Genomic DNA, 57,671 nt, shown 5'->3' on the forward strand with positions numbered 1-57,671 from the left:
AAACCGAAGAAAAAACAATATCAGGCTTTTCTCTCCATATTACCTTAAACATCCTGAACATTTTCAGTACAGGACGGACTTTCCCGATATTGACCCGTTTAGTTTCCTTTGGAAGAAAATCCTCAATCGAATTAGCAACATCGCTATAGGGAACAACAACAAACTTGATATCGAATATATTTGAATCTAAAATTTTAGATATCAGAACTGCAATACGTTCCGCACCGCCAACGCTGTCTTGTACAAAAAAAAGGACTTTTTTCTTTTTCATTTTATACCGAAATTTTTATTAATCTGCCCCACTCAAGTTCCCAATTTTGGGGAACGGCATTCATATATCCCGCATAATCATAAAAAGTCATTTCGCCAAAATAAATTCGACCATTAACATCAAAGAAATCCACACGCACATGCGGGATACCATCCGCAAGAACCATAGACAATCTTTTCATTTCATCAAATTTAGATGGCAAAAGTGGTGGCGTTCCACTAGCATTCGGAATACCAACATCGCTTAGATCAATATGCATCCCTTCCATATCAAAATAATCAAAAGTTAGTCCCGTTTCTTTATGTCTATTTGCCGCTATGAGTAAAAAATGAGGCTTTCCACCGAAAGTATAGAATTTATAGTCTCTTAGCTCACCATTTCGTTGATCTTCCAAATATTCCTCCGCAATAACACGAGGAGGGACATTTTTATACGGCCATTCTCTATTTGCCCAATAATAATTTTTCCTCAAAGAATCAGATATTTTTCTACGAGCGGCATCCATATCTAATTGACTTTTATCTTTTACAACAATAACTCCTCCGCTATCATGAGTACACTTGAGGACAAATCGGTTTGGCAATTTGCTAAAATCGATATCATCAAATTTTTCCCAGACACCAAAAGTCGGAACAACATACTGCGGTCCAATTTTATTAGCGACCCACTTTTTTACAGCATACTTATCAACAAGTGTTGTATACAAAGGATTTCGATCATGGAGCTTAAGCCACTGTAATTTTTCATCAAAAGTTTGAGGATCCTTTAAATTCAAAGAATATCCCAACTTCTTCTTAAACTGCATTTTAAGATAAAGCACATCGGGTATGCATTTTTTTACTACATCTTTTAGAGCTTCTAGACATTTAAGCATTCAGCAACCTCAATCAAAAAATTACAATTTTGCTAGTTTTTTCAGGAAAAATACAGCTTCCATTTTAAACAATACAGCAATAATAAAATAAAATAGAACGCCAACAACCACACCGACTACCAATTGAGTTATAAAATTCACATTTAAAAATGTCACGCTATATACTAAAACAGCCATGACAACAGACAAAATCCACGACGGCATTATTAGTTTGACCTGTCCCCACATAGATAGATCAATAAAATTCTTTGTATAAACCATATTTAAAAATGTTGCAACGACACCATATGTAGCCCGGCCCAAGCATATTCCAACTAGACCGAAAGGAAGAGATACGACCAATATCAATACAGCAATAGTCTTTTTTATTATTTCCAATTTTAAAACTAAATCAGACCGACCTTTCACATAAAGTAAATTAAGATTGATGTTACATACAGGATCAAGCATCAGACCAAAGCATAAAATCTGCAACAACAACGATGACGGCAACCATTTATCGCCCAATAAAAGAACAATTACTGGTTTGGCAAGCGCAGCAAGCCCCATCATTAAGGGAAAGACAACAAAGCAAGACAGTTGTAAATACTTGACATATATAGTCTTCAATCTATCGTCATCCTGCAATTGCGATAAAATCGGATAGGTGACCCTAGAAAGAATTCCCGCTATATTCTGCGAAGGAAAATTTCCCAACTGATCAGCACGAGTGTAATACCCTAAATTGCTAGCCGAAAATTTTTTCCCAATCACAATATTATATAAGTTTGAATATATTGAAGAGATTATACTAGCAATCAACAACTTAGAACCAAACCCAAACAACGATCGAAAAGATTCTTTACTAAAGACTATACTTGGAAACCACTTCAGCAGTAATGTCATAAACAACAAGTTTAATACAGAATTGCAAATTGACTGATAAACCAGGCTCCATACTCCAAAACCGTTGTAAGCCAGCACAATACCAAATATTCCAGAAATAATTGCAGCAGACAAAGATGCCTTGGACTGAGTTTTAAAATCAATATTTTTAGTAAGCTTAACCTTATGGACTGCAAACAACGCACTGATAATCAAAGTTATAGATACCCAACGCATCACAGGCAGTAATTCAGGCATACTATAAAATTTGGCAACCACCGGTGCAATCGCAAATAAAACCAGATAGGCAAATACGCTAATAGAGAAATTAACAATAAATGCAGTACCATAATCTTTTGCAGAAGATTCTTTCTGGCGAATCAAAGCATTTGAAAAGCCACAATCCACAAACGTTTGCGACACACCTAAAAAAATAGACAACATTCCAATCATGCCAAAATCTGAGGGCGTTAACAATCGAGCTAGAATAACACCTATCAAAAATTGAGCACCCTGTAAAGAGAACTTTTCCACAGCGCTCCAAATAATCCCGTGAATTGATTTTGACGTTATTGAGGACATTGTGCCAATCTACACCTATTCATTCAACAATTTCTAAAAAATGATTTTATCCATTTTTTCAGAAAGCCTTTTCTATGGAACCAATAAAATTCTTTCAATAGCGGTTCCATCTTTTTCTTATTGCAAGGCAAGGTTGATTCATTCAAAATTTTTTCTTGCAATCTGCAATAGTTTAAACTTCTATAAGGGTCGTTTTTATTTGACGTACTCTGCGAATTTTCTATATACTCATACACAATTTGATCTATAACTCTTATTAATTCCGTTTTCTGGAACAATCGATAATTCATGATAAAATCTTCACCATGCGTTATAGAACGGGGAATATCAAAAATAAGGCTATCAAACAGCTCCCTTTTTATTAATTTTGCCACTGGTCCTGAATGAATGCGATCATGAAACATTGCTTCAATAGCATCGAACGAGCTTAAACAATCGTTAAACCTTGGGTAATTCCATTCATAAGTTCCATTGTAATGAATCTGTCCCACAACAATGTCAGCGCTTTCAGAATTCATATACAAACATCTTATAGAATCTACAGGTAGCACATCATCCGAATCTACAAAGCAAACCCATTTTCCAGTTGCATTTTCAACACCAACACTCCTAGCTTTTGTAACGCCCGAATTTTTTTGGCTAATCAAAACAATTCTTGAATCACATTCTTTTTTTGCTTCGCATTTTTTTAAAGATAAATCACTAGATCCATCATCAACCAATATCAGTTCCAGATTTTTATATGACTGATTGAGAATACTATCAACACATTTATCAATATACTTTTCCGCATTATATACAGGAACAACTACAGAAATTAGGTCGCCATTTTCGCTCATATCAATTTATCCCTAAAATTTCTGACGTATACGGGTAGGTTTCATTCCATCCCATATATATGTAATGATAATACCAAAAAAATACAAGATAACATGATAATCCAGCAAAAACAAGTTCCCGTCTATCGGTCAATCGTAAAACAATTGCATACATTGGAAGCACCATCCAATTAAACAAGACAATTAACCGTCCTATATAATCTCCACCAAACATCAAAATCTGTGATAATGGAATAGATGCGATTGTAGCAAATACAAAGAAATTAAGCGTCAACGACATTCCGCGGAACTTTTTATAATTCAACAAAATAAAAAATCCTTGGAACAACGCAAAAACCATTTCCGTATTTGAAAAACCTGTTACATCAGATGCCGCAAAATAGTAGTTATAGCGGGATGCCTCCATATTCAATATCGGGGCAAAAGTATCGATTAACGTACTTCCAAATGCAAAAATTCCCAATATTGCAAAAGACATGAAGACATACAATTTATTTGAATGTTTTTTCAAAAGGACCAATATAACAGCCAGAACCAACAAGACAATTATCGCTGAGTTGTGAAAAGACATGGCTAAAAGGAAAGAAACCACCGCAGGAATTTTTTTATTTTTTATTATAAAAGCAATGCAAAGAAGAGAGACAGAAACCGACAACGATTGTCGAAGAGCGTTCAGCGACGGTTGGAAGAACAAAAACAAATAAGCGGCATATGCAAAGCCCGCATACTTTCGGATATTCAGCACCTTAAATGCAGCAAGCACACATGAGCCCTGAATAAAGGACAAAACAAAATAAAAGAAATTTACACTAGGATAAATTTTTCCGACCAGAACGTTTAAATAAATGTAGCCGGGTTCAATCCATCCAGTCCATATTTCATCCAAATGGAAAAGATCCTGACTATTCAACACATCATAAAAAAGATCGTCGCCATAAACATGTCGATCCGTCCCAATTGTATCATCTCGAACGCCTGCTAAAAAAGCAGGCAAAAACAAAGCCGCAAAAATTAAAAAAAATGCGGCACGTTCATTTTTTTTAAAACCGAGCTCACACAATAGGGCAGCAATGACATAGGTTACAAAATAAATCATTGACTCACCTAGTCAATTTTCGCATCAGGAAATTGAAGCCCTTCACAATCCAATTCTGCTTTTCCATAAACATACAAGGAATTTCCTTATACTTCACAGAATTCTTTTCAAGCCAGATATCCAACAAGCGTTCACTGACAAAACCAAAGACGCGGGAATCGTTTTGGCTATACTGCGAAATGTCCAGCCTTTTCTCAAGTTCAAACAAGATGTCGAAAAGCCATTCGCAATAGCGGTTCAACACATCCCTTTTCATGATGAACATGTTAAAGCGGTGACCAATCGTCCGCTTCATGTAATCGTCGTATACAGGGATATACTCCGGATACTTTTCCGTAAGGATTTCCCTAGTCGTATCTAGGTCGATTGCATGGTGGGCGTGAGCGTATTGAGAATAGTTGGTCTCAATAAAATAATCACGAGGTTTCGGTAAAACGACATCGCAATCATTAAAAAGGGGCAACAGCTCGCTTTCGCACAGAATCGAGCTCCACTTGTCCTTTTTCGGATGGATTGAAAAATGCCTGCGATAATGGGCGATGCCAAGATAATCAGCATCCATATTTTTCCAGGCCCAGTACAGCCCAGACAATTCACAATAGTTCTTGTTTTTTAAACTGATGTTGTCGCCAGTATTGTCCCCGATATAGCCAAGAGACGGCTTTCCTTCTGCGCCAACATGAACAGGCACATACATAGGATCCGTCGGCATTCTATACGTTTTGTGAGTCGCGACAATAACTTTTACGTTCATACAAATTTCTCTATCAGGCTTTATTCCAAGCACTTCTGGTTGCAATCGTTCCACCAATCTGCAAAAGCCTCTTCCAAGGTAAATTTCAGCGGATAGTTCTGCGCAAGTTTCTTTGCATCAATGTTTGTAGAAACCATGAGTTTCTTTACGCGGGCAGGGCAAATGCCAAGCCCCAGACCACCAAGCATACCGCACACTGTAGCGGCCGCCATCATGGGCTTTTTCGGGATATAAGGAATAAACCGTTTCATTCCGACAGCCTTGAGCATCGTATTTGCAATTTGCTCAATCGTGAACGACGGATAATAGCAGCAGTTGTAAAGCTGGACTTTTTCAGTCTGCGGTTCATTCAAAGACTTTTCGGCCATTTCGAGCATGATACGCACAAGGTCTTTCACATAAATGCACGCCTTGATAGTATCCTTGCGGCCGGCGTATGCAAACTTATGACTTTTTAAACCTTTGTACAGGCGCGTCATATTTCCGTTTTCACCAGTACCGAACACGATTCCTGGACGCACTATGGAGAGCCTGCGGTTTACATTTTCCGCAGCCCATTCGCGATGGATTTTTTCGGCTACCAACTTAGAAATACCATAAGGGGTATTCGGCGTGGGTAACGTTTCTTCTGTTTTCAGTTCTTCTGCAGCGCCATACGGGGCAATGCTACTGGTAAACACGATATTTTCGATTCCATGCTTTCGAGCAAAGTTGCAGACGTTTTCTGCACCGCGAATATTTGTTTCAAAGTAAGCATGGTCCGGATGCCCCGGAGTGCGGTGAATTGCAGCAAAATTAAATACAAGCGTATTCTTACCGAATTCTCCCTGCATTTCAATCGGTTCACGAACATCGACCTTTTGAGAGAGTTCGGTGCCATCAGCAAGCAAGTCCGCAACATACACTTTCGCATTCGGATACTTTTCCCGAAGTAGCCGTTGCATATGAGACCCAATGAATCCACATCCGCCAAATATCACAAAGGATTCAAACATAATTTACCAAACTTCCTTTTTTGCACATGAAAGTGCTTCCATAATAACATGATGCATATCAAAATACTTGTACATTCCAAGGCGGCCACCAAAAATCACATTCGTTTCCGATTCAGCCAACGCCTTGTACCTTGCAAAAAGAGCATTATTCCGATCGTCATTCATAGGGTAATAGGGTTCGTCGCCATGTTTCCATGCAGCCGGATATTCCCTCGTCACCACAGTATGATTCGTCGCTACCCCGCCCTGGCATCCAAACTCGAAATGCTTATGTTCAATAATGCGGGTATACGGAATTTCAGCTTCCGTATAATTCACAACGGCATTTCCCTGATAGTTTTCCTGCGGCAAGTCTTCCGTTTCAAAACGCAACGTACGGTATTCCAGTTCACCATACCTATACCCGTAGAACTCGTCTATCATACCCGTGAAAACGATTTTCTTTGCAGAGGCAACAAGCGATTCACGGTCCTTAAAGAAATCAACGCCAAGGCGCACTTCTGCACCTTCAAGCATTTTCTCGACAATCTGCGTATAGCCGCCAACAGGGATTCCCTGATACTTGTCGTTAAAATAGTTGTTGTCGTAAACAAAACGGACCGGCAACCGCTTGATGATAAACGCCGGGAGTTCTTTACACTTACGGCCCCACTGCTTTTCGGTGTAGCCCTTGATGAGCTTTTCATAAATATCGCGACCGACAAGAGACAGCGCCTGTTCTTCCAGATTGGCAGGTTCACGGCCATTCAACGCAGCAAGAGCCTCAGCACGTTGCTCATCGATTTTAGCCTTCGCCTCGGCAGGAGTCTTGATGTTCCACATCCTGCTAAAAGTATTCATGTTAAAGGGCAAATTATACAGTTCATCCTTATAACATGCGATGGGGCTATTCGTATAGCGATTAAACTCAGCAAACTGCTGAACGTAATCCCAAACTTCCTTGTTGCTGGTATGGAAAATATGGGCGCCATACTTATGTACGTTGATGCCCTCTACATTTTCTGTATAGACATTGCCCGCGACATGGTTACGCTTGTCTATCACGAGGACTTTCTTTCCTCGCTTGATAGCTTCATGTGCAAAGACTGCTCCAAAAAGACCAGCCCCGACAACAAGGTAATCAAACATTCCTTACTCCGCTTTGCCCTTACCGATGCTAGTCACTTCAAAGCCGATCTTCCTGAGGGCGTCCGCATCCAAGATGTTGCGGCCATCAAATACAAAGGCTGGTTTCGCCATCGAACTGTAAATGCGTTTCCAGTCGAGCTCGGCAAAGCACTTCCATTCCGTGCAAACCACAACGGCGTGAGCGCCTTCGGCAGCCTTGTACGGGTCCTCTTCGAACGAGACCTGTTCAATCACGTCCTTGAGGTCGCGCTTAGCATCCGGGATAGCCTTCGGGTCGGTCACGACAGGCAGTGCATGTTCGGCAAGCAAGTCGCGCACCACAAGGTTCGCCGGGCTTTCACGGGTGTCACCGGTATTGGCCTTGAACGCAAAACCGAACACGGCAATCTTCTTGCCCGCAATCGTGTTGAACATGGTTTCGAGCATGCGGTCTACCACGCGGTGCGTCTGCCACTCGTTAATCTTCACGACGCTTTCCCAATAAGCGGCGACTTCCGGCAGTCCATAATAACCGCAAAGGTACACGAGATTCAGAATGTCCTTCTTGAAGCAGCTACCACCGAAGCCGATGGATGCCTTGAGGAACTTGGAACCAATGCGGCGGTCCTTGCCCATCACGTAAGCGACTTCGTCGACATCGGCGCCGGTACGTTCGCAGAGAGCGCTAATGGAGTTGATAGAACTAATGCGCTGTGCGAGGAAGGCGTTCGCCGTAAGCTTCGTGAGTTCGGAGCTCCAGAGGTTCGTCGTAAGGATGCGGTCACGCGGCACCCAGTGGGCATACACGTCCACAAGCTTCTGGCAGGCAGCAAGGCCCGATTCCGTCTGATGGGAGCCAATGAGCACACGGTCGGGCTCAAACAAGTCGTTGATGGCTGTACCTTCGGCGAGAAATTCCGGATTCGAGAGCACTTCAAAGTGGAGGCCCTTGTCGTTGCTGTTCAAAATACGTTCCATGGCCGCAGCAGTGCGGACCGGGAGCGTCGACTTTTCGACGATGATCTTGCCTTCGTCGGCAATTTCCAAAATGTTGCGGGCGGTCTTTTCCCAATACTGCAAGTCAGAAGCCTTGCCGGCGCCATGGCCAAACGTTTTTGTCGGGGTGTTCACCGAAACAAAGATGATATCCGCTTCCTTGATGGCTGCAGGAATATCCGTGCTAAAGAACAAGTTACGGCCACGGGCACGCTTTACAACATCATCCAGGCCGGGTTCAAAAATCGGGAGATTTTCGCTATTCCAGGCATCAATACGAGACTGGTTAATATCAACAACGGTGACCTTGACATCGGGGCACTTGTCGGCAATTACAGTCATGGTGGGGCCACCGACATAGCCAGCACCAATGCAAACAATTTTAGTTTCAAAACTCATGATACTACAAGATAGAAATTACAGCGCCACACGATGTTAAAGCCTTTCAAAAAGCAAGTCTTTTCCCAAGGCAATCCTTACCGCATTCCACGCTACCTAAATTGCGCCGTGACCGAGCTCACGGATTCCGGTTTTATGATACGCATCGGTTCCAATTCACCATCGCTCCAACCTACAAAAACACTTCCAGGAAGTGGCTCTGCATAGAGCATCACTGGGAACCCGGTAAAGAAATTCACTCCCGCTTTAGGCGTATCGACAGGCAAATCATGGACCCTGATTCGGCCCGGGCCTTCAGCAATTAGAGTCACTTGCGCTAAGCGGTCCATTTCAAAGAATTCCTGAAGTTCGCGAGTCAGCACCTGCGCACGGTTTTGAACAAACTCCTTTATCACATCCAGCTGGACACCCATTTTAAAATCATTCAGTTTCCAGCGTTTTTGATCCCGAGGAATTTCATGTTCAATTTCCACCATCATTTCGTCAATACGCGCAAGGACTCTTGATTTTTCGAAATTTGTCTGCAACAGCACCATCAAACGATTGATAAACGCCGCCTTGAATCCAGGATTTTCAAGCAAGCGACGCAAGAGCAGCGTATGTTCAGGGCCATTCGGCCAAGAATCGCCATCTTCTGCAGTCGCATATTCAAAAATGTTATTTGAATACATATTGCTGCCGTTATCAAATCCAAAATCCATATCATAAAGGAACCATTTCCATTTTGTCTGCGGATTTGTACCACGCCACTTTTTGAGATTGTTTGCCGGCCAGTCTCGATTATCAGCAAACATTTCCGTATGCACGTAGTTCATGTAATTATCCACATCGATTAGCGATGCGACATACGCAAAGTTTTCATCGCTGTCAAGGTGATTCAATTTTAGCCATTCCATGAGTGCGGTGTAGTCCACGGACGATCCGGCCGAAACTTCATTCCCCGCCTTCAGCAAATCGACTTCATCTGAACTTATTCCGTAATGCGTTTCGAAATAATACTCGTTGGAACGTTCGCGAATGTCATGGATTCCGTAATATTCTCCGTTATAATAGACAACCGCAAATCGACCACGCTGGTAATCTACACCAAGCCCTTCGCTAATGGAACTTGCAAGTCTATCGCGAATATAGTCCTTTCCAAAATTATTGCCGTTATTGCGAAGGACAAATCCCTTAAAGGACTTTAGCTCCGGGAATTCAGGAAATAACGCATACTTCAAGCGGTTATCGCCATACTTCTCGCGGAAGGTAATCGCAACCGATTTTTTCTTGTTTGAACGGCTGTAATTTCCAAATATTTCAAGACCAGCAGCTTCGGCAAATGCAGGCGATTGAGCCCCAGATTCCATCATTTCCACAAACACCGGAATTTCCTTATCCTGCCAATAATTCGCACCGTAATAAGGGACCTTGTTATTTGCGAAGTTGCCTTTCATATAAATTCCAGAATCCGGATCAAAAAGCGAATTCGGGTCTGCGGTCACAAAAACCGCAGGCACCGCCGGAACCGCATCAAAAACATAGGTACGTACAAGTTCTTCTCCTCTGAGTGCATTTGTTGAAAAAGAGGCGCAGCGAATCGTTTTCGTTGTATCAATGAGCAAAGATGTCGTCAGCGGGCCATCAGCACTAGGAGCAAGCCCGCCAACAGAGCAATGCACAGTCGCCTCGGGCGGGAACGACACTTTAAAGGCTTCCGCATAAAATCCTGACGGCGGAAGATCCACCAAAGAATCAATCGAGGGCGAACGCACAGGAACCACAGTTTCCGGAGAATAGCCAAACGGCGAAGGCGCCGCATAGCCAAAACCGACAGATTCGCCGTCAGCCATCACTCCAAGGGACCACGATTTTTCAGGAGGCAATTTTGGATAAGCGACAGAATCCAGAATTTCGCTTTCAGCATTGACGAGATAAAGGCTACCGCCCTTCTTATCCAGCTTAAAGCCTGCATGCGGTTCATGGCCACGGTTTCTCGCAATGTACGAAAACGCCTTCATCACGACTTCATTTTTTTCATGGTCTTCCGGGCTAAAGCGGGTACCGTAAATATGCACCAAATCCGGGAATGTTACTTTCTGCGGCAAAAGCAGACGATAAACCGTTGAGGAATCCCCCGTTCCAGTCAAGACAAATTCATAACCTTTCCAGTCATCTACATCCGGTTGCGCAAGGCGCATTGAAACTTTACGATCCTTCGTAATGTAGGCGTTCAGCAAAATTTCATTTGTACTAGAAATATCCATGTCGTCCGACTTGCCCGAAGATTTTGTCCCGACAAATGCAGAAATCGAAGACCAGCCAAGGTCCTCATTTTCCATTAGGCGCATTTTAGCACCGAACATGGACTTGCCATTTTCCTTAAAACAAAACTTTTTCTTTCCTTCAAGCGGGTCTGCGTAGCTTTCGCCCGGCACATCCTCATTTTGCGAATCTGTCCAAACCCAACAGCCAGGACCAATCATGTTCATCGTGTCACTTGGAGCAACAAGATCCGGCAAATTCTTTCCGGACATGAACACAAGCATAAAATCATTCGGTGCCAATTGAACATCCCCGAATTTCCACTTGCGCGGTTCATCGAGATTATCCGTCAAGTAGATTCCAGACAAGTTCTGCGGTTCCGAAGTCCGATTGAAAAATTCAATCCACCCCGCATCACCCCCTTCGTGGTCCTTATAAATCAAGTTGACCGTATTGACTTCGGAAAAAATCACAGAAGAGTTCCCGACATACGGAAGTTTTGGTTTCGGCGGAAGTTCTATGGGTACATTTTCCGGAGGAGCTGTAATGACATCAGAATCAGAACAGGACGCCACCAGAAGCGCCGTGAAAGCAACTACAAAACGAAATACCATCCACACCATAAGCGTGAATATATATTCTTTAAACATCAATGAACCCGCGCTATCGCTATAAAAGTTTTAAATAAGAACAGGCAATTTTTGACAGTTGAACTTTAGTCCATCGGGTTCTAACGAGCTTCCGATTCGGAATCTACTGGAACAGCCTTCTTTCTACGCGGTCTACGGACAATAAAAAGGCATGCGCCAATCAGCACGAGCGTGACAGAAATCACCTTGCCCATCGGGAACGCCTCGTAAAAAACGAGAGCCCCCGCAAGCGTCGGGACTGCAGCGCCGACTGCAGCGCTGAACGGAATAATGAACAGTGCGCGCCCACGCGAGAACGACACCTGCGAATACAGGAACGCAATGCTGTAAGTCGCCACATAGCCAAGCGTTCTAAAATCCATGAGCAAGTTTACCACCGACGAGAACTCGATATGGTCCAAGTCAAAATCCATCGCGAGACTCTTGTAGAATGCCGCCGAAAGCCCAAAGCCAACCCCCATAATGAGCGAGTCCACCATTTCGCGGTCTTTGACCCAGAGGTGCGCAATGAGCGTTGCAAAGCTAAGTCCGCCCGCATACAGCCAAAGCGTTCCAACGTTCTGCACCGCAGTCGATTCCCCAAGATTCTCGACGGAATACAAAAGTCCCGCCACGACAAAACAAATCGCAACAACAATGCGCTTGGTCAAGACTTCCTTGAGGATGCAGAACCCCATCAGCGCCGTCAGCACCGGATTCAAGACCATCATCGGCTGCACCTGGCTCAAATCGTACTGCGCCATGGCAATGTAATAGCCAAGCGTTGCAAGTCCTGAACACGCAATGCCAAGCCACCAAAACTTATTCGTGATAACGCCCTTGAAAAATTCCCAAGGCCTAGAAGTACCGCCCGTTCGTTTGCCAACAGTGGACACCCCGGACTTTTCCAGGATGTTTCCACAAGCAAACAAAAACGCAGGACCGATTGTCAAGAGCAGGAAAAGCATCCGCTAAATCCCGTCATAGATTTCTTTGTAGATCCAGTAATTTCCCATGACGCGCTTGACGTAATCGCGGGTTTCCCAGTAGCTGATTTCCTCGACGCGCAAATCCCACGGGAGGCCTTCGCTCTCGTTTTGCCAGCGTTTCGTCGGCTTCGGGCCCGCATTGTAATTGCAAAGCACGTACATGTAATCGTTCTTGTACTCGTCCTTAAGATCCACCAAATAGCGGATACCCAAGCGGATGTTCATGTAGGCGTTGTACAAGCGTTTCGGATTGAAGCCCGAAATTTCTTCCTTGTCCGCAAGCATCTTGCCCGTCGCAGGCATAATCTGCAAAAGGCCGCAGGCGCCCGCAGGCGATGTAATCTGGAAATCGAAAATGGATTCCTGGCGCATCACGCTATACACAAAGAACGGATCGATGCTCGTGCCCGAATAGTAAACCACAGGGTCTGCATACGGAACCGGGAAAAGATAATGCAAAACATCAATCGGCGGCGTCATGAACAAGCGCCTATCCATCTTCGCCTGGAACTGGCGAGCAAGCCTGTAACCGGCAGCCGTTTCGCCCATCTCGTAGAACAGTTTTCCGTATTCATACAAGAAATCCATGCGCTTGAAGTTTTTCTTCTTGACCTCGTCATAGAGCCTGAAAGCTTCTTCTTCAAAGCCAAACAAGAAAAGCTTCTTGATGCGTTCGTAACGTTCCTTACTGTACGAGGCATCAGGCTTCCCGAGCTTATTGACAGAGCGAATCCAATCCAACGTCGCCGCATGCGACATCGGCACGCCATGAGCATACGGGATTTTGCTTTCGGGTAACAGACGATTTTCCAAAAGCTTTGTGCGGCTGCGGTGCGCATAGTACGAGAGCGGGAAATCCTTGATGCAATCAAGATACGCTTCGCGCGCCAGGGAGTCTTCGCCCATCTTCATGTACGTATCGCCGAGGAACATTCTCGATGCACTGCCGCTCCAGAGGAAGGGATCCTTTGTCGCATCGCGGAAGTATGCCGCAGCCTCGACCCACATGCCACGCTTGAAGTAGCAATACCCAATGCGGAATCTCGCCCACTGACGTTTGAGATTGCTCTTGAATCGCTTGTGGATAAGTTTCTTGTAGCAGTCGATAGCCTTGTCATACATCAGCTTCTGTTCAAACTCAAAGCCGCGCAACCAAAGGTTATTGGCGTTTTCAGTGCTGAACTGGCTCACATCCTGCAAAAGCGAGTCGTAAGTGTGGATTTCTTCGTCAAAGAGCCCAGCCGCTTCCTTGCGGTACAACTTCAAAATTGCCTGAATCCAGGACGGACGCGCTTCCACATTTTCAATCAAGTTACGATACTGTTCAATCGCATCTTCGTTCCTGTTCAGCGAACGGAGCGCCGCCGCACGCTTTTCCCACAGCATAATGCGCGTATTCAAGTCAAGAGTGCTCTTTTTCAGGCGAGCATAAGCCGGATCGTCAAGCACCACCACCGATGCGGGATTTTTCTGCGCCTGTTGCGCATCCAGGATTTGGATAGAATCGAGCAATTCAAGGCAGCTCTTCATCTCGTCCTTCGTACATGCCATCTTTGCATAGGCGACTTTTTCGGCAAGCGATTCCGGCGCCCCAAGAACTTCCCTCAGGCGACGCACAGCCGCATAAGCAGAATCCTTATACGAAGTACGGCTCGTGAGGAGCTTCATGTACATGCGCTTTGCCTGCTTGAGCTGGTAGGAATCTTCCAAATAGCGGGCATAGCTGAACTTCAGCGGGTCCACGTCGTCGCCATCCGGATTTCCGTTGAGGTATGCCATCAGCGAATCCGCACGGGCAACATCATTCAGAGAAATATCAGCCATCGAGGCTTCAATCCGTAAGCGGTCAGCAGCCTCCCGCCAAGCCCTATCGTTTTCAAGGCTCTTTTCAAGGCGCAGCGTCTCGCGCATCTTGGCGTATCGTTCCTGCTTAAAGTTCGCCTTCGCCATGCGCAGTACAATGGGGCCAAGCAAATCCGGTTCACGTTTGCGCAAGGAATTGTAGGCCGCATAGGCGCTATCCCATTGGCCACTGTAATAGTAGTAGGCGGCCCGGGCATAATCGCGATGGTTCTGCGAAATCGAAATATCGTTCATTGTTTTTTTTGCGCGGGCAGCCCGGATAACGGCATCCTGGAACTGGTCCGGAGCAATCATTTCCTGTTCCGCAAAAGGCGACTTGTACGTTGAATATACGGAACCGTCCACCTGAGCATACAAGGCGGCCGTGCACGCAAACAATAACGAATAAAATAATTTCATCTACAAACCAGCAAATTTTATTTTTCGACTTGACCCACAAAACTAGATATACCAAGTTCCATGATCGTTTGAGCATACTTTTTATGCAAAAATTCGTTCACACTCTCGGCATCTTCCATCTGCAAGACCGCAAGCGCCGTTTCACGGACATCTTCAAAGTTGATGGACCGGATAATCTTCTTCGTGGTCATCACGCTCCACGGCGTCATTGAAAGTTCATCGACACCAAGTCCCACCAGCAAAAGAACGCTCAGCGGATCCGTGCACATTTCACCGCAAACCGCAACCGGGATTCCTTCACGATGAGCAGCAACCACAGTCTGGTAAATCATGCTGAGGACGGCCGGATGGTGAGGCTGGAACATATCGGTGATAAGTTCATTCGTACGGTCAACGGCAAGCGTAAACTGAATCAAGTCGTTTGTACCCAGACTAAAGAAATCCACTTCTTTAGCAAGTTTGTCCACAATCATCACTGCCGCAGGGACTTCGATCATCGAGCCCACCTTGACAACAGGAAGCTTATGGCCTTCATCTTCAAGCTGCTTGCGGGCTTTCGCAATGCACGCCTTTGCACGCCTGAGTTCGGTCATGCTAGAAATCATCGGCAACAGGATACGCAAGTTGCCCTTGGTATTTGCAAGCAACAGCGCACGCAACTGCGTAATGAAAATATCTTCACGATCAAGGCACACGCGGATAGAGCGCCAACCCATAAACGGGTTCGATTCGTTCACCGCAGAAACGCCCGAAACAAGCTTGTCACCGCCAGCATCCAGCGTACGAATCACGACCGGGTACGGGTTCATCTTTTCGAGAATGTGCCTATAGGCGCTTTCCTGTTCCTTTTCGGTCGGCGTGTCCTTCTTGAAGAACAAGAACTCTGAACGGTAAAGCCCAATACCCGTTGCGCCAAAGTCCGCTACTTTGTCCGCTTCTGTCGGAATTTCGATGTTCGCATGCAACACAATGTACTTGCCGTCGCGCGTCATCGGTTCGAGCTGGCGCATCGTGAAAAGTTCACGGCGCTGGCGTTCAAACGTCTCCTGGCGCTCATGGAACCTGCGAATATCCTCTTCATTCGGGTTGATGATAACCTTACCATCAGCACCGTCAACGATAATCGTATCGCCACTCTTCACGAGGGCAGCGACATTCCTAAGGCCCGACACCGCCGGAATCTGCAACGCTCTGGACAAAATAGCGACATGGCTTGTACGGCCACCCGTATCCATCACGATAGCGTTCACTTGTCCAGGCTTAAGCGTCATGAGGAAGCTTGGAACAAACTCATGGGCCACGAGAACAACGCCATCTTCGTGAGACACGTCCTCCAATACCGGTCCGGAGTCATCCATCGCAGACATCAGGCGGTTATACAAGTCCCTAAGGTCTGCCGCCTTGTCGCGCATGGCAGGAGAATCAATCTTTTCAAACTTGTCGATGTAGGCGCTAAATACAATATGTACCGCCCACTTCGCATTCTTGTGCTTTTTCTTAATCTTGTCGAGGACTCCATTCACGAGTCCCGGATCCTGCAAGATCATCAGGTGGGTTGCAAAAATCAGGCTGTCCTTGACGCCGGCCCTGGATTCCGAAATTTCCTTAATCTGGGCAATTTCCTTGGAGGTCTTGCTAATCGCCTTCAAGAACATTTGCTCTTCTGCGGCAAGACGACTTTCAGGCAGCGTCTCATCGACCACAGAAAACTCACGGTTTGCAACCGGGAAAACCGTCCCCATGGCAAAGCCCGGAGACGACGGCACGCCGACAAGCTCTATCCTCGATGCGTTCTGGGAAGCTTCATCGGCTGCTTTTGCTACAAAATCAGCAGGGTTCTTCGTTGAAGTGGTCATCAAAAAGCTTTTCCAACTGCTGAGCGACTTGTTCTTCATCCTCACCGTCGATTTCGAACTTGACTTCGGAACCCGCAGGGATTGCAAGCATCATCACGTTAAGGATGCTCTTCGCATTGGCCTTTGAACCATCGAACACGATGGACACATCACTCTTGGCCTGACCCGTGATATCAACAATCATTCCGGCCGGACGGGCGTGAATACCCAGTTTGTTGGAAACAGTAAGTAACTTTGTAATCATCAATTCCTCAGAAAAAATCCACATTAATGTCAAGACCATCCTGCAAGATAATCTTGAACAAGCTGTCCGCGGAGCGCACTGTCTTGACCAGGTCGTCATGGAGCTGTCTATCGTTCAACAAGATACCGACGGTATTGTCCTTCGAATCCATCTTGCCTTCAACCTTTGCAATCAGCCCATCCAAATGCTTTGTCACGCCTTCCAGTTCAGAAATCAGCTGGTTCGCGTTCCCCATAACCTTGTCCGTTCCTGCAAAGAGGCCGTTGATAGGCTCCTTTACACCATCGACGAGTTCGTTCACCTTGACCGTCACCTTGTTGAGGTTTGCAAGACTCTTCTTGAGCTGCGGATCGGTCGTCGTGACAAGCGACATCAGGCGATCTTCAAGATTTTCGGCCTTCACAAGGAGCGTCTTGAAACGGTCCTGGAATTCCGGGTTCGCAATCGTTCCATTCAAAGCCGTCTTTACCGCTTCCAAGAGCACCTTTGTAGAGTCGCAAACTTCACCCGCAAGGCCAAGCGCTTCTGCAATGCCCGCATCGAACTGGCCCGTAATGGTATCGCCCGGAACAAAGTACTCTTCGGAATCGCCAAGAATCATGCCAATCTGGCGTTCGCCCATGATGCCGATGTTCTGCACCCGGATTTCGGAATCCTTCGGGATTTTCACATTGGACTTGAGCCTAATCGTCACCACAACGCGGTGACCAGAAAGTTCGATAGACTCCACACGGCCAAGCTTCACGCCATTGATTTTGACCGGGTCATCCAAAACTAGCGTACTCACCTGCGTAAAGCGCAAGTGGTACACGTCAAAAGTTTCACGCAGATCCTTCTCGTTCAAAAAGAACATGCCAAATATCAAAATGAAAATGGCTAAAAGAACGACAAGTCCGACTGAGAAATATAAAGCGGTATTCTTTTTCATTCTAAAACTAATCTAGCATATTTTGCGATTGGCATTGGAGGCTTGTTCAAAAATAAGGGAAGAATCTAGTCGGCAGAACTTAGTCGGCAGAACTTAGAAATGCTTAAAGAGAAGAGAGATGTTCTAAGTTCTAAGTTCTAAGTTCTAAGTCCTAAGTCCTAATCACCCTTCCACCCTCACGATGGGGCTGTTCGTCTCGATGCCGTTCACATGGCGGTCCAGCCAGTCGAGCAAGAGGGCGTCGCGTTCCGCCTGCGGGAGCGCAAACTTTTCACGTCCCTCTTTCTGCATGAACACGTCAAGGTAGGTCATCAGCACGCCACCAGCTACAGAGACGTTCATGGATTCCGTGATGCCGTACTGCGGGAGCTTGAATTCATAGTCCGCATGGGCAAGCGTGTCCGGATGGTTGCCATGGAATTCGCTACCCAGGTAAAAAGCCATCGGCTGGCTCAAATCGAGGTCGAACACAGAATTCGTCGTGTTCGTGCTAGCCACAGCAATCTTGTAGCCCTTCTCGCGGAGTTTTTCCATGCAGAGCATACGCTTCTTGTACAGATAAATGCTCATCCACTTGTAAGAACCTTTCAAGATGGACTTGTTCACGCTGTAGGCGTTGTCTTCTTCGATAACGTGGACATCCTGGAGACCAAAAACTTCGGCAGTGCGGATAACGGCGGAAATGTTGTGCGGGTCGAACAAGTCCTCAAGCACCATGCAAAAATGGCGCGTACGGCGATTCACGACAGAGGTCAAAAGTTCGCGACGGCGTTCCGTGACACGAGCAAGCAAAGTTTCCAAATCCTTAGGTTCACTCATTTTTTATTCCTTCATTATAAAAGTATTTGCCTTAAAATCAGGCGATTCAATAGTCTCTTTTTTCTCTTTCGGTTCAGCCGGCTTCGCCACCGGCTTTGGCTTAGAAAGTTCCATCTGGGAACGTTCAAGACGTTCGGCATCACCAAGTTTCCAGGGGCTTCCGGCAACCACCTTGTCAAATTCAGCGACATGACGCTTATTTTCCGGAGTCCGGAGAATTTCTTTCGAAAGCGGCTTTCTGTTACCGCCATAGTACATCGAAGCGGCCTTCTTGATATCGTTCACGACATCGTCGATTTTAGAATTCACGACGCTTTTAAAGACGCGCAACTGCATAATGGAATTCAACACGGAATTCGCCGGGAACACCACCGCCGTAAGCTTGTACTTGAGCTTTCGCGGAGCGACCAGGTCCATATCCAAAAATGCAACCGCAGTCCCCTTCAAGGACCATTTCAAAATCTGCGCATAGCCATAACCAAAGAACATGTTCCTAAGCATAGTCTTTGTGCCTGCGCTATCTTGCAAGGCCCAGTAAAAATCGCCCGAAAGCCCATGACCGTTACCGCCCGAAAAGTAGCGGCGGTTCATGCTGTTATACTCCAACGTGTATTCCGATTCCAAATAAGCGTTTATCAGGTCCGCCGTAAAGGGCATGTTATCGAACAAAAATGAAATCTCGTTGACTTCAAGCGGGAGCGTCCCTTCGCTTTCGTAAATAGCCCTGTACTGGCGACCGAGGCGCAAAAAGACATCCGTCACCATCGGAGCCCTAATATCAAGCGGAAAACCGCGTTTGACAATTTCCTTATAAGGAGCGCAGAATTCCTCGTCATACGAGACCTTAGGCCAAGGCTTCAGATCCACTTCAGTGCAGGCCTCGTACTTGATGTCCAGGCACTTGTTCATGCCCGCACAGAACGAACGAATATCGTCGTCCTTGTTTTTCATCTTCATCAAAAGTTGCCGACGGGAAACCTCCGATGTCGGGACGGTTTTCGCAGCAAAGCACAGAGAAGAGCCCAGCGCAAGCCAGACGCTAACACACACCAGTAATGTAAAACGCAATTTTCTTCCCTGCATATAAACCTCGCTCCTTAAGGTTATCTGAACTCTAGACTATCCAGCGGAATCACCGTGAACGGCTTCAGAGAATCGAACATGGCGACAGGACCGACAATCGAAATAGTCATTTTCTCCTTATCAAAATACTTAGCTATCATCGCCTGGACCTGCTCTGCCGTCACCGCATTGATTTCTGTCACATAATCTATATAATGATTGTCCGATTTGCCAAGAAGTTCCCCCTTCGCAAAGATAGACGCCGTTGAAGAAGGCGAATCAAAGAGGCTCGGCAAGCTTTCTATCAGGGATTTTTTCGCCTGAGAGAGTTCTTCGGGAGTCGGACCGTCCTTCGCAAGTTTTTCCACTTCCTCAAAGATGAGCTTCAAGGCAAAATCCACCGTTTCGACTTTCGTCTGTAAAGCAATCGTCGTCATCGCCGTATCGCGGTAGTCGTTCCCGACCGTGCTATAGACACTATAGGCAAGCCCCTCGTCACTGCGGACGCGGTTCATGAGCCTAGAGCTGAAACTTCCGCCGCCAAGGATAAAGCTTGCCACTGCCGTCGGATAGTAATCCGGATGCGGGCGCTTTACAAACGGCTGGTTCATAGTGATATTGGCCTGTGTAATATCCTTGTCAACAACATACACACCAGGCTTACGGACAAAGGCGAGCGGAGCGGGCTTCGACTTTTCCGCCTTTGGCGCAGCGATATTCCAATCTGCAAAGAACTTCTTGAGCGCAACCACCATAGAATCCTTGTCGACATCGCCCGCAAGCGCAAAGACAATACGCTTGGACGAGAACACGCCCTTTGCAAGGCGCTTCACGTCAGCAGCAGTCACCGCCTTGTACTCGGCGGCGTTTGCATCCCAGAGTCTCGGGTTCGGGGCGTAGTTTACCTTGGACTTGAGGGCAGCAAGCACTTTGGCAGGAGTCTCGTAACGGCGTTCATAAGATGTCACATAATTCGCCTTCACGATTTCAAGCTGGTTCTTGTCAAAAGACGGGTCCATGAGCACCTTCTTCGATAGTTCAAGCATCGAGGGGAAATCCTTTGAGAGGCAGTTGATATCAAAAGCCGAAAGGAACGTCCCCACGCTCGTAGAAATCGAAGCGCTGACAAACTCCAGGGAATCCTCAAGCACATGCGGCGAAATTCCGCCACCAGAACCACGACGGATCATGGAACCGACCATTTCAAAAGCGGCTTCGTCTTTGAGGACCTGCGGCAAATTCGTTTCTTCAAAGTAGACGGTAAAATCCACCAGCGGAAGCGACGAATCGCTCACAATGTAGCCGGTAATGCCATCGGCAATTTCAACGCGATAATCCTTCGGGTAAGGCGCCACATACTTGTATTCAGGGAACACAATCTTGCTATAGTGCGAAGGCAAGCCATCCTGCACAGAGATAGAACTAGAACTTTCTCCTGCGGCAGCGTACATATCCGGCACATGCTTGACATGCGACGACTTTTTCGGCAACATGGAGCACGAAGTCAAGGCCACCAAGGCAACACAAAAAGAAACTGAAAAAAAGCAATTCGTTTTCATCAGTTAGAAAATAGTAAACTAAATCGGAACATTCCAAAATAGAGCAACCATTTTAAGGATTATTGCTCCCCATTCCACAAATAGACATATATTAATACTTGAGCCTTCCTAGTGGCCACAACACGCGAGAAAGCCTACCTCCGGCTTCCGCACAGTTCTCCAGTCGAGACACAAGCCCCACCAGGAAGGCTTCTTCAATCCCTCCTATGAAAAAGACCCGACGCGAGCGCGCCGGGCCTTTTTTTATTCCATGTCATTCCCGCCAACCTGTCCTCGCGCCTGTCCTCGCTTGACGGGGACGAGCGGGCGGACAGCACTTGGAACTTTGTTCCATAGTGCGCATGGCCACCTTTGTCATCCCGGACCCCGTTCCGGGAGGGAATTTCCTTCTTGTAATAAAAATGCCCGCATGAATGCGGGCAAGACATATCTAATAGCTAATGACCATTGACCAAAGACTAACTGAATCTTCCGTTGAGCTGCTTGCGGCGACGTCCGCGTTCCGAAATTACCGCCTCGATCAAGAAGAGGAGCGCGGCAAGCCCGAGGAAAATTTGGTAGCGGTCCTGGTAATTTTCCATACGGTCGCTGCTCTGGTCCTTCTTTTCGAGCGTTGCAATCTCGGTCAAGACCTTTTGCAGCTGGAACTCGCCTGGACTTGCATAAAAGTAAAGCGCACCTGTCACACTCGCAATTTCCTGAAGAGTCCCTTCTTCAAGTCGGGTCGTCACGATATTGCCTTGCATGTCCTTCTTGTAGACACTGCCGCCATTCTTGTCCTTGAGCGGTATAGGCACGCCTTCGCGGGAACCAATGCCGATTGTATAAATCTTGATGCCGAGTTCAGCAGCTTCTTTTGCCGCATTCACAGCAGCAGCCTCGAGCTCTTCGCCATCGCTCATGAGAATCATCACGGAATGCTGGTTTGCGCCACCGGAGTTTTTGAACAAAGTCATGCCCTTACGGATAGCGTTTTCCAAGTTCGTACCCGGCATGAGCCATCCCGGATTCAGTTCACGGAGCACCATCTGCACCGTACCGTAATCAAGCGTCAGGGGAACCATCACCTGAGCTTCACCACTGAACGCAACAAGGCCAACGCGGTCGCCGGTCAGCGATTCCAGAAACGCCGAAATTTCGTGACGGCTGCGGACCAATCGGTTCGGTTTCACATCTTCGGCAAGCATCGAAAGCGAGATATCCTGCAACAGCACAAGGTCCTGGCCACGACGTTCCACATGCTCCATCTTGCGGCCCCACTGCGGGCGGGCTAGCGCCACAAACAAGAATGCAATGGCAAGGAGCAACAGCAGGACCTTCGTCAGGCGCCTCCACGGAGAAACGCTCGTCGAAAGTTTCGAAAGCATGGGGAGCGAAACAAAACGGGCAGCAAGCTTTTTACGGCGATGGTACGCATATACAAACAGAAGTGCAAATAGGGGCAGAGTAAAAAGGCCCCACAAAAAATTCGGTTCTGCAAATCTCATTATCTACTCCGATAAAACATCTTGCATCAGCAAGCACCAAGAATATACAAAAGTGTAAAGGAAAAAGTTAAATATCGGTCATTAGTCATTAGTTATTAGTCTTTAATCAGATGCCTACGGTGCAATTCTAAAAACGATCGACCATTGACCAACAACCATTGACTAAGTTCAAATTTCTTTTCACAAAGTCTTCTTACCAAAAACGTACAAATAGTTATATTTCCTACTAAGGTTCAGGTTTCGAGAATGTCTTACATCGGTTTAATAGAGATTAACATCATTTGTATAGCAGTGCTTATCATTACACTGTTACAGTTCAAGGAAAGTATTCTCAGACACCTCGAAGAGCGCATTCTCGGATTCACCATCATCGACACCATCATCTACATCGTGCTAAGCACGGTAACCAAGATGCTTTACTCGGTGCACATGCAGAGCGACCTTTATTCCAGCAACCAAAAGGTCTGCGTCATTTACGCCGTCATGTATGCGCTAAGCCTGAGTTCGTCGTTGCTTCTTGCACAGCTTTGGTTTTCTTTCATTTTCTTACGAATCCGCAAGAGTGTCTATACTTACAAGCACCTGTTCCCGCTGTTCTCGACGCCGAGCATTATCGGCATTTTTATCTGCATCGGCATTAGCATCTACGGGTTCACAAACGACTGCCATACGACTTCGCTACAGTTCAGAAGGCTCATGCCATTCCTCATCGGGCTGAACTTCATCTACATCTTCGCGACCTTGTTTCTCGGCGTCCAACATGCGATTGCACAAAAGAATTCCACGAACCGCAAGGAAGCGTTTTACCTATCCTTTATCGCCCTCGTGCCAAGCGGAAGCTGCATCCTACAGTATTTCATCCCGGATGTTCCACTCACCGACCCAATTTTTGCACTAACCCTTTTGCACGTCTACGTCACACTCCTGAAGAACAGAATCACATCGGACCCGCTCACGGGCGTGAACAACAAAATTCGCTTGATTGACTACCTGCAATACATCACACAGCACCAGGATTCTAGCAAGCGCCTGTTCATCCTCGTGATGGAAGTAGATTTTTTCAAGGAGATTGTCCGCAACTTCGGCTACGAAATGTCTGACCGCGTCATAGCCGACCTAGCCTCATTCTTCAAGCGCCAGTGCAGAGGGCAGAACGCATTCCTCGCAAGGACCGGCGAAAGGCAGTTTGCCATCATCATGGAACGCGACGAAGTTTCTGAAATCGAAGCTTTCTGCCAAAAGCTAGTGCGCGAGTGCGACCGCGACAGAATGCAAGCCGACATGAACATGTGGAAGATTTCGTTCAGCCTGCATTACGCTGAAATTTCGAACATTTCGACAAGCAATATTTCGCAGATATTCGACGAAGCCAAGAAGAACTGCTACAAGCCTGAAACTCCGGCACCGAAGGATTAGTCGGCAGAACTTAGTTGGCAGAACTTAGAAATGCTTAAAGAGAAGAGAGATGTTCTAAGTTCTAAGTTCTAAGTTCTAAGTTCTAAGTTCTAAAATCACGGAATTCTCACAAATCTTGTGTTCGCAAGGATAAGTTCGAGCAGAATGAGGAGCGCGCCAACCAAGAGCCACGGGTAGAACTTTTCGGCATAGCGGGCGTAAGCGATGGTCTCGATTTCTGTCTTTTCGAGTTCATCGATTTCAGAGTAAATCTTTTCGAGTTCGGCCTTGTTTTCGGCACGGTAGAAACGTCCGCCGGTCTTTGAAGCAATCGCCTTCAGCACGCCCTCGTCAATGCCTTCTTCGGGCGTAATATCACGCTCACCCCAGGAGATTTCACCCGTCCACGGGTTCTGCTGGAACGCTAGAATCTTGCCGTCCTTCTTGCCAACGCCAACAGTGTAAACTTTCACGCCCAGAGACTTCGCCACTTCGGCAGCGCGCACCGGCGGGACGACACTCGCATTGTCGCGGCCATCGGTCAAGAGAATCACCACGCGGGACTTGGCATCGGACATCTTGAGCCTTGCAAGGGCATTCATAAGTCCATCACCAATAGCGGTCCTGTTATTCACAAGCGTATCGCGGGCAAGGTCGTCGCTTGCCTTCAAGATTTCGAGCAAGGAGCCGTAATCCATCGTAAGCGGGCACTGCGTAAACGAACGTGCACCAAAAGCAGAAAGCCCGATGCGGTCGCTGTGGCGCTTTTGAATGAATTCGGCAATCACGTCCTGAGCGTAACCGAGACGGCTGTATTTCCAGTATTCGCCACGCTTCAAGATGCGTTCGGCGTTCATCACACCAAGTTTAGCCTGTTCGGTACGGGTAAGCATGTCGAGCGTGCCCATCGAGCCCGAAACGTCGAGCGCAAGCATGATATCGACGCCATCGGTCGAAGTGTATTCGACTTCCATCGCATTCTGCGGACGTGCAAGCGCCACCACAAAACAGACAAGGGCAGCCAAACGGAGCGCCGGGACAATATGCCTAAACTTTACACGACGGCTCGGCACAGCCTTCTTTGCAATGGCAAGCGCCGGGAACTTGATTGTACTCTTGCGGCGCTGCTGGCGGTAAACATAAAGCGCAATCAACAGCGGAACAAACAACAACAGCCAAAAGGCTTCGGGATTTTGAAAATGAAGGGCTCCAATATCCATTTCAGCTCCAAAATAACGAAAAAAGGTAAATTACACGCAAGAATATACAATTTAGTGGCTGAAGAAACATGCTTTTCACATTCAGAAAAACGAAATTTTCCCAAAAGCCCTGTTTTTACGTGAATTTTTAATCAATTTCAATTTTTTTCACGTATTTTCACAATGTTGTATGTAACACATTCTCTATTACTCCAACGATTACGTTCTTTTAAAAATCTTTTTAGCCCCAAACAGGTATTTTGTACCCCCAAAAACAGGAAAAAAACTCCCGAACAGACTTTTTTTAAGCAAGGCCATTTACGTTGTCATTAATTTTACGTGAAAAAATCACAAGCAAGCATCATTTTCACGTAAAAAACGGCAAAATTTTAGAATTGGCCTTTCAAATCCAAATTCTACAAGAGCATGAGCCCATCGACACCAAGCACGGTAAGGCAAGAGACCGCAGCGACGGTCACAAGGCCTCCACCGAGGAGCGAAGCAACCACAGCGGCAAGGAGCGCGCAGGCGCCCGTGATTCGGCTATCCGTCGCAAAGAAAATCGCAGGCACAGTCATCGCACTGAGCACCGTGTACGGCACGTAAGCGAGGAACGAGCTCCAAAAAACGCTTTTGAGCTTCTTGCGCAGCAAAATGAACGGCACCGCACGCAAGAACAGCGTCACGCCTGCCATCACAAGCAAATAAACCAGGTAAGTCTGCATGTCGATATTCATTTGGCCACCTCGTCATCTTCATTGACATTTTCCATCGGGAAAAGCCACGCCGCAACAAAGGACGCCACAAGCGCGCAAATGATAATTGCAAAACCGACAGACACGCCGCTCAGCGGCGGGAAGAACTTGAACGCACAGCTAAGCGCCACAGCAATAACGACCGCAAAAACCGTCGGGCCATGCATCTTCATCTGCGGAACGACAATTGCCACAAACATGCCATAAAGCGCAACGCCAAGGGCGTTCGTCACCATCGCCGGGAGAATTTCACCGCAAATGGCACCGACCAGCGTTCCAAGCGACCAGCCAATGTAAGGGAGCGTCGAAAGCCCGAGGAAGTATATCGGTGTCACGCGCTTCTGCGACATGGCCACAGCAAAAATTTCGTCCGTGATACCCGTCGCGAGCAAAAGGCGCTTTACCGTACCAAAATCAGGAGATACCTTCTGCGACAGGGAAATCGCCATCAGCGAATAGCGGAGATTGATAAAGAACGTCGCAAGCGCCATCTCGATAAATGTGCCGGCGGCATCCGCCATGATCTGGAGACCCGCAAACTGGCCTGCCGAGGTCAAGTTCGTCATGGATATAAGCGTCACAAGCGGCCACGAAAATATCTTCGAACCAGCAATACCAAAAGAGAACGAAACGGCAAAATAGCCAAGCCCAATCGGGGAACCGTCTTTTAAGCCCTTCAAATAACTCATGGGTGCAAAGATAGCATTTTTAAGAGACTTTGGGGTGATTTATGCAAATATTTAAATACATGCAAATCTAGTAGGAAGTAGACAATAAGCGGTAGGATGTTAGAAATAGGAAGTAGGAAAAACTTAGAGTTTTTAAAGTTTGGGTAAAAAAAGCCCGCGGCGTTAACCACGGGTCAAACGTTCATGAATGTTTAGCAACCAGAACTAGGATTAGTTTTCGTTGTTGTGCATTTCAATCTGTTCACGGTCCATCGTGTGCTGCAAGTATTCCTTGAAGTCACGGTCGATGTTCACACCGTCGAAGTCGATATCGTCGTTTTCCAACACGAACACGGCGCTCGGGTTATCGAGCCAGCCCACAATGTCCACGTCTTCCAACTTCATGGACTTGTCGCCAGCCTTCTGGGCAACGTATTCAATCTTGGACTTCGGAACCCAGCCCTGACCGCAGGCGCCCTTCACGAGGACTTCGGTATCGCCTTCTTTCAAGACGGTCATTTCGTCGTTAAAGCTAGCCGTGCAGACTACGGAGCCACCATCTTTTTCTTTGGTGAGTTCCACGTCGCCAATCTTAGACTTGACCTTCTTGGCTGCAAAGGAAGAGGCAACCAACAAAGCGAAGGCGACAAACATAATTTTTTTCATCATTTTCATAGCGAATCCTCAAAACAAGGGAAATATTCAACAATGCTATACGAATATACTTTTTATTTTGCCAATCCGTTGCATTTTCTTTTAAATTTTTACGCAATGAAGAAGATTTTTTCAATTACCGCCATTATCCTCCTCTTAATCGCTGTTTTTGCGTTTTTCCACGTAAATCAACGATTGAGCGCCGTTTCACTCAACGAAAAAACTGTCATTTTGGAGATTCCGAAGGGCAGTTCCCCCACAAAAGTTTTACAAATTTTACACGAGAAAGGGGTCTGGACAGACGACCTGGCGTTCAATTTATGGTGCAAATTGAACAAACCAGCCCTCAAAGCCGGCTGGTACGAGGTTCCCGCCCACCAGACACTCGATGAGCTTGCCGAACTGTTCGAAAGCGGCAAAAATGCCGTCCGCAAGGTGACCATTCCTGAAGGTCGAGCCTCCTGGGAAATCCCCGCCTACCTCAAGAAAAGCTTCCCGGACCTCGACACGGCCCGTTGGAACAAACTAGTCCAGGACCCGAAGTTCGCCCACTCGCTCGGCATTGACGCGAATTCGCTTGAAGGCTATCTCTTGCCGGACACATACCCGTTCGCCATCAACTCCGACGAAGAATCCATACTGAAACAGATGGTCGCCGCCAACCTGAAAGTGCGCGACGAGATGAAACAGCGCAAAGGATCGATGTGGGAAACGCTTGGCAACTGGCACCGCGTGTTGACGCTTGCAAGCGTGGTCGAAGAAGAAACGGGTATTCCCGACGAGCGTCCGCTGATTGCAGGCGTGTTCCATAACAGACTCCGCATCGGCATGCCGCTCGGGGCAGACCCGACCGTGCGGTTCATCTTCAAGAACTTGACCGGACCGATCTACAAGAGCCAGCTGAACAGCAACAGTCCGTACAACACCCGCAAGTTCCCGGGACTTATGCCGGGACCAATTTCCAATCCAGGTCGCAAGGCTATCGAGGCAACGCTCTTCCCCGACAAGACCGAAGCGCTTTACTTTGTCGCCAAGGACGATGGATCGCATACGCATTTCTTTAGCACGAACCTCGCCGACCACAACAAGTACAAGGATATAGCCGCCAAGAACCGCGGCGAGAAAAAGTAGCGGCGGAGCCGCAGTGGTTGGTGGTTAGTGGTTAGTAGGCAGTAGGAAGTATTTAGTTTGGCGGTGAAGCCGCGAATAATTAAAACCAAACCCCTAATCCCTATTACCTAAACACCTCTCTAGTCCCTCGTCTATAGTCCGCTTTAGCGGACGTTCTTTCGTCTAAAAAAGATTGTAATCGCCGATACGGATAAAGTACCGGTAATTTTTAAATTCGTTCAGATCGCCAAAAGTTTCCGTATCGACAACGCGGTTTAGACCCGCGTAAACCGTAAACGAGCGGTACTTATAGCGGAGCGCCGGTTCAAACACAAACTTATTTGAATTCAGCCGTGCTGTAGACTTGTCCTCGAAATCATGGACGTACGCAAACGAGAGCCAGGCGCCAAAGCCATAGCGATGCACACCACCATTCATGCGTAACATAGCATAGCCATGCGTTGCAAGTTCCGGGTCAAGCCAGTCCCCAGACCATGGCGTTGCAGCGACATGCATACGGAAAACGTCTTCCATCGCAGCGTTGTCAAAATTTTTGGGGAATTTGAAATGGCCATCGCGGTAAGCATCAAAGCCCATTGCAGCACCAAACGAGAACGAAGTATTTTGCGTCGGAGAAAACGAGACACGGCCATCCAAAGCATAGATTCCGTGAATTGGGCCTCTCTGGTGATAACCGACACCAATCAAGTTCAAACCCAGAGTTGCATTTGCCGCAAAGCCCTTCGTCGCAAACCAGGAATCATCATCGCCATTCAACAGAGAATAGCGCACTGTCTGCGTTACAGGAGTCGTCTCATAATGGCTGCTCGTATTCACAATAAAATCATCAAAGAAGTCCACCTCGGGAATTGCGCTTGGAGCAAGTTCAAAATCGCGACTGCCAAACAGGAACTTGACCTCGACAGACTGCATGTCATCAATATTATACTTTGCGGACAAGAAAAGGTCACTCCGCTTTTCGTACTCTATGCGATTTTCTGGCGGGATGTTATCGTTCTCGAAGCCTTTCAAGAACCGAAGTTTCATCATATCATAACCAAAGCCAAATTTCCAGTGACGGCTAATCAAGTTTGAAAGTTCCAAACGCGGACGGAATCCGTAAGACGCCGTCCCGTAAAAACCGGCGAGCTTGAAAGTTATTTCCATCTGGTTCACATAATTGAACGCAACTTCACCATAAGCATTGGCACCATTCACATTAGAGCCAAAACCGCCAACAGCGACATCAACGGTCGGGTGCACCCCCACATCAATCAGGAGGCCACCATCGGATAGCATATTGAAGGAGACGGTATCGTAAGGTGCCTTGGCTGCTATGGCATAGGCAAACTTTTCTGGAGCGGCAAAACCCGTATCGCTTGGATTCCAGTAAGAAAGAACCGATGAATGATGCTCGGCAGAAAGGCTATCGAATACCGGGTGGAATTCAAACCACGGGTCGGACGCCTGTTTATCAGAGTATTCCCGGCGGCCATCCACTGTCGGAATAATTTCGCGCAAAGCATGTTCTACAGCCGAAAATCCGGCCTGAATCAAGGAATTGCGGGATGTATCTCGAATGGAATGAGCCCTTACTAAAATACCCTGATCTGCAATTTTAGAAAGTGCGTTTTTCTTGAGGGTCTTGACTTCCGGTTTACCAACAAGTTCATAACGGATAGGATCAGCTATAACAATTAACGACGCTTCTTGCGGATTTTTGGACTGCGGAAGGGCAAGATACGGACAAAGTTCTCCAGACTTTTCGTTTCCTGCAATCGGGAGCGATGCTACGATATCAGCATACGATGGATTTTCAATGACGCTATCGCAAGTTTGAAGTGCAAACGGAATGCGGAACGAGCCACGCTGGCGGTAAAGCGATTCCTCAAAGCGGAGCCGCGAAAGCGAGCGTTCAATAGAGGCTGTATCAGGGACAAGCGCATGCATACTGCGATAGACATTCCCTGCCGAATCCGCATAGAACGAGAACCTCTGGCGAAGCGACGGAAGCCCATCCACCGAAACAGGCAAACGGAAGGCATCGTGTTCCGTCTTTGCGTCAATTTCGTTGACTCCCAAATAGTCCGCGACGTGCGGATCCATCATCAAGCGCTGGATATCGTCAATCGAGACGCCGAGCGACCAAAGTGCACCCATCCAGGCACCCCACGAAGTCGCGACAATGGAATCCACGGGAATCTTGTATTCTTCCAAAGCGTACAAGGCGCCCAAATGGAACCACGGCGAACGCTCGCCACCACCGAGATAAAGCACAGACTTGGTCTTCTTGGCCTGTAGCGAATCAGGGACAAGCTGCATAGCGCTCAAAAGCGTTTCATCAGCGGAATGTGCCGCCTCTACAGGCGCCACGTAAACAGAGGCGATCGCCGCCGTCAAAAGGAGCTTTTTTTTAAGCCAGCCGAGCGGGGTTGGAAACATACCGACCTGCCTCTGCGGCTGTCACATAGTTAGAGCGAACCAGTTCCGCCAAGCAATCATCCATCAAAAGCATGCCTTCAGATGAAGAGGATGCCATCACGGACGTGAGCTTGAACTGTTCGCCGCTGCGAATGTGAGCAGCCACGTTTTGCGTGTTAAAAAGGATTTCCCAGGCAGAAACGGCGCCACCGCCTTCAGCTGCAGCGGGCAAGAGTCTCTGCACGACAACAGCCTTGAGAGATGCCGCAAGCATGGTACGGACAAGGTCACGGTTTTCAGGAGAAACACCAGAAAGGAGCGCATCGACAACGCCAACGGCGTTACCTGCCGTCACATTCATGACCACCAAGGCGCCCGATTCTGCGGCACGTAAAATGGAAATCAACGACGAGCCGTCAAAATCGCCAAGCCAAAAAAGATCTGTTCCGCTGCGAAGTCCCTGTTCCAGTTTTTCGGAGGTCGAGCCGACCGTATTCACAAGCTTTAGGCTTTCGCCGGTCTTCACGGGTACTTCATGGCCTTCATCCAAATCGCAGAACCGCAAAATGCCAGAACTGCACAAGGCTGAAACGTACGATGTTGCCGTTATCGTTTTTCCGGAGCAGGCAGGCCCTGCAAAAATCACGAGGCCAGAACTGAGACCGAGCAAGTTATCGAGTGCGGCTGGCGCGCCAAGAGCTGTAAATTCCGGGCATTCAGGCATGAGCGGGCGGAAAATTGCGGCATTGCCGTGCGCTTCGCGGAAGTACTTCACACGCCACCTGGAGTTCACCCAAGGGCCACCGACAAACGTTCCCGACTCGCCATCAAGCGCGCCCAAAAATTCAAGCAGAGAACCAAACGGGAGTGCAGAAGATTCAGGGACCGCACACACGCGGCCTGCAAAGCGGACTGCCGAAGGTGCGCCCTCGGTCACAATCAATTCGCTCGCCCCGATATTCAAGGCGTATTCCAAAAGAGATTCAATTTCTGATGCCATGACGAACCTCGCTAAACCTTGCGGTAAGACGCAAAACGGCGGCTGTCGTTTGCACGTTTCCAGGCTTCGCTGCCTTCGATGTAACCGGATTCTACGCACATCTGCAAAGAATCGTCAAGCGTTATGCCTTGGTCTTTTTGGTTGCTAATCGCAGAGAGGATCTGCGACACATCGCACTTGCGGATCATGCCCGCAATCGTCGATGTGACCTTCATCGCTTCAGTCGCCAGCACAAGACCCTGGTTTTGCACTGTAGGAATCAAGTGCTGCACGATGACGCCCTTGAGCTGATCGGCAAGCGAGCACGCAAAGGCGCTGCGGTTCTCGCTCGGCACGGACATGAGGAGGCGCGAAAGAAGCGCGTTGATGTTGTTACCGCTCGCGACTGCAAACACGAGAGCACCCGCGTTCGAAGCCTGCATGAGCAGGGAAAGTTCTTCCATCGTTTCGAGATGGTCAAAGAGAATCACGTCAGCGCCGGTGCGGATGGCGAGTTCGATGCCAGCGGCACCGGAGCGCACATGCAAGCCTACTTCGCGCTGGGCGATGGAGCCGTTCGGATTCTGGAGCAAGCGTTCAATCGGCTTTTCGACCGTCTGGATGAACACCTGGCGATTCGCGGCGATGCATTCGGCAAAGGCGGTCATCGTCGTGGAGCGGCCGCTCGACGACGGGCCCGCAATGAGCACAAGCCCGCTATTGAGCGTTGCAAACTGCATGCTGAATTCGGGCAAGTAAAGATTCTCGAGCGCCACCGATTCCATCGGAATGATGCGAATAGAAATGCTCGGCGTGACGTCGTTCCACGTCACAGAAATGCGTGCGCGGCCAACACCGGGGAGTGCAAAAGTCTTACTGAAATTGCGGCCGACCACAATCTTGTAGCCGTCAGCAAAACCTTCGGCCGCTTCGGTCAGGCGGTCCATCAAATGCGTTTTTTCGAGCACCTTTTCGGACGCGATAAAGAGCGTGCCGGACTGGCGCATAGTAATCTGGCGGTCGGCGTAGAGGTAAACGTCTGTGACGTTAAACTTGCGGGCGTAAGCGATGTTTTTTGCAAGCGGTGTAATCGGATGCAAGACATCAGGAGCTTCAACGGCTTCGCCTTCGCCGGTAGCAACGGCGAACTGCGACGGAAGTTCTTCGGTCGCAGTTTCTTCGGCGGGCGTTTCGTTTTCAACCGGAACTTGCACGCTCGCCATGCTCGTCGTTTCGAGGCCTTCGACCTTCTCGATGACGACCGTCGAAGAAGAGGCTTCACCGTAAAGGCTGCTGTTGCCTTCAATCTTTATAGTAGGTTCTTCCGCGAGCTTGGGAGCTGGCGCGGCAGAAACTGCTGGAGCGGGCTGCACAGGAGGCGCAGAATGCGTCGGAGACGAAGGTTGCGCTGGCGCAGATGCGGAATGCGCGGGAGCTGCGGGATGAGCCGAAGCCGAAGACGGCACCGGCGTTGATGCGGAATGCGCGGGAGCGGCAGCAGACGGAGACGCTGCGGGCTTTTCAGCGGGCTTTGCGTTTTTCGCTTCGAGGTTCTTCACAAACGCGAGAACCTTATCGTACATGGACTGTTTCAAGATTCCCGCACGAACAAGAACCTGACCGATATCCATCGAGTCGGAGATTTCGCCCCAGTGGGCCTTGACCTGATCCTCGGACACAACCTTGTTGTGCACAAGGACTTTTGCCATGTACTGATTTCTCATAGGAAATCCCTCCGGCTAAACCACCAACTTGCGATGGCCAAGAACACACCGATATAACCGAGTGCATACACACTGTTCCAGAACACGTACATGTCCGGGAGTGCAACACCATGCACCACATAATTCGTCACGTTAAAGCGATAAAGTCCAGGGAACACAGCGTGGATTACGACAGCCGCCTTTTCAAGAATTGCAGAAGAGGCGCCTTGCAGTTCGCCCATGCGGCTTGCAAACTTGACCTGTTCCAAGAGCTGGTCGCTCAAGTGGCCGGCAAAATAAACGCCAAGCGTAAAGAGCGCCGAGAGCACCGTGCTACTGAAGCTGCTGAACAGGAGCGCCACTGCAATGACAACCGCCATCTCGCAAAAGATGAGGTAAATAGCCGTCAGGAGGCTCACCGTCGGGCTGGAATTTGTAATCCACAGAATCGCATAGTAGATTCCCGTGAGGAGCACGAGATGCACCGCGACAACCGCCAAAAGTCCAAAGTACTTGCCCACGATAAACGCGGCACGGCTAATGGGCTTTGACAAAAGCGTGAGCACCGTACGGCGCTGGATTTCCTTTTGCACAAGGCTAATGCCCACGAAGATGGAAATCAAAAGGCCCGAAAGGCTCATCACCGAAAGTGTCGTGGACTTGATGACGTAAGCGCGGTCAAACACCGACCACTCGCCAAGCACAATGCTAAAAAGCGTAAGTGCAATCGCCAAAAAGCCAATGTTATAAAGAATCTTATCGCGAATGGATTCGCGGAACGTATTGAGGGCAATAATGCCGATATGCTTAAGCGTCTGCACGGGCAATTTCCTCCGTCAAAATATCTTCGAGACTCGGACGCTTGTGGTCCATCTTTTCTACGGCAATCCCGTTCGAGAGGCAGAAGCCGAGCAAACGGTCGCGGGCGACATCGTCGGCGCAGATGTATTCTTGCGGGTGACCCGTTGCAGAAACACCGCGAGGCAAGTCCGCTTCCAAAATAGCCTGGCGCGTCCGCACATGATATTCCACACCACAGGATTCCGTGATTTCATCGACAGTCCCTTCACGCACGATTTTGCCATCGACAATCATCGCCACGCGGTGGCTGATGCTTTCCACGTCACTCAGCAAATGGCTCGAATAGAAAATCGTCACGCCATCGCGATTGAGCTGCTGGATAGCCTCGCGCACGTCGCGGCGACCCATCGGGTCCAGGCCGCTCATCGGTTCGTCAAGGATCAAAAGCTTCGGCTTGCCAAGAATCGCCTGGGCAATCCCCACGCGCTGCATCATGCCCTTGGAATACGAACGCAAGCGGCGGTCGATCCAGTCCTTGTTTGCGTGCAAAAGTTCAAGCGCCCAGCCAATGCGGAATTCGAGTTCCGCGCCCTTGAGGCCCACGAGCTTTCCGTAAAAGCGCAAAAGTTCACGACCCGAGAGATAATCGTAAAAATACGGCTGTTCCGGAGAATAACCAATGTACTGGCGACTCTTCACATCGCGCGGGCTGATGCCATTTACAAGCACCTTGCCCGAATCAAAATTCAAAAGTCCCGTCAGAACCTTGATCGTGGTGGACTTGCCCGCCCCGTTAGGTCCAATAAATCCATACACCTTGCCTGCTTCGACATTGAAGCTCACATCCTTGAGCGCAAGCTTCGGCTTCATGGTAAAGCCACTGCGATACGTCTTGTGCAGGTGCTCAATTTCAATCATCAAATCACTCATACACGCAATCACTTGTTAGAATTTTCTTCGGTTGCAGCACTGTTTTCAGCACTGCTAGAATCATCGCCTTCGTCAGAATCGCCGAGGCCTGCCGTCTTGTAGGATTCCTCGATTTCACGACGGCGACGGTCCGCCTTTTCCTTTTTGTTGATGAAAAAGTAAATGACGGCACCGACCAAATACACGACAATGCCCGAATAGAAAATCGGGTTGATAGACTTGCCCTCGAGACCGGGGAAAACGTTCAAGATAATTTCGTGGCCAAAAAGCGAAAGCAGCACCAAGATAAAACCGAGCGCCCTCAGCACATGAGTGACAATCACAATTTTTTGCATCGTAAACCTCTAAACGAAGCCGTACGACCCGCACGGCATTCACATTTTGAATATATGTATTTATAGATAAAAAAGGCGAGCTAAATCACGAATATCGTGCGAATTTAAGCGAAATACACGCAAAAAAGGCCTTGCGGCGGGATGCCACAGGGCCTTCTTGTTATGATTCAGCTAAGAGGATTGATTAGGGAGGTGCCTGCTCGGGGGCAGGCATGACAAATTTTAGCGCTATTTTACTTTCACGCAGCGGACGGAGGCAGCGATGGTCTTGTTGTAATGTTCGTACGTTACTTTATCCTGTACGCGGACCATCACAGCGCGGGATTCGTCGAATGCATCAGCAGTCCAGAAGCTTGCACTCACGTTTTCGTCGGCAAACTTGCCATCGTAATAGCGGAAGCCATCCTTGCCGATGTTGAGCGCCTTGAGGTCAGCCTTTTCAAAGTCTGCCTGTTTCGGGAGTTCCCAGCCTGTGGGGCATGCGTCATTGGCGGATTTCCAATCGTAGAGGCGGCCATACTTTTTGCAGTTGTCGAGGTTATTGCCGTAGCAGTAACTGGAATCAAAATTCAGAAGGTTGGCGTTTTCAGCCATCCACACGCGGCCACCCGTTTCAACGGTGGAATAGGTCTGGCCTTGGCATTTGAGCGTCTTGGCGGATTCATCGTAATGGCAGTTTTCAACTTTTTCGCATGCAGTAAATGCAATGGCGGTGACAAAAAGAGCCAATACGGCAACGAACTTGAACTTCATATGTTCAATCTCCTTAAGATTGTTTTTTTTGAATTTTTCAAGAGCTCTTTTTTTCGGCTCCAAATTTAGATGGAATTAGCCCTCTTGACTAATACTTTCTTTCAATAAGATTCATAATTAAAAATTATGAATTAGTTTTTTTCTATAAGGAGATTCCCGCTCGGTGGCGGGAATGACAATGCTAGCCTTTCACGTGAATTGCAGAGGCGAATTCTTTCAAGAGTGCAGGGTCGTTGACCTTTTCCCAGAGGGTGCCTGTCACAATGATCTGGGCGCCGGCGGCAACGCGGACGGCTGCAGTCTGCGGGTCCTTGATGCCACCACCGGTGATGATGGTCATTTCGGTTGCTTTACGGGTATAGGCGATGTGTTCGACCGGCACGGGTTCTTCGGCGCCACTTCCGGCTTCGAGGTAAACGTAACGCATGCCCATGAGTTCTGCGGCGATGGAATTCACCATGCTGAGCTTCGGCTTGTTTGCAGGCACAGGCATCGTATTGCTGATGTACTCGACCGTCGTGCGCTTGCCACTGTTGATGAGCTGGTAGGCCGTCGGGATAGCTTCCATGTTGAGCGCACGCACAAGAGCGCCACCGCGCACCTGTTCGTCAATGAGGTAGTTCGGATTGCGACCACTCACGAGCGTCATGAAAAGCATGGCATCAAAGCCTGGAACCACCTGAGAAGCGCCACCCGGGAAAAGAATCACCGGCAAGTCGACTGCGGCCTTAAGGGCTGCGACCTGTTTCGGGAGCGTAAAATTGCCGAGGTAAGAACCGCCAACCAAGAGCAAGTCCGCACCGTTTTCTGCAGCCATCGTGCCAGCCTTGACAAAGGCGGCTTCGTCCGAAGTATCCGGATCCAAGAGCACAGCAAAAAGTGCACCGCGCTTTTCGATATCAGCATTCAAACGGAGTTCAGTCTTACCAGGTTTCATAACAATTCCTTTTCACACATAATGCGCTAGATAGAGTAAAGATACAATATTTCCACAAGGAGATTCCCGCTCGGAGGCGGGAATGACAAGAAAAAAGAAGGCGGGCCGAAGCCCGTCTCCTGTCCCTCATTTCCTCCTACTCACACACGAGGGATCAATTTTTCATGCAGCGGACAAAAGATATCATAACGCCAATGCCACTCAAAGCATCATGATGAGCCACCTGATAAGCCCAAGACCACATCCAAACAGTAAACTCAGAAAGAGATTCAGGGAGTGTCGCAAAATAAATATTGCTTTTCCCTAAAAAATCAATTGGCTCGTCTACTTGACCTATAGATTTCAGCGCTAAGCCCGAAGGATCCCAAAACGGAGAATCTCCCAAATACACGCTACCCAGATGTGTCCACAGAGTATTCCATTCTTCAGCTGATGGGATATGCCATCCGTCTGGGCAAATTCCTTGGACATGACCGTTAGCAGTCTCAACAGAATCAGCCCATGCCGTAATTTTTTGTTCATTCACAGAAGTGTAGTAACAGGTTTCCCGAATCTGATTAGAATCAATAACCACCGGACCTTCGCCATGCCAACGCCGATATTTGACATAGTCCGCCACACACGTATCAAAAGCATTTTCCACTAAAAAAGTTGTATCTAACGCCAACGCATCAATAACCCTGTACAACCCGCCATAAACGCCACAGCCCGATGATTCTGCAGAGCGAACACCTTCCATATTACGGACACTCACATTGGGATTTTCCGGATTAACATCAATACACAATTCCTTATGCACATTATCGCCATAGTCCAGGTTTTCCGCCATCACGGTCAGTGTCGAATCACCAATGTTATATGTAACCGTCTTGTACGTTTTTCCATCACGATTATCTGTCATCGTCCCCGTGGTAAAATCCACTTTTTTAAATCCGTTTATTAATATTTTCCACTGGGTTCCATCACATTGAATACCATAATAACCATCATGAATTTCGTAACTGACACCTTCTTTTTCTGCAGTACATTTACCAAAGCCTTTCAATGCCGACAAGAAATTTAGCGCAAGAACCATATGATTGTACGAATAACGGTAATAATCCGCCCAGCCAATGGCTTCGTAATATTCATAAGGAAGTTCCAAGCCATAACCGCTAGTACTTATCTCTTCAGAAGCCCAATTAACAAGAGCATCCATAGACCTGCTATCAATATTTCTAAATACCCCACTTTGGCCAAAAGCTACCGTCACCGAATCTACCAAAATATACGGGAAAAACCACCCTGCAAAATTCAAGTACTCTTGGGTTCGTTCATCGTCTTTTTTATCGAAATCCGGCGATTCATCATACAAGCCAAAGGCATCTAAAACTTCACGCTTTGCTTGAGCTTGGGCATCATCGAAATACATTCCAGACTGCACCAAATGACGCAAACGGAAACTTTCAAGATAAGTGAGCATATTGACTCTCACGCTATTTGTTTTCCGTACATCAACTATCAACCTAGGATTTATTTTCAAATACGAATCTTCCACCGGCTCCACTTCAATCATCACATACGGGCTTTTTAGCGATACGCTGTCAAAACTAAAGTTTCCATTCGTATCGAGGACAAACCGCCTCCAAATGGTTCCCGTAGTATCAAGCGTAACCGAATCCAGCTCATACATCCTCACTTTGGATGCCAATTCGTAACTATGAAATTCGTATTTCTGGCCATTGTCCATTCGCGTTAAACTAACTGCACGGCCTTCTACATGGGCACAGTTCAAGTTTACAACCATGGTCGTTTGGGCGGAACCGCCTTCAGATTCTATTTGAGGTGAGGCAATCGGCGCTACAGCATTAGTATCGTCATTAGAACAAGCTAAAAGCATAAGCGATAATGTGATGCAACCACAAAATATTTTCTTATTCCAGCTAAACATACTTCCCCCTAATCCTTAATGCAGCGAACAAATAAATTTTCATAATAAGAATCAAACGAAACCACATCATAACTAAATGTATACGCAGTATTCATCCGCGGTATTGATTTGACGCGGCCCGCATAAGACAAATGCCTATCATTACTCGTTGAAATCATGATATACTCAGCTCTCTTTTTTTCAATTTTCAGAGAACGATTACCGCCCCATTCCATTGCAACCGTATTGTACAAATTAAAACCAAACGGATCTCCTATAGAAGGCGCAGCAAGCAAGAATGCAGCCTCGGCAGCAGAACGCCATCTTTGGTCAACGTATACAAAGATCGTTTCCCAGTCATCCAACGTGGGAATTCTCCAGCCATCCGGACACACGCCCTGAGTCACGGCGAGACTATCCAAGTTCACCTTATTAATGTCAATAAACTTATACATATCGCTCATATACTGTTCGCAACGTTCCAAGATTTCGGCATCATATACAACTCGTAAAGAATCGTAATTAACAGGAATGCCACCTCCATAGTATTCACATTTTTCAATGTCATATTCATCTGGTTCTTCTAATTCCGCAATACATTTCGCGATATACGCAGAATCATACGGTATCGGAGTTGTCGAATAACGCGGAGACAAAGAATCAATACATTCCTGTATAGATTCAAATTCATTGCTTAGAACAGATTCATCAAGCCCCACGGCATCTAGCCAATTGTATTGACGGCCATAGATTGCGCAATTTTGTTCATTACCGTCGAGGCAACTTGTCTTTACACCGCTATAATTAAGGTTCTCGGCCATCCAAGTTTGCGATTTATCGCCAAAGTCTATAGTTACAGTTTTGTAGACCTTGCCATCGCGAGCATCTGTCATCGTTCCAAAAGTATGAGGAACCTGTTCATAAGCAACATGCCAACTTCCTGAACGGCAGGCTATATTGAATTTTGCATTTGACGACACATAAACCCCTTCAGTAACATCTACGACAGTGCCTTCCAATTCAGAAGTACATTGTCCAGATCCAAGCACTACAGACATCATCCCCGCAAGGTATTTTTCATAAAGCAGCATTGCTTGGTATTCCCTTGCCACTTGTGGCCCCATGTTATCATAGACACCCTGCGGAATACTCAGTTTAAACTTCAAATCGTTAACGGCTCTCATCACTCCGTTTTTCACGGTATTTTTTTCTCTCATGAAAGAACCCGTCTGTTCAAACGATTTCGAAATAGAGGCCTCCACCTTAGAGTCTCCATTAGCATATGGATCAACCATGACTTTAACAAATACCGACTGCATCGCGTAATAATCAAGTCCCGAAACATCCAAACTGTCGAAAGTAATTCCATAAAGACCAAAAGCTTCTAGAATTTCTCGTTTCGCCTGTGCCATCGCATCCGCAAAATCATTTCCAATCAACATCAGGACTCGTGCACGATAGGCTATTAAATCAGAGAAAACGTCAACAGTAACAGGCGTTGTATCCCGGACATCAATAAAGGCATTTAAGCTAAGCGCATCGCCACTTCCATCGCCTCCGCATCCATAAAAATCACAATCAACGCTCACGGTTAACGATTTCTGTGCAACAGCCGTAATCCAGACATACGGAGACTTTAGCGTCACGCCCTGGATGTTGAACAAGCCGCCATCATTATCAATCGTATCGGCATAAGACACGCCCGTTTTTTCAAGCGAATCCCCATCAAGTTCATAAAGAGTCACAATGGAGCCCTTCGGCATTCCACCAATAGACAGTCCCACTTCTGGTTTTGAAGTATCCAAAGGCTCCTGCCGCACACTTGCCAAAGCAAGGCCCTTCACCGTAATATTTTCAAGTGAAGCCGTTTCTTCCGTAGAACCACCCTCATGCGCCAACGGAGAATGATTAACTTCTTCGGAACAGCCTACATACATCATAAGAAGAGCAAACGCCATAACCAAACAGAACGCAGCTCCAATAAAATCTCGCAACAGCGAATTTTGTCTTGAATGTTTCATGATATCCTCCTAACCCTTTTTAACACTCTTTTTTGTCAACGGGAAAAACTGAACGTTTAGTCGGTAGACCTCGTCCGTTTCGTCATCGCGCGTGGCAATCGCAATGATGCGCTTGCGGAATGCAGCGATTTCCTCAACAATTTCATCGTAAGCAGATTGCGTGATACCGAGCGTGAGGCCAGAAAAATGGCGTTGATCTTGCGGCACACCTTCAATAGTTTCAAGTGCGAACTCGCCCATCTGGCGATGCATTCCGCGAACAGCCACAGGAGTCACATCCATAGGTCCTGTCGTTACGGATTTTTCAGTTTGGACATAATTGCCGTTTTCGTCTTTTTGCAACAAGTTCGCCTTGATCAAGAAACTCAGCGATTCAGAGACTTCGGCGGCAGTGATTTCCGGGCGGCAGGCTTTGGCAAGCGCAAGCGGTTTTGCGCCAGGCATGGCAGGGGCTAGTTCACGGAGTACCGGATTTTTCCAGCTATCAAAATAACGGAAGGAATCTCCCTCAAGGACTCTTACTTTATGGATGTCAGCGATAGCGAGCATTTTGTTGAAAATGGACTTTTTCTCTTCGTCCGTTTTCGCATGGTCGAACCTGACCATTTCGCAAAAGTAATCCAGTTCGTAATTTGCAAGGCCCATCGCAGATGCCACTTGACCTGCAGTTTCTTCGCTCAAGTTAGAGCGGCCTTCACTCACGTATTTTAGGAACACCGGCGACGAAAACCCTGCCGCCCGCGTAAAAGTTTGCCAAGTAAACGCGGATTTTGCCTTTTTCTCGGCGTAATAATCCGCGATGTACTGGTGATAGTTCGTGTACTCTAGTACATCCTTCATCGTATCCTCCCAACAAAACAACCTCTTGATCCGAAGACCCGTGTCGTTTCTAATTTGAAATATAACCTACAAAATCTAAAAAGTCAATAGTTTTATGATAAATAATTTGTGATTTTAGAAAAATTTAAGCATTATTATCAATTTTTATAAAAATCAAGCAATTTTAAGAATATAAACAAAATAACCACCATTTCTACAAAACGAGATGCCGATCCCGCCACAAGGCCGGGATGACAGAGCATAAAAAGAAGGCGGGGCGAACCCCGTCTTCCCTTTCCTCCTAACAAATATTTTTTACTCGCTTAAAAAGGTTTAGTTTTTGATGCAGCGGACATTCACTTCATCAAAAGGAGGTATATCACGTGCGCCTTCACTATATTGATATTTAGTCGGCATTCTAAATCCAAAGCCAGATCCGCTACCAAATCCACCAAAGAAAGCAACTTTAGATAAATGCAGATCCGTCACTGCAAAATGATTATAAAAATCTCCCATCCTTCCAGTCACATATATGCGGCCATTATCATCCATAGCAAGCCCACTTGAACTTTTCAAACCAAAACCTGTTGCAGTTTCATCATAAAGGACAGGCACTGCTTTAACATAATCGACCCCATACAGACTTCCCAAATTCTGCAACAAGGTTTTCCAGTCATTCGTAGTCGGTATACGCCAACCATCTGGACAAATTCCTTGATGCATATTCAAAGTTGACTGAAGCTCAGCATTGGCATAATCATAATCCCAAAGTTCTTCGGAGCTTGTTCTTCCCGCATAACAGGCATCATAATCAAACTCGTTTGTCGAATCCAAGAGGCCCGCAAATGCTTTTCGACATTCCAAGTTCAAATAAACCGTATCCCCTCGCAAACTAACCCAATATATATTCAAATCTTCCATCGAAACATCCATTGCATTCCACCACAAATATCGACCGTATATTCTGCAAAGGCTTGCATTACTACGTGTTTGACATAAAGCGTGAGCGGAATCTGAATAAATAAGGTCTTCCGCCATCCAAGTCTGCGTGACACCGCCCCAATTATACGTCACCGTCTTATAAGACTTGCCATCTCGATTATCCACCAACGAACCTTTTGTATATTCCACCGTTTTAAAGCCCATAGTCCACCTTCCAGAGCGACACACAACACTAACCGAATTCTCGCTATTAAGAATTCCAATTTCACCTACATCATTTTCGCGAGCTTCGGTACACTGCCCTAATCCATCAATCTTAGCCAAGAAGCCAATTCTATAATCTATCATTTTCTTTAAATTCAGAAGATAACGTTCCAATTGAACGTTCCCCATGAATTCTTTGGGCGAAGCATAATGGTAAGCAGCATCAAACCAATCAAGTCCCTTGCGAGCATCTTTTTCCGTGTATTGAATTAGCTTATTTACATAAGACAATTCAGAATTTTCATCAAACATTTTTTCAAACGAGCCTAAGTCTTCGTATATTCCAAAGTCTTCAAGAATTTTGCGTTCAGCCATTTGATTCGCTTCAGCAAAGGTCTTTCCTTCGGCTACATATTCTCGCAAAAGTGGAACTTTGGCGGTCGTCAACGAATTCACACTTATTTTTTCTTTTTTTCGCAAATCCACAATAGCACGAAGCTCTTTAGACGGGATCGTGTACGCAAGGCATTCAACACCCAAAGTTATCTGCGGAAGCAACAATCCACTTACATACTTGCACGTATCAAGGGAAGGCACAATTTCTTCAATCAACACATAAGGGCTATTCAAATCAAGGCTATCAAACGCAAAATGTCCTTCATCGTCAATAATCGAATCCACAACAGAACGACCCGTCGTATCGAAAGTCAAGGAATCAAGTTCATAAACAATGATAGAACTCCCCTTAGGTGCAAGCATTGAATTTCCACGCGACGAAGAATCGACCATACTCAATTTCGGAAATACATCACCCATTTGCCCCATTAAGGCATAGACACCTGTTTCCTCTTCGGCACCGCCCATTATACCAAGCGGTTTATTTTCGTCGGAACAGGCCACCAAAAGGAGCGCCATCAGCGCAGCCAAAGTAATTTTTGAATAATTCATGGTTTCCTCCTAGTCTTTATTAGCACTCTTTTTGGTCATCGGGAAGAACTGCACATTCAGACGGTAGACCTCATCTGTTGCAGTTTCACTTGTCGCAATCGCAATGATGTCTTTGCGAAATTCGGCAATTCTCTGCACGATTTTTTCGTACGCTTCGCGAGTGATTCCAAGCGTAAGGCCCGAGAAATGACGTTCGTCCTGCGGGACGTTTTCAATGGCGTCGAGCGCGAACTCGCCCATTTGGCGGTGCAATCCGCGAACGGCAAGCGGAGTAAATTCCATCGGGCCAGTGGTCACGACTTTATCGGTTTGAGCGTAGTTCCCATCTTTATCTTTTTGGAGCAAATTCGCCTTGACCAGGAAACTCAGCGATTCAGAGACTTCGGCAGCGGAAACTTCGGGGCGGCAGGCATGCGCCATCGCCAAAGGCTTTGCGCCAGGCATGGCCGGGGCAAGTTCACGGAGCACCGGATTTTTCCAGTCCTCAAAAAAGCGGAAGGATTCGCCATCGACAATTTTTGCCTTGCGGGATTCCGCGAGCGAGACCATTTTGCTGAATGCCGCGCGTTTTTCGTCATCGTTCTTTGCGTGGTCAAACTTGACCATTTCTACAAAGAACTCGCGTTCGTAATCGGCGAGACACATCGCCTGCGCGGTGCGAACCGCAGCTTCGGCGCTCAAGTTAAAGCGGCCCTCGCTCACGTATTTAAGGTAGACCGGCGAAGAGAAACCCGCCGTTTTAGCAAACTCCTGCCAAGAAAACGCAGTCTTCGCCTTTCGATCGGCGTAGTAATCTGCGATATACTGGCGGTAGTCCGTATATTCAAGTATATCTTTCATTTTTCCTCCTAACAAACAATCTCTTTGTCGGATCATTTGTTGTTAATCTAAATATAGCTCATAAATTTCCAAAAATCAATAGTTTTACAATATATTTTATTGATTTTTACAATAATTTTGAAGATTTTAAGTACGATTACAAAAATCACAGAATTTTACAATATAAAGAATATTATAGAAATAACCTACTATATTTACTTCATGGACTTTTTCACGAAAATCAATATTCCGGCTGCCGGTTGGCAGATTGACTACAATTCTAGGCTCGCATTTTTCGGATCGTGCTTTGCAGACAATATTTCGGCGCAGTTTGCATCGCGGAAATTCAACGTTTTGGCAAATCCGTTCGGAACGGTTTACAACCCGCTCTCAGCGGCAATGCAGATTAAAGCCATTGCGAACGGGAAAATTTTTGGAGAAGCGGACGTTTTTCAGGATACACGATTAGGCGTTTCGGAAAACGGCAATGAGATTCGCGGCCCCTGGCACTGCTGGAACGCACACGGTTCACTTTCGGCAGCAACTCGTGAAGAATGTATTGCAAAATTGAACGCAGCCACACAAGAAGCTCGAGAGTTTTTGCAGAAAGCCGACGTCGTGTTTATCACGCTCGGAACTGCGTTTGTGTACTTTTTGAGAGGAAACGGGGTTGCCGTTTCGAATTGTCATCGGCAAAATCCAAACATGTTCATCCGGAAAATGATTTCCGTGGATCATGCAGCTGAAGCGTTGAAAAGCATTGTGCACGATTTGCTGAAAATAAAAAATGACTGGATTGCTTCGTCCTCGGTTCGCAATGATGAAACGGGCAAGGACCGCAAGTTTCACATCGTCTTTACAGTTTCGCCACTACGGCATTTGAGCGATGGCGCACACGAAAATACGCTTTCAAAAGCGACATTGCAGTTAGCGATCAATAAAGTAATTCAAGAGATTGCTTCGCCTTCGGCTCGCAATGACGTGGGAGCCGAGACCATCAGTTATTTCCCGAGTTACGAGATTGTGATGGACGAACTGCGCGACTACCGCTTTTACGATGATGACATGATTCATTTGTCTAAGACGGCAGAAGGTTACATTTTCGAGCGAATGGCAGAAACGTATTGCAGCGAAAAAACGCGCGAAGATATCCGCAAGGTGGAAAAGTTCATGAAAATGGCGAACCACAGAATTCAAGACGAGAGTTTAACAGCCACCGCGGAATTTTTGAAAAAGCAACACACCGAAGCGGGAAAGCTCGAAAGTCAAATTGCGGGACTTGAGTTAAACGTGTAGAAGGAGATTCCCCGTCGGAGCGGGGAATGACGATTCAGACAATTCATGGGTCATATCGATCCCGGAACGGAGTCCGGGATGATAATGTAATACGAAAAGAAGGCGGGCCGCAGCCCGTCTTCCCTTTCCTCCTAACAGTATTTCCGTTAAGTTTTCATTGGTTTAGTTTTTGATGCAGCGGACTGCGAACAAGTCAGAGTTAAAAAAGTTGAATCGGACTTTCTTACGGGATGTAGTAGCCAAAAGAGGAGTTTGCTCGCTCTTGCCAACTCGGACAAAACTACCATCTTGATCCAGAACCGAGGCAAATTCATAGTAACCATATGTTATCACCTTCGGCCTAGGAACTCCCGAACCATAGGATTCCACAACTTTTCCTTCAATATTCCCAAAGCCACTCGCATCAGCGTCCTTTAACAAGACTCCTTGACTTGCCATGTTTTCAATCAAGAGATCCCAATCAGCTTTATTGGGGATTCGCCATCCATCTGGGCACACGCCCTGATAAGTTGCAAGTTCCGATTCAGGGATAACACTCGAACTATCAAAATAGATTCCATATCCATATTTATGGTTGCAATAATCCCACAACGTTTCAGCAGTATCTAATTCATAACATTCACCCGCTTCAGTTCTAATAAAGCAATATTCAATCCTATTACTTTCATCTTCATACGCACGCAAATCAAACTCAACCGTCAAGCACCGATCTTCAACAGACTCCGTTTTTAGTACCATGTCCTTACCCAACACACGGTCGTAAACATCGGCATTCAACTTAAGAAAAGATTCATCAATATTCATAAACGCAGTCCACTTGTAAAAACGGCCCAGTTTTTCACATGACGGATCGTATTCCCAGCAATTCGTTTTTCCAAGCAAATTCTTTTTCAAGGTACTATCAACACTTGAAGACACCGTATCCGCAAAATTCAGATTTTCGGCCATCCACGTTTGCGTGACATCACCCCAGTTATACGTAACGGTCTTATATGTTTTTCCATCGCGATTGTCCACCATCGTTCCACTTGTGTATGAAGCCTTTTTGGAATCAACCACCCATTTTTTTGACCGGCAGGTGACTGCGAACTTGGGCAATTCATAAAATTCACGAATCGCAATAGTATCTACATCGTTTTCACGCAATTCCGTACATTGTCCCAATCCAACCTTATGAGCCAAATAGCCAACCTCATATTCGAACAACTTTATTGTATTCAAATAATATTGCTGCATTTCTTCTGACGCAGAGAATCGCGACAAAGGCGCAAAGTAAACTTCTTTATAGATCCAGATAAAATTATAACCCAATAATTCATTTTTTATTTCATCTCCACCTCCACGTCCCAAATCGTCAAGTTCAGAAATTTCCAAGTACAATGCCATAACATAATTCAATTCTTCATTTTCCAGGTCTTCAAAGCTTCCAAGATCTTCGTAAATGCCCATGTTTTCAAGAATGTCCTGTTCAGCCTTTTTGCTGGCCTCCGCAAACGACATTCCTTCGGCAAAGTACGCCCGCACTAGCGGGACCTTTTTATTGGACAACGTATTGACGCTTATCTTCTTATACTTTTTCAAGTCAACAATAGCGCTCCTCAAAACCGGATATTTTTGCGATCCATATACACTCATTGCTCCTGTTGAATCAAATTTCGTAGGAAGATCGGTCGTAAAGCCCCACGCACCAGCACGCTCAAGACAATTATTGGTGATGCAGGAATCAAGCGTTTCAATCAATACATACGGGCTATTCAAGGTAAGGTTTTCGAACGAAAAACGACCATCATCATTATCAATCGTATCGACAAACGTACGACCTGTGGCCGCAAGAGATGACGAATTCAGTTCGTAAACAGTCACAACGGTTCCTTTCGCAGCATACAGGGAACCTTCATCATTTTGGATATTTGCCGAGCTATTGCCTTCCTTCGCAAGCAACTTGGGATATACATCGCCCACGCGTCCAGACAAGGCATAAACGCCTGTTTCTTCAACGGTGCCACCGGCAACACCGTTTCCTGAATTCGTTTCCGAGCACGCTGCGAACATAAAGGCGAGCAGCATCGCCATTTTGCAGACAAACTGTCCGCTAATTTTTGAATAATTCATGGTTTCCTCCTCGTTTATTTTTTCAAATCTTGTTTCTGTGTCAGCGGGAAAAGCTGCATATTCAGACGATAGACTTCGTCTGTGGCCGCATTTTTCCGAGCAATGGCAATGACTCTTTTACGGCAATCGGCAATTTCTTGCACGATTTCGTCGTAGCCATCTTTGGTGATGCCGAATGTGACACCGGAGAAATTTCGTTTATCCTGAGCCACACCCTCGATTGCTTCAAGCGCAAGCTCTCCCATTTGGCGGTGCATTGTACGGACGGCCAACGGAGTCACTTCCATGCGGCCCGTCGTCAAGGATTTATTTGTTTGTACATAATTACCTTCGTCGTTCTTTTCAAGGAAACCTCCCTTGACCAAAAAATTCAGCACATCGCTGACTTCGGCGGCGGTAATTTCTGGGCGGCAGGCATGGGCAAGCGCAAGCGGCTTTGCACCAGGCATTGATGGCGCAAGTTCACGGATGACCGGATTTTTCCAGTTTTCGAAAAAGCGGAACGAATCGCCTTCCAAGATTTTAGCCTTGTGGGAGTCTGCAATTGCAAGCATCTTGTTGAATGCAGCCTTCTTCTCGGCATCCGTTTTGGCGTGGTCGAACTTGACCATTTCGGTGAAATATTCGCGTTCGTAATCGACCAAGCGCATAGCATCTGCCACACGGGCGGTCGCCGAATCGCTCAAGTTAAAGCGGCCTTCACTCACGTATTTCAGATAAACACGCGAAGAGAATCCAGCTTCGTTTGCGAACTCTTGCCAAGTAAACGCGGATTTCGCCTTTTTATCGGCGTAATAATCCGCAATATACTGGCGATAGCTCGTATATTCTAGTATTTCTTTCATTTTTCCTCCTTACGACAATCCCTAAATTTTTTCAGGGTCCGTAAAAACAAACGAATTGCGGCTCTTTTGTCCGTTTCGTTCTTGAAATCAAATATACAACATAAATTTTAAAATTGCAATAGATTTACAACACAAAATGTTTATTTTTACAAATTTTTAAAAGATTTTAGAAAATATTATAAAATTTTAAGCATTTTCCACAACACAAATGTATTGTAGAAATGTTTTATTGATATAGAAAATGCCGACCCCGGAATAAATCCGGGGTGACAATGTAAAGGGAGATGCCCGCTCGGAGGCGGGCTTGACAAGATAACGAGATGCGCGGGTATTGCGCCCGCGAGCGAGATTTTACTGTTGCTGGGATTGCGATTCGCGCATGCGGCGGCGAGCGCGGGAACCCGGGCGATTACGACGATGACGGCGACCGCCGTTCTGCGGATTCGGGGTGTTGTCAGCCGGAATGTTTTGCGCGTTCACGTTCTGGGCAGGATTGCGAGAAATCTGCTCGGAATTGTGCGGTGCATTGTTAGAATTCTGCTTTCCGTGATTTCCTTTGCGATTGCCGCGATTATTGCGAGTTTCCGCAGCGCGAGTCTCAGCTTCTTCGCGCGATATGCGACCGCGAGAATTGCGCATCAAACTTTCGGCGGTCTCCTTTTGCGGAGGCGGCAGCTTTTCGTAAATGCTCTGATCGCCTTCCGGGATTTTCACACGCGTAAGCTTTTCAATTCCACGCAAATCGGATTCTTCATCCGGAGAGCAGAACGAAATGGCAACGCCTTCCTTCCCTGCACGGGCCGTACGGCCAATGCGATGCACAAACGTTTCATGTTCATTCGGCAAGTCGTAATTGAACACATGGCTCACATCATCCACGTCAATGCCACGCGCTGCAATATCTGTTGCCACAAGCACTCGAATTTGTTCACACTTGAAATTTCCGAGAGCTTCTTGACGGCGGTTCTGGCTCTTGTTCCCGTGAATAGCGGCACACTTGATGCCCGCCTTTTCAAGCACGCGCACAATTTTATCTGCACCATGCTTTGTACGACAGAAGACTAGCACCTTTTTCATTTCAGGGTGTTCCGCCAAGAGTTCCTTGAGGAGAGCCCCCTTGCGGCGCTTGTCAATGCGGTAAAGCTCCTGACGGATACGTTCAATCGGAGTGCTCTGCGGAGCAACTTCAACACGCACGGGATTCGGGCGCAAAATCGTCGCGGCAAGTTTCGAAATTTCTTCCGGCATCGTAGCACTAAAGAACAAATTCTGTCGGTCTTGCGGGAGCATCGCGACGACTTTGCGGATATCATGGATAAAGCCCATATCGAGCATGCGGTCAGCTTCGTCAAGCACAAAGAATTCAAGCTTCTTGAGCGACACGGCTTTTTGTCCAATCAAATCCAACAAACGTCCTGGGGTAGCGACAAGCACATCGACACCGCGAATAAGCTTTTGCTTTTGCGGATTGTCGTTCACGCCACCAAAAATGCACGCCGTCGAAATCGCCGTGAACTGCGCATAATCCTTGAAGCAGTCTTCCACCTGGATGGCAAGCTCACGTGTCGGCAACAAAATCAAAGCACGACAAGTTTTGGGAGAACGGAACTTCCCGGAATCCAAAAGTCGCTGCAAAATCGGGAGAGCAAAAGCAGCCGTCTTGCCGGTTCCCGTCTGGGCAATTCCCAAGAGATCCTTGCCTTCGAGAAGGCTCGGGATGGAACGTTCTTGAATCGGGGTCGGGGTTTCGTAACCAACAGCGCGGACGGCCCGCTGCAACGGATTTGCCAAAGGAAGTTCTTCAAATTTCATACTGCGCAAAGATAGAAAAAGAGAGGCTCACGCCTCTCGAAAGGTCAACGCTTACGGCGATTCATTTCGGCATGCGCGGCATAGAACGCTTCTTTATCCTCGTACATGCGCTCATCAACAGCGTTAATAAAGGCATCTGCACTTTCGTTCTTCATGTCGAACTTGTGGAATCCAACGGAAATAAAAAGTTTGTAAGGTTTGTCCGTTTCTTTATTGAATTTATCAAAAGAGTGGCGAATTCGAGCAAGGCAATTTTCTATCGCAACGTCATCTTGAGTATTCAACAAAATAATAAATTCATCGCCCGCATAGCGAACTACGCTACCTGCGTTACCCACCGCCGATTTCAGGATTCGGGCCGTTATCACCAACGCATCGTCACCCACCGCATGGCCTAATTCATCGTTGATACGCTTGAACCCATTCAAGTCAATCATGATACCCGTAATGTTCAACTTCGTCCGGTCCGTAAGTTTGTCCAACAGGTAATTCAAATAGGAACGGTTAAAAAGACCTGTCAGTTGGTCATGGTAAATCATTTCGTTCTGGAGGCTCGCAAGCACGCCCGCAATCGAGACGGCTATACTTGTCGGAATCACAGAAATGCCATAATAAAGCGACTGCACCACGCCACCGATGAGAATCGGCGCGAGATAAACCCAAATCGGGAAAAACTTGAGAATGCCGCCTTTTGCCTTCGCCCTAAAGTAAACAACAAGGCTATAAACGACAAACAGGTAATCCACCACCAAAAAGAAGGCGTACAGATTAGTTCTCGAATAAAGGTTGTTCTCGTCGATAGAAAATACAATCGGCGTAAAGAGATTTATCAAGAGCAAAGTAATGCCCACAGCGACAATTGAGTCGAGCACAATTCTAGAACGGCGCGGAATTCCTCCATTCAAATGATAAGACAGGAAGCGTACCCAGAAAAAGCTCGCAAGCATATTCGCCGCAAAAAGCCAAGAGCTCGTCACGTAGACCGAAATCTTGGGGAGAATTCCCGGCACGCCCTTCATCGTATAGGAAATCGGATCCGCGATGCAACTCGTCAACGACAAAAACATCATCATCAACAAATTCTTGTCAGCACGGCTTCGCGTCTGGAATCGCCACAAATTACATACAATCATAACCGCAATCAGGACTATACCGATTACGTTAGTAACATAAATGCTTTCTAGATTAAATAACGGCTCCATATTTCCAACCTGCTCCCTAATTATACATTATAATTAGGCAATCTTGGCAATAAGGGTTCCGCAGAAAAACGCTTTTTGCAACAAAAAAAAGAAGTTTCAAGAAATTATTTAGGACTTTTCTGGCGTCCAAAACTCCCGATAGGGTATTTCACCACCAAAGTTGCCGCCTTGTTGCCGAGGAACTGGATAACCTCCACCATCGCAATGATGATAACGACCGATTCGATCATTACGTCAGTACGGAAACGCTGGTAGCCATAACGGATGGCTAGATCACCAAGACCTCCCCCACCGATTGCCCCCGCCATCGCCGAATAGCCAATCAGCGTGATTATAGTCAAAGTAACACCAGAAATAATCGATGGAAGCGCTTCGGGAATCAACACTTTTCGCACCACCTGACGTTTGGATGCGCCCATGGCAACAGCCGCCTGGATTACGCCCTTGTCCACCTCGTTCAACGCCGTTTCGGTCAAGCGCGCAATAAAAGGAGCCGCCGCAATGGATAGCGGAATAATCGTTGCCTCAGTTCCAATCGCCGTACCCAACACCACACGGGAAAGCGGGAACAGCACAATCATCAAAATCACGAACGGGAACGAACGCAGCACATTCACGATACGGCTAATTAATTGATACGGAATAATTTTGGGAGCGATACCGCGCGGGGATGTGACAAATAAGAAAATTCCAAGAGGAAATCCGAGAAGTATCGCGAACAACGTTGAAAAGAAAACCATGACGACAGTTTCCCAAGTCGATTGCAAAACCAGTTCTGTTATAGGACTCATCTTTTGTTCACCTCGTAACCTTGAGCCTGCAAATAAGCGATAGCGGAATCCACTGTGATTTCTTCGCGACGGATGTTCGACAAAAATTCACGAGTGATTTCGTGCCTGGGCGAACGGAAAACATCCGACACCGCACCCGTCTCGATAACGTAACCTTTGTCTACAACAGCGACATATTGGCAAGCATCGCGCACCACTTCCATCTGGTGCGTAATCATCACCACTGTGAGATTCATTCCTGCGTGGATTTTCTTAATCAAGTCCAAAATTTCGTGAGTCGTCTGCGGGTCGAGCGCACTCGTCGCTTCGTCGCAAAAAAGAATGTTCGGCCGCGGCGCCAAGGCACGTGCAATCGCCACGCGCTGTTTTTGACCGCCCGAAAGTGTTGTAATCGGCGACTTCTCGCGGTCTTCAAGGCCCACAAGCGCAAGCATCTCTTTGACGCGAGCGTCGATATCGCGGCGGTTCCAACCGGCAAGTTCCAGCGGGAACGCCACATTCTTGCCTGCCGTGCGAGAATTGAACAAATTAAAATTCTGGAAAATCATTCCGATTTCGAGCCTACGGCGGTTCAGCTCTTTTTTGGGCAAATGGTCCACACGAACGCCATCGTAATAGACCTCGCCCCTATCGGGAGTTTCTAACAAACTCGCAAGCCGCAACAGCGAAGATTTGCCAGCCCCGCTCTTGCCGATAATGCCGATGATGGAATTATCAGGAAAATCAAGGGACACATCCTTGACTGCCGTGACGCTTGCGCGTTTTGTCGTGTATGTTTTATTGAGATGTTCGAGCCTAAGCTGCATTGATGCAATCTAAAAAACGGGAACCACTTCGCCCTTGGTGTACTTGCCCTTAATCCAATTCTTGACCTTTTCGCTCTTGAGGGCGTTCACCAAGGCCTGAATCTTTGCAGACTTCTCGTTACCCGCCTTGACCGCAATAACATTCACGTAAGGCGAACTCGCATTTTCAACAAACAAACCATGAGATGATGCATTAAGACCTGCCGGAATCGCATAGTTGCCGTTGATGGCTGCCGCATCCACATCCTGCAAAATGCGCGGGAGCGAAGCAGCCTCCAGTTCCTTGAACTTCAGCTTTTTCGGATTCTCGGTAATATCAATGGGAGTTGCAGTGATGCCAGACTTTGGATCAAGCTTAATAAGGCCAGCAGCCTGCAACAAAAGCAAGGCGCGCCCTTCGTTGGTCGGGTCGTTCGGAATCGCAATCGTTGCACCTTTCTTCAAATCCGCAAGCGATTTGACCTTTTTCTTGGAATTCTTCGACGGATAAACTGCGAAAGGTTCCACATGAATGCCGCCCGCATTCACAAGATGCGTTCCCTTTTCTTTATTGAAACTTTCGAGGTAAGGCAAATGCTGGAAGTAATTGGCATCTAATTCGCCAGATTCCAGCGTCTCGTTCGGAGTCACGTAATCTGTGAACTCAACAACCTTGAGTTCATAACCCGCCTTGGCAAGGTCATCCTTAACCAAGTTCAAGATGGAAGCATGCGGCTCCGGAGTCGCACCAACCTTGATGACTTCGGCAGAAAACGTAGCAATAGCGGCAAAAGCAACAGACAAAATAATCTTACTGATATTCATTTTTACTCTCCTATTTTTTTCGCACAAAAGATAGGATTAGCAAGAGTTATCAGCAAGATATATTTAACTATAGCGTTTTATAGGATTTTTCTATACGTATTTTGTGCAAAACGCTTTACGCTTGTTTCCAATGCTTTAGTTGCGAGAGGTGTTTGTCGAAAAAGGCGCGGCGTTCTGCGTCGGGAGTATTGTCGGGATTGGGCATGTGCGAAAGCAGAAAATCGAGGAGGACCGACTTGTCGTTGTAAACAAACTTACCGTCGGTATAGCACCACTTGCAATAATCTTCGTTGAATTCGCCGCTGGGTTCACGGCTGATCATGGAATCTTCGCTGAGAGGCATTCCGCAGCATTGGCAGAAGAGTTGGCGTGGAGCGCCGAGCAACGTGTTGATGGACACGTCGAATTCACGGGAGATGACTTTGAGCATTTCGGTATTCGGCTGGGTTTCGCCAGTTTCCCAGCGGCTCACAGCTTGGCGCGTTACATGCAAGCGTTCGGCCATCTGGTCCTGGGTCAGGTTTTGATTTGAGCGCAACTTAAGCAAAACTTCTCGTACTTCCATAATATTCTCCTTTTGCAAATAAAATATTTTTAATCGTTTATCATTTCTTTTGACGAGTATAATATAGAACCAAGCTATAGCAAAAGCAAGCAACAGGCTGTTGCTTTTTTACGAGAGACGAGCAACCGAGAAGCGCGCGGCCCCCCCCCGGTCCACAAACAAAAAAAAGGCGCCACGCATAAACGCGAGGAACACCTTTTATAGGAGGAGATTCCCGCTCGGAGGCGGGAATGACATGCTATTGTCGCGCGGTTTGTTTCCGCGCGAAACACTTTAATTAAGCACCCAACTTGGCACGGATCCAGTTGTTAGCGTTAGCGATAGCTTCGGCAATCTTTTCCGGTTCGCGGGTACCAGCCTGAGCGCGGTCCGGACGGCCACCGCCCTTACCGTTGCAAGCCTTAGCGAGATCCTTGACGATGTCACCAGCCTTGATGCCCTTGGCCTGAACGTTCTTGCCAACCATCACGGCGATGCTACCGGAACCGTTGTCCTTGTTCGCAATCACGGCGACGCTGTCTGTGTCGAGCTTGTTCTGAACGCCGTCGAGCAAGTTCTTGTACTTTTCATCGGGGATGGAAAGTTCGCGAACGTAGAGGTTCACGCCCATCACGTTGACGCCACCGTTCAAGAGTTCGGCAGCGGCGAGCGTTGCGAGTTCGAGCTTCACGGACTGGAGGCTCTTTTCGAGGTTCTGCGTCTTGGCAAACGTCTGCTGAATGCGGTCGAGAACTTCGGCATCCTTGCAGCGGAGCTGTTCGCGGAGAGCGTTGAGGATCTGCGTACCAGCGCGGAGGAGGCTCAAGGCGCCACGGCCAGAGACAGCTTCGATACGGCGCACGCCAGCGGACACGCTAGATTCAGAAACAATCTTCACCATGCCGATGTTACCGGTGTTCTGCACATGCAAGCCACCGCAAAGTTCGCGGGAGAATTCGACGCCAGCGTCACCCATCTTCACGACGCGGACCTTGTCGCCATACTTTTCGCCGAACAGAGCCATAGCACCGCTAGCCTTAGCTTCATCGACGTCCATCACGTCGGTGTGGACCGGCAAGCATTCCATGATCTTGGCGTTCACGATGTCTTCGACCTTCTGGATTTCTTCGGCGGTCATCGCGTTGAAGTGGCTGAAGTCGAAGCGGAGGAGTTCGTTCGAAACGAAGCTACCCTGCTGCTGCACGTGAGTGCCAAGCACTTCGCGGAGAGCGGCCTGGAGCAAGTGCGTTGCGGAGTGGTTCTTGCGGATGTCAGCGCGACGATCGTTATCGACGGTTGCCATGAACACGGCGCCCATCGTCTTTTCGTTAGCTTCGCCCTTCACAACCTTACCACGGCAGAGAGCGGTATCGTTCACCTTCACGGTGTCGAACACCTGGATTTCGAGGTCGGCAGAAACGAGCGTTCCCTTGTCGCCGACCTGGCCACCCATTTCGGCGTAGAACGGAGAAGTTTCGAGCACGATGCTGAGCACGCCCTTGTCTTCACGCCAGCGCACGACCTTCGTTTCGCAAGCGGAGAGTTCATAACCGACAAAGTTTGTGCTAGCTTGGCTGTACTGCGTCCAGCCTTCGGTACCCATCGTGTTGATGCCCTGCTTCATGTTGGCGCGGGCGCGGGCCTTCTGTTCTTCCATGCACTTGTTGTAGCCTTCTTCGTCAATCGTAAGGCCCTTTTCTTCGGCGAGGATGCCGGTGAGGTCCGGCGGGAATCCGTAGGTATCGTAAAGCAGGAACACCTTGTCGCCCGGAATCTTGTCGCCCTTCTTGAGTTCGGCAGAGATAGCGGCGAAGCGTTCGAGACCAGCGTCAAGCGTACGGATAAAGCTTTCTTCTTCGCTCTTGATTACGCTAGCAACAAATTCCTTGCGTTCGCGAATTTCCGGGAATGCATCGCCCATCGTATCGGCGAGAACCTGCACGAGCTGGCAAATGAACGGCTTCTTCTGACCGAGGAGGCGGGCAAAGCGGCTAGCACGGCGCAAAATGCGGCGGAGCACGTAGCCACGGCCTTCGTTAGACGGGAGAGCGCCATCGGCAATAGCAAACGAAATAGCGCGGATGTGGTCGGCAATCACGCGGTGCGGGGTGCCGGCTTCGCCATCGTTATACGGAACGCCACTGAGTTCAGCAATCTTTGCGATAATCGGGGTGAACACGTCAGTGTCGTAGTTGCTGGTCTTGCCCTGCAAAATAGCGCAGATACGTTCGAAACCCATACCGGTATCCACGTTCTTCGCCTTCAGCGGAATCAAGCTTCCGTCGCTCACGCGTTCGTACT

47 protein-coding genes and 1 pseudogene (1 of these 48 running past the window's edge) are annotated in these 57,671 nt (G+C 47.4%); 3 read left to right on the top strand and 45 right to left on the bottom strand.

Going from position 1 to position 57,671, the window contains the following annotated elements; translation table 11 throughout:
* From B3A20_RS13845 to B3A20_RS13935, 19 genes and pseudogenes are all read right to left on the bottom strand, one after another.
* Window positions 1–271, bottom strand: a pseudogene (locus B3A20_RS13845) (hypothetical protein); the annotation flags it as partial.
* A gap of 1 nt (window position 272) precedes the next feature.
* Entirely contained in the window at window positions 273–1,145 is an 873-nt protein-coding gene (locus tag B3A20_RS13850; protein ID WP_290765974.1) for an ATP-grasp fold amidoligase family protein, read from the bottom strand.
* 21 nt (window positions 1,146–1,166) lie between these two features.
* On the bottom strand, window positions 1,167–2,591 hold the full coding sequence (locus B3A20_RS13855) for a lipopolysaccharide biosynthesis protein (protein ID WP_290765976.1): 1,425 nt from the start codon (window positions 2,589–2,591) through the stop codon (window positions 1,167–1,169).
* 23 nt (window positions 2,592–2,614) lie between these two features.
* A complete protein-coding gene (locus tag B3A20_RS13860) occupies window positions 2,615–3,430 on the bottom strand; it encodes a glycosyltransferase family 2 protein (protein ID WP_290765979.1) in 816 nt (271 codons plus the stop codon).
* 1 nt (window position 3,431) lies between these two features.
* On the bottom strand, window positions 3,432–4,526 hold the full coding sequence (locus tag B3A20_RS13865; protein ID WP_290765982.1) for an EpsG family protein: 1,095 nt from the start codon (window positions 4,524–4,526) through the stop codon (window positions 3,432–3,434).
* A gap of 4 nt (window positions 4,527–4,530) precedes the next feature.
* A complete protein-coding gene (locus B3A20_RS13870; protein WP_290765985.1) occupies window positions 4,531–5,280 on the bottom strand; it encodes a DUF4422 domain-containing protein in 750 nt (249 codons plus the stop codon).
* A 20-nt stretch (window positions 5,281–5,300) separates the two neighbouring features.
* Window positions 5,301–6,275, bottom strand: coding sequence for an NAD-dependent epimerase/dehydratase family protein (locus tag B3A20_RS13875; protein ID WP_290765987.1), 975 nt, complete (start codon window positions 6,273–6,275; stop codon window positions 5,301–5,303).
* A 3-nt stretch (window positions 6,276–6,278) separates the two neighbouring features.
* Complete coding sequence (glf, locus tag B3A20_RS13880) at window positions 6,279–7,403, bottom strand: UDP-galactopyranose mutase (protein WP_290765989.1); 1,125 nt, start codon at window positions 7,401–7,403, stop codon at window positions 6,279–6,281.
* A 3-nt stretch (window positions 7,404–7,406) separates the two neighbouring features.
* Entirely contained in the window at window positions 7,407–8,777 is a 1,371-nt protein-coding gene (locus B3A20_RS13885; RefSeq protein ID WP_290765991.1) for a nucleotide sugar dehydrogenase, read from the bottom strand.
* Window positions 8,778–8,869: 92 nt separating this feature from the next.
* Window positions 8,870–11,671: a CotH kinase family protein gene (locus tag B3A20_RS13890; RefSeq protein WP_290765993.1), complete on the bottom strand. Its 2,802-nt coding sequence runs from the start codon at window positions 11,669–11,671 to the stop codon at window positions 8,870–8,872.
* Between the two features lie 80 nt (window positions 11,672–11,751).
* Window positions 11,752–12,618: an EamA family transporter gene (locus B3A20_RS13895; RefSeq protein ID WP_290765995.1), complete on the bottom strand. Its 867-nt coding sequence runs from the start codon at window positions 12,616–12,618 to the stop codon at window positions 11,752–11,754.
* Window positions 12,619–12,621: 3 nt separating this feature from the next.
* Window positions 12,622–14,901: a lytic transglycosylase domain-containing protein gene (locus tag B3A20_RS13900; protein WP_290765997.1), complete on the bottom strand. Its 2,280-nt coding sequence runs from the start codon at window positions 14,899–14,901 to the stop codon at window positions 12,622–12,624.
* A gap of 17 nt (window positions 14,902–14,918) precedes the next feature.
* Window positions 14,919–16,757, bottom strand: a complete 1,839-nt coding sequence (gene ptsP / locus B3A20_RS13905; RefSeq protein ID WP_290766000.1) for a phosphoenolpyruvate--protein phosphotransferase — start codon at window positions 16,755–16,757, stop codon at window positions 14,919–14,921.
* Window positions 16,729–17,001: an HPr family phosphocarrier protein gene (locus B3A20_RS13910; RefSeq protein ID WP_290766003.1), complete on the bottom strand. Its 273-nt coding sequence runs from the start codon at window positions 16,999–17,001 to the stop codon at window positions 16,729–16,731. Before B3A20_RS13910 ends, ptsP begins: the two co-directional genes overlap by 29 nt.
* Window positions 17,002–17,008: 7 nt before the next feature.
* Window positions 17,009–17,929 (bottom strand): MlaD family protein, encoded by a 921-nt coding sequence (locus B3A20_RS13915; protein ID WP_290766005.1) that lies wholly within the window; start codon window positions 17,927–17,929, stop codon window positions 17,009–17,011.
* Between the two features lie 162 nt (window positions 17,930–18,091).
* Window positions 18,092–18,748, bottom strand: a complete 657-nt coding sequence (locus B3A20_RS13920; protein WP_290766007.1) for a TrmH family RNA methyltransferase — start codon at window positions 18,746–18,748, stop codon at window positions 18,092–18,094.
* Between the two features lie 3 nt (window positions 18,749–18,751).
* A complete protein-coding gene (locus B3A20_RS13925) occupies window positions 18,752–19,831 on the bottom strand; it encodes a hypothetical protein (RefSeq protein WP_290766010.1) in 1,080 nt (359 codons plus the stop codon).
* Between the two features lie 20 nt (window positions 19,832–19,851).
* Window positions 19,852–21,303 (bottom strand): M16 family metallopeptidase, encoded by a 1,452-nt coding sequence (locus B3A20_RS13930; protein ID WP_290766012.1) that lies wholly within the window; start codon window positions 21,301–21,303, stop codon window positions 19,852–19,854.
* A gap of 524 nt (window positions 21,304–21,827) precedes the next feature.
* Window positions 21,828–22,856, bottom strand: coding sequence for a vWA domain-containing protein (locus B3A20_RS13935; protein ID WP_290766014.1), 1,029 nt, complete (start codon window positions 22,854–22,856; stop codon window positions 21,828–21,830).
* Between the two features lie 291 nt (window positions 22,857–23,147).
* Between B3A20_RS13935 and B3A20_RS13940 the strand changes: the two genes are divergently transcribed.
* Window positions 23,148–24,272: a GGDEF domain-containing protein gene (locus tag B3A20_RS13940; RefSeq protein WP_290766017.1), complete on the top strand. Its 1,125-nt coding sequence runs from the start codon at window positions 23,148–23,150 to the stop codon at window positions 24,270–24,272.
* 95 nt (window positions 24,273–24,367) lie between these two features.
* Here the strand turns inward: B3A20_RS13940 and B3A20_RS13945 are convergent, their stop codons facing one another.
* From B3A20_RS13945 to B3A20_RS13960, 4 genes are all read right to left on the bottom strand, one after another.
* Window positions 24,368–25,471 carry a vWA domain-containing protein gene (locus B3A20_RS13945; RefSeq protein ID WP_290766020.1) on the bottom strand — a complete coding sequence of 368 codons (1,104 nt, stop codon included), beginning with the start codon at window positions 25,469–25,471 and terminating at the stop codon, window positions 24,368–24,370.
* Window positions 25,472–25,866: 395 nt separating this feature from the next.
* Window positions 25,867–26,187 carry an AzlD domain-containing protein gene (locus B3A20_RS13950; RefSeq protein ID WP_290766023.1) on the bottom strand — a complete coding sequence of 107 codons (321 nt, stop codon included), beginning with the start codon at window positions 26,185–26,187 and terminating at the stop codon, window positions 25,867–25,869.
* The gene (locus B3A20_RS13955; RefSeq protein WP_290766025.1) at window positions 26,184–26,894 is read right to left on the bottom strand and encodes an AzlC family ABC transporter permease; all 711 of its coding nucleotides are present in this window, start codon (window positions 26,892–26,894) and stop codon (window positions 26,184–26,186) included. Before B3A20_RS13955 ends, B3A20_RS13950 begins: the two co-directional genes overlap by 4 nt.
* Before the next feature lie 210 nt (window positions 26,895–27,104).
* Window positions 27,105–27,542 carry a hypothetical protein gene (locus B3A20_RS13960; protein ID WP_290766027.1) on the bottom strand — a complete coding sequence of 146 codons (438 nt, stop codon included), beginning with the start codon at window positions 27,540–27,542 and terminating at the stop codon, window positions 27,105–27,107.
* A 102-nt stretch (window positions 27,543–27,644) separates the two neighbouring features.
* Between B3A20_RS13960 and mltG the strand changes: the two genes are divergently transcribed.
* On the top strand, window positions 27,645–28,658 hold the full coding sequence (mltG, locus tag B3A20_RS13965; protein ID WP_290766029.1) for an endolytic transglycosylase MltG: 1,014 nt from the start codon (window positions 27,645–27,647) through the stop codon (window positions 28,656–28,658).
* A gap of 162 nt (window positions 28,659–28,820) precedes the next feature.
* Here the strand turns inward: mltG and B3A20_RS13970 are convergent, their stop codons facing one another.
* The 13 genes from B3A20_RS13970 to B3A20_RS14030 all read right to left on the bottom strand — a co-directional run bounded on the left by B3A20_RS13970 (window position 28,821) and on the right by B3A20_RS14030 (window position 45,179).
* Window positions 28,821–31,079, bottom strand: coding sequence for a patatin-like phospholipase family protein (locus B3A20_RS13970; RefSeq protein ID WP_290766032.1), 2,259 nt, complete (start codon window positions 31,077–31,079; stop codon window positions 28,821–28,823).
* The gene (locus B3A20_RS13975; RefSeq protein ID WP_290766034.1) at window positions 31,051–32,058 is read right to left on the bottom strand and encodes an ATPase, T2SS/T4P/T4SS family; all 1,008 of its coding nucleotides are present in this window, start codon (window positions 32,056–32,058) and stop codon (window positions 31,051–31,053) included. The genes B3A20_RS13970 and B3A20_RS13975 overlap by 29 nt, the downstream gene beginning before the upstream one ends.
* 11 nt (window positions 32,059–32,069) lie before the next feature.
* Window positions 32,070–33,761 (bottom strand): type IV pilus twitching motility protein PilT, encoded by a 1,692-nt coding sequence (locus B3A20_RS13980; protein WP_290766037.1) that lies wholly within the window; start codon window positions 33,759–33,761, stop codon window positions 32,070–32,072.
* The gene (locus tag B3A20_RS13985; RefSeq protein WP_173465049.1) at window positions 33,758–34,561 is read right to left on the bottom strand and encodes an ABC transporter permease; all 804 of its coding nucleotides are present in this window, start codon (window positions 34,559–34,561) and stop codon (window positions 33,758–33,760) included. Before B3A20_RS13985 ends, B3A20_RS13980 begins: the two co-directional genes overlap by 4 nt.
* The gene (locus B3A20_RS13990) at window positions 34,548–35,471 is read right to left on the bottom strand and encodes an ABC transporter ATP-binding protein (protein ID WP_290766042.1); all 924 of its coding nucleotides are present in this window, start codon (window positions 35,469–35,471) and stop codon (window positions 34,548–34,550) included. The genes B3A20_RS13985 and B3A20_RS13990 overlap by 14 nt, the downstream gene beginning before the upstream one ends.
* Before the next feature lie 8 nt (window positions 35,472–35,479).
* Window positions 35,480–35,806: a hypothetical protein gene (locus tag B3A20_RS13995; RefSeq protein WP_290766045.1), complete on the bottom strand. Its 327-nt coding sequence runs from the start codon at window positions 35,804–35,806 to the stop codon at window positions 35,480–35,482.
* 228 nt (window positions 35,807–36,034) lie between these two features.
* Window positions 36,035–36,559 (bottom strand): FISUMP domain-containing protein, encoded by a 525-nt coding sequence (locus B3A20_RS14000; protein WP_163442430.1) that lies wholly within the window; start codon window positions 36,557–36,559, stop codon window positions 36,035–36,037.
* 181 nt (window positions 36,560–36,740) lie between these two features.
* Window positions 36,741–37,496 carry a geranylgeranylglyceryl/heptaprenylglyceryl phosphate synthase gene (locus B3A20_RS14005; RefSeq protein ID WP_073423722.1) on the bottom strand — a complete coding sequence of 252 codons (756 nt, stop codon included), beginning with the start codon at window positions 37,494–37,496 and terminating at the stop codon, window positions 36,741–36,743.
* A gap of 154 nt (window positions 37,497–37,650) precedes the next feature.
* Entirely contained in the window at window positions 37,651–39,426 is a 1,776-nt protein-coding gene (locus B3A20_RS14010; protein WP_290766052.1) for an FISUMP domain-containing protein, read from the bottom strand.
* Window positions 39,427–39,434: 8 nt separating this feature from the next.
* Window positions 39,435–41,426 (bottom strand): FISUMP domain-containing protein, encoded by a 1,992-nt coding sequence (locus tag B3A20_RS14015; protein ID WP_290766054.1) that lies wholly within the window; start codon window positions 41,424–41,426, stop codon window positions 39,435–39,437.
* A gap of 9 nt (window positions 41,427–41,435) precedes the next feature.
* Window positions 41,436–42,266, bottom strand: a complete 831-nt coding sequence (locus B3A20_RS14020) for a TIGR02147 family protein (protein ID WP_088660776.1) — start codon at window positions 42,264–42,266, stop codon at window positions 41,436–41,438.
* Between the two features lie 312 nt (window positions 42,267–42,578).
* A complete protein-coding gene (locus B3A20_RS14025; RefSeq protein WP_290766060.1) occupies window positions 42,579–44,339 on the bottom strand; it encodes an FISUMP domain-containing protein in 1,761 nt (586 codons plus the stop codon).
* A 9-nt stretch (window positions 44,340–44,348) separates the two neighbouring features.
* The gene (locus B3A20_RS14030) at window positions 44,349–45,179 is read right to left on the bottom strand and encodes a TIGR02147 family protein (protein ID WP_290766063.1); all 831 of its coding nucleotides are present in this window, start codon (window positions 45,177–45,179) and stop codon (window positions 44,349–44,351) included.
* Between the two features lie 201 nt (window positions 45,180–45,380).
* On the opposite strand from B3A20_RS14030, the gene B3A20_RS14035 reads away from it, so the two are divergent.
* On the top strand, window positions 45,381–46,454 hold the full coding sequence (locus B3A20_RS14035) for a GSCFA domain-containing protein (RefSeq protein WP_290766066.1): 1,074 nt from the start codon (window positions 45,381–45,383) through the stop codon (window positions 46,452–46,454).
* 162 nt (window positions 46,455–46,616) lie between these two features.
* Here B3A20_RS14035 and B3A20_RS14040 read toward each other — a convergent pair whose 3' ends face one another.
* The 9 genes from B3A20_RS14040 to alaS all read right to left on the bottom strand — a co-directional run.
* Window positions 46,617–48,566 (bottom strand): FISUMP domain-containing protein, encoded by a 1,950-nt coding sequence (locus B3A20_RS14040; protein ID WP_290766069.1) that lies wholly within the window; start codon window positions 48,564–48,566, stop codon window positions 46,617–46,619.
* Window positions 48,567–48,580: 14 nt separating this feature from the next.
* On the bottom strand, window positions 48,581–49,411 hold the full coding sequence (locus tag B3A20_RS14045) for a TIGR02147 family protein (protein WP_290766071.1): 831 nt from the start codon (window positions 49,409–49,411) through the stop codon (window positions 48,581–48,583).
* Window positions 49,412–49,762: 351 nt separating this feature from the next.
* Window positions 49,763–51,223, bottom strand: coding sequence for a DEAD/DEAH box helicase (locus B3A20_RS14050; protein WP_290766074.1), 1,461 nt, complete (start codon window positions 51,221–51,223; stop codon window positions 49,763–49,765).
* Window positions 51,224–51,267: 44 nt separating this feature from the next.
* A complete protein-coding gene (locus B3A20_RS14055; protein ID WP_290766076.1) occupies window positions 51,268–52,425 on the bottom strand; it encodes a GGDEF domain-containing protein in 1,158 nt (385 codons plus the stop codon).
* A 104-nt stretch (window positions 52,426–52,529) separates the two neighbouring features.
* On the bottom strand, window positions 52,530–53,216 hold the full coding sequence (locus tag B3A20_RS14060; RefSeq protein ID WP_073423734.1) for a methionine ABC transporter permease: 687 nt from the start codon (window positions 53,214–53,216) through the stop codon (window positions 52,530–52,532).
* Window positions 53,213–54,022 (bottom strand): methionine ABC transporter ATP-binding protein, encoded by an 810-nt coding sequence (locus tag B3A20_RS14065; RefSeq protein WP_290766079.1) that lies wholly within the window; start codon window positions 54,020–54,022, stop codon window positions 53,213–53,215. The genes B3A20_RS14060 and B3A20_RS14065 overlap by 4 nt, the downstream gene beginning before the upstream one ends.
* Window positions 54,023–54,031: 9 nt before the next feature.
* A complete protein-coding gene (locus B3A20_RS14070; protein ID WP_290766082.1) occupies window positions 54,032–54,826 on the bottom strand; it encodes a MetQ/NlpA family ABC transporter substrate-binding protein in 795 nt (264 codons plus the stop codon).
* 115 nt (window positions 54,827–54,941) lie between these two features.
* Complete coding sequence (locus tag B3A20_RS14075; RefSeq protein ID WP_073423736.1) at window positions 54,942–55,391, bottom strand: zinc ribbon domain-containing protein; 450 nt, start codon at window positions 55,389–55,391, stop codon at window positions 54,942–54,944.
* Window positions 55,392–55,668: 277 nt separating this feature from the next.
* Window positions 55,669–57,671, bottom strand: the 3' portion of a protein-coding gene (alaS, locus tag B3A20_RS14080; RefSeq protein WP_290766085.1) for an alanine--tRNA ligase. The gene runs 646 nt beyond the window's last position; 2,003 of the gene's 2,649 nt are visible here — the last part of the coding sequence; its start codon lies off the right edge, out of view; it ends in the stop codon at window positions 55,669–55,671.

Source organism: Fibrobacter sp. UBA4297 (genome assembly GCF_002394865.1).
Lineage (GTDB): Bacteria > Fibrobacterota > Fibrobacteria > Fibrobacterales > Fibrobacteraceae > Fibrobacter.

Coding starts and splice junctions, on each gene's coding strand:
- B3A20_RS14070 (WP_290766082.1), bottom strand. CDS start 54,826: ATGAATATCAGTAAGATTATTTTGTCTGTTGCTTTTGCCGCTATTGCT.
- B3A20_RS13910 (WP_290766003.1), bottom strand. CDS start 17,001: ATGATTACAAAGTTACTTACTGTTTCCAACAAACTGGGTATTCACGCC.
- B3A20_RS13980 (WP_290766037.1), bottom strand. CDS start 33,761: ATGAGAAATCAGTACATGGCAAAAGTCCTTGTGCACAACAAGGTTGTG.
- B3A20_RS14035 (WP_290766066.1), top strand. CDS start 45,381: ATGGACTTTTTCACGAAAATCAATATTCCGGCTGCCGGTTGGCAGATT.
- B3A20_RS13850 (WP_290765974.1), bottom strand. CDS start 1,145: ATGCTTAAATGTCTAGAAGCTCTAAAAGATGTAGTAAAAAAATGCATA.
- B3A20_RS13975 (WP_290766034.1), bottom strand. CDS start 32,058: ATGGCATCAGAAATTGAATCTCTTTTGGAATACGCCTTGAATATCGGG.
- B3A20_RS14020 (WP_088660776.1), bottom strand. CDS start 42,266: ATGAAGGATGTACTAGAGTACACGAACTATCACCAGTACATCGCGGAT.
- B3A20_RS13900 (WP_290765997.1), bottom strand. CDS start 14,901: ATGAAATTATTTTATTCGTTATTGTTTGCGTGCACGGCCGCCTTGTAT.
- B3A20_RS14000 (WP_163442430.1), bottom strand. CDS start 36,559: ATGAAGTTCAAGTTCGTTGCCGTATTGGCTCTTTTTGTCACCGCCATT.
- B3A20_RS14060 (WP_073423734.1), bottom strand. CDS start 53,216: ATGAGTCCTATAACAGAACTGGTTTTGCAATCGACTTGGGAAACTGTC.
- B3A20_RS13870 (WP_290765985.1), bottom strand. CDS start 5,280: ATGAACGTAAAAGTTATTGTCGCGACTCACAAAACGTATAGAATGCCG.
- B3A20_RS13920 (WP_290766007.1), bottom strand. CDS start 18,748: ATGAGTGAACCTAAGGATTTGGAAACTTTGCTTGCTCGTGTCACGGAA.
- B3A20_RS13960 (WP_290766027.1), bottom strand. CDS start 27,542: ATGATGAAAAAAATTATGTTTGTCGCCTTCGCTTTGTTGGTTGCCTCT.
- mltG (WP_290766029.1), top strand. CDS start 27,645: ATGAAGAAGATTTTTTCAATTACCGCCATTATCCTCCTCTTAATCGCT.
- B3A20_RS13945 (WP_290766020.1), bottom strand. CDS start 25,471: ATGGATATTGGAGCCCTTCATTTTCAAAATCCCGAAGCCTTTTGGCTG.
- B3A20_RS14050 (WP_290766074.1), bottom strand. CDS start 51,223: ATGAAATTTGAAGAACTTCCTTTGGCAAATCCGTTGCAGCGGGCCGTC.
- B3A20_RS14045 (WP_290766071.1), bottom strand. CDS start 49,411: ATGAAAGAAATACTAGAATATACGAGCTATCGCCAGTATATTGCGGAT.
- B3A20_RS14055 (WP_290766076.1), bottom strand. CDS start 52,425: ATGGAGCCGTTATTTAATCTAGAAAGCATTTATGTTACTAACGTAATC.
- B3A20_RS14075 (WP_073423736.1), bottom strand. CDS start 55,391: ATGGAAGTACGAGAAGTTTTGCTTAAGTTGCGCTCAAATCAAAACCTG.
- B3A20_RS13890 (WP_290765993.1), bottom strand. CDS start 11,671: ATGTTTAAAGAATATATATTCACGCTTATGGTGTGGATGGTATTTCGT.
- B3A20_RS13955 (WP_290766025.1), bottom strand. CDS start 26,894: ATGAGTTATTTGAAGGGCTTAAAAGACGGTTCCCCGATTGGGCTTGGC.
- B3A20_RS14010 (WP_290766052.1), bottom strand. CDS start 39,426: ATGTTTAGCTGGAATAAGAAAATATTTTGTGGTTGCATCACATTATCG.
- B3A20_RS14030 (WP_290766063.1), bottom strand. CDS start 45,179: ATGAAAGATATACTTGAATATACGGACTACCGCCAGTATATCGCAGAT.
- B3A20_RS13995 (WP_290766045.1), bottom strand. CDS start 35,806: ATGCAAAAAATTGTGATTGTCACTCATGTGCTGAGGGCGCTCGGTTTT.
- B3A20_RS13930 (WP_290766012.1), bottom strand. CDS start 21,303: ATGTTGCCGAAAAAGTCGTCGCATGTCAAGCATGTGCCGGATATGTAC.
- B3A20_RS13935 (WP_290766014.1), bottom strand. CDS start 22,856: ATGAGATTTGCAGAACCGAATTTTTTGTGGGGCCTTTTTACTCTGCCC.
- B3A20_RS13885 (WP_290765991.1), bottom strand. CDS start 8,777: ATGAGTTTTGAAACTAAAATTGTTTGCATTGGTGCTGGCTATGTCGGT.
- B3A20_RS14040 (WP_290766069.1), bottom strand. CDS start 48,566: ATGAATTATTCAAAAATTAGCGGACAGTTTGTCTGCAAAATGGCGATG.
- B3A20_RS13990 (WP_290766042.1), bottom strand. CDS start 35,471: ATGAGTGATTTGATGATTGAAATTGAGCACCTGCACAAGACGTATCGC.
- B3A20_RS14015 (WP_290766054.1), bottom strand. CDS start 41,426: ATGAAACATTCAAGACAAAATTCGCTGTTGCGAGATTTTATTGGAGCT.
- ptsP (WP_290766000.1), bottom strand. CDS start 16,757: ATGACCACTTCAACGAAGAACCCTGCTGATTTTGTAGCAAAAGCAGCC.
- B3A20_RS13950 (WP_290766023.1), bottom strand. CDS start 26,187: ATGAATATCGACATGCAGACTTACCTGGTTTATTTGCTTGTGATGGCA.
- B3A20_RS13855 (WP_290765976.1), bottom strand. CDS start 2,591: ATGTCCTCAATAACGTCAAAATCAATTCACGGGATTATTTGGAGCGCT.
- B3A20_RS13860 (WP_290765979.1), bottom strand. CDS start 3,430: ATGAGCGAAAATGGCGACCTAATTTCTGTAGTTGTTCCTGTATATAAT.
- B3A20_RS14025 (WP_290766060.1), bottom strand. CDS start 44,339: ATGAATTATTCAAAAATTACTTTGGCTGCGCTGATGGCGCTCCTTTTG.
- B3A20_RS13895 (WP_290765995.1), bottom strand. CDS start 12,618: ATGCTTTTCCTGCTCTTGACAATCGGTCCTGCGTTTTTGTTTGCTTGT.
- B3A20_RS13875 (WP_290765987.1), bottom strand. CDS start 6,275: ATGTTTGAATCCTTTGTGATATTTGGCGGATGTGGATTCATTGGGTCT.
- glf (WP_290765989.1), bottom strand. CDS start 7,403: ATGTTTGATTACCTTGTTGTCGGGGCTGGTCTTTTTGGAGCAGTCTTT.
- B3A20_RS13925 (WP_290766010.1), bottom strand. CDS start 19,831: ATGCAGGGAAGAAAATTGCGTTTTACATTACTGGTGTGTGTTAGCGTC.
- B3A20_RS13865 (WP_290765982.1), bottom strand. CDS start 4,526: ATGATTTATTTTGTAACCTATGTCATTGCTGCCCTATTGTGTGAGCTC.
- B3A20_RS13970 (WP_290766032.1), bottom strand. CDS start 31,079: ATGTTTCCAACCCCGCTCGGCTGGCTTAAAAAAAAGCTCCTTTTGACG.
- B3A20_RS13915 (WP_290766005.1), bottom strand. CDS start 17,929: ATGAAAAAGAATACCGCTTTATATTTCTCAGTCGGACTTGTCGTTCTT.
- B3A20_RS14065 (WP_290766079.1), bottom strand. CDS start 54,022: ATGCAGCTTAGGCTCGAACATCTCAATAAAACATACACGACAAAACGC.
- B3A20_RS14005 (WP_073423722.1), bottom strand. CDS start 37,496: ATGAAACCTGGTAAGACTGAACTCCGTTTGAATGCTGATATCGAAAAG.